This is a genomic window from Chitinophaga pendula (assembly GCF_020386615.1).
In the GTDB taxonomy this organism is placed as follows: Bacteria; Bacteroidota; Bacteroidia; order Chitinophagales; family Chitinophagaceae; genus Chitinophaga; species Chitinophaga pendula.
Genome location: NZ_CP077769.1, coordinates 6,720,929 through 6,778,599, shown reverse-complemented (window position 1 = coordinate 6,778,599; position 57,671 = coordinate 6,720,929). Strand labels below are relative to the sequence as shown.

Annotated in this window: 48 protein-coding genes (1 of these 48 cut by a window edge); 25 read left to right on the top strand and 23 right to left on the bottom strand. The window is 47.7% G+C overall.

Annotated elements, in window-relative coordinates:
• On the bottom strand, positions 1-818 hold the 5' portion of the coding sequence (nadC, locus tag KTO58_RS25490; protein WP_095836696.1) for a carboxylating nicotinate-nucleotide diphosphorylase. 31 nt of this gene lie to the left of the window's left edge; only the first 818 of its 849 coding nucleotides appear in the window; the start codon lies at positions 816-818; its stop codon lies beyond the left edge, outside the window.
• A gap of 131 nt (positions 819-949) precedes the next feature.
• A complete protein-coding gene (locus KTO58_RS25485) occupies positions 950-1,369 on the bottom strand; it encodes a DUF4783 domain-containing protein (protein ID WP_095836697.1) in 420 nt (139 codons plus the stop codon).
• A gap of 574 nt (positions 1,370-1,943) precedes the next feature.
• Between KTO58_RS25485 and gpmI the strand changes: the two genes are divergently transcribed.
• From gpmI to uvrC, 4 genes are all read left to right on the top strand, one after another.
• Positions 1,944-3,467 carry a 2,3-bisphosphoglycerate-independent phosphoglycerate mutase gene (gene gpmI, locus KTO58_RS25480; protein ID WP_095836698.1) on the top strand — a complete coding sequence of 508 codons (1,524 nt, stop codon included), beginning with the start codon at positions 1,944-1,946 and terminating at the stop codon, positions 3,465-3,467.
• Between the two features lie 257 nt (positions 3,468-3,724).
• The gene (locus KTO58_RS25475) at positions 3,725-4,993 is read left to right on the top strand and encodes an LVIVD repeat-containing protein (RefSeq protein WP_095836699.1); all 1,269 of its coding nucleotides are present in this window, start codon (positions 3,725-3,727) and stop codon (positions 4,991-4,993) included.
• 508 nt (positions 4,994-5,501) lie between these two features.
• Positions 5,502-6,089: a hypothetical protein gene (locus KTO58_RS25470; RefSeq protein WP_095836700.1), complete on the top strand. Its 588-nt coding sequence runs from the start codon at positions 5,502-5,504 to the stop codon at positions 6,087-6,089.
• A 21-nt stretch (positions 6,090-6,110) separates the two neighbouring features.
• A complete protein-coding gene (gene uvrC / locus KTO58_RS25465) occupies positions 6,111-7,973 on the top strand; it encodes an excinuclease ABC subunit UvrC (protein WP_095836701.1) in 1,863 nt (620 codons plus the stop codon).
• 18 nt (positions 7,974-7,991) lie between these two features.
• Here the strand turns inward: uvrC and KTO58_RS25460 are convergent, their stop codons facing one another.
• The 8 genes from KTO58_RS25460 to KTO58_RS25425 form a co-directional block, all read right to left on the bottom strand.
• Positions 7,992-8,588 carry a DinB family protein gene (locus tag KTO58_RS25460; RefSeq protein WP_095836702.1) on the bottom strand — a complete coding sequence of 199 codons (597 nt, stop codon included), beginning with the start codon at positions 8,586-8,588 and terminating at the stop codon, positions 7,992-7,994.
• Positions 8,589-8,747: 159 nt separating this feature from the next.
• Positions 8,748-9,800, bottom strand: a complete 1,053-nt coding sequence (gene porN, locus KTO58_RS25455) for a type IX secretion system ring subunit PorN/GldN (RefSeq protein ID WP_095836703.1) — start codon at positions 9,798-9,800, stop codon at positions 8,748-8,750.
• Positions 9,801-9,820: 20 nt separating this feature from the next.
• Complete coding sequence (porM, locus tag KTO58_RS25450) at positions 9,821-11,353, bottom strand: type IX secretion system motor protein PorM/GldM (protein ID WP_095836704.1); 1,533 nt, start codon at positions 11,351-11,353, stop codon at positions 9,821-9,823.
• 60 nt (positions 11,354-11,413) lie between these two features.
• On the bottom strand, positions 11,414-12,148 hold the full coding sequence (porL, locus tag KTO58_RS25445; RefSeq protein ID WP_225859915.1) for a type IX secretion system motor protein PorL/GldL: 735 nt from the start codon (positions 12,146-12,148) through the stop codon (positions 11,414-11,416).
• Positions 12,149-12,286: 138 nt separating this feature from the next.
• Positions 12,287-13,588 (bottom strand): T9SS ring complex lipoprotein PorK/GldK, encoded by a 1,302-nt coding sequence (gene porK, locus KTO58_RS25440; protein WP_225859914.1) that lies wholly within the window; start codon positions 13,586-13,588, stop codon positions 12,287-12,289.
• A gap of 275 nt (positions 13,589-13,863) precedes the next feature.
• Positions 13,864-15,924 carry a thioredoxin domain-containing protein gene (locus KTO58_RS25435; protein WP_095836706.1) on the bottom strand — a complete coding sequence of 687 codons (2,061 nt, stop codon included), beginning with the start codon at positions 15,922-15,924 and terminating at the stop codon, positions 13,864-13,866.
• Between the two features lie 193 nt (positions 15,925-16,117).
• Positions 16,118-16,882, bottom strand: a complete 765-nt coding sequence (locus KTO58_RS25430; protein ID WP_225859913.1) for a uroporphyrinogen-III synthase — start codon at positions 16,880-16,882, stop codon at positions 16,118-16,120.
• A gap of 62 nt (positions 16,883-16,944) precedes the next feature.
• Positions 16,945-18,018 (bottom strand): DUF4271 domain-containing protein, encoded by a 1,074-nt coding sequence (locus tag KTO58_RS25425; protein ID WP_157752745.1) that lies wholly within the window; start codon positions 18,016-18,018, stop codon positions 16,945-16,947.
• A gap of 180 nt (positions 18,019-18,198) precedes the next feature.
• On the opposite strand from KTO58_RS25425, the gene hemW reads away from it, so the two are divergent.
• Together hemW and KTO58_RS25415 are read left to right on the top strand one after the other, a co-directional pair.
• A complete protein-coding gene (hemW, locus tag KTO58_RS25420; RefSeq protein ID WP_095836709.1) occupies positions 18,199-19,323 on the top strand; it encodes a radical SAM family heme chaperone HemW in 1,125 nt (374 codons plus the stop codon).
• Positions 19,324-19,369: 46 nt separating this feature from the next.
• A complete protein-coding gene (locus KTO58_RS25415) occupies positions 19,370-19,912 on the top strand; it encodes a DUF4136 domain-containing protein (RefSeq protein ID WP_095836710.1) in 543 nt (180 codons plus the stop codon).
• Between the two features lie 31 nt (positions 19,913-19,943).
• Here KTO58_RS25415 and KTO58_RS25410 read toward each other — a convergent pair whose 3' ends face one another.
• The 3 genes from KTO58_RS25410 to KTO58_RS25400 all read right to left on the bottom strand — a co-directional run bounded on the left by KTO58_RS25410 (position 19,944) and on the right by KTO58_RS25400 (position 23,230).
• On the bottom strand, positions 19,944-21,131 hold the full coding sequence (locus KTO58_RS25410; protein ID WP_095836711.1) for an aldose epimerase family protein: 1,188 nt from the start codon (positions 21,129-21,131) through the stop codon (positions 19,944-19,946).
• A gap of 267 nt (positions 21,132-21,398) precedes the next feature.
• On the bottom strand, positions 21,399-22,373 hold the full coding sequence (locus KTO58_RS25405) for a deoxyhypusine synthase family protein (RefSeq protein ID WP_095836712.1): 975 nt from the start codon (positions 22,371-22,373) through the stop codon (positions 21,399-21,401).
• Between the two features lie 401 nt (positions 22,374-22,774).
• Complete coding sequence (locus KTO58_RS25400; RefSeq protein ID WP_095836714.1) at positions 22,775-23,230, bottom strand: hypothetical protein; 456 nt, start codon at positions 23,228-23,230, stop codon at positions 22,775-22,777.
• Between the two features lie 277 nt (positions 23,231-23,507).
• Between KTO58_RS25400 and KTO58_RS25395 the strand changes: the two genes are divergently transcribed.
• The 6 genes from KTO58_RS25395 (at position 23,508) to KTO58_RS25370 (ending at position 28,376) form a co-directional block, all read left to right on the top strand.
• Positions 23,508-24,098 (top strand): acyl carrier protein phosphodiesterase, encoded by a 591-nt coding sequence (locus KTO58_RS25395; protein ID WP_157752746.1) that lies wholly within the window; start codon positions 23,508-23,510, stop codon positions 24,096-24,098.
• Between the two features lie 94 nt (positions 24,099-24,192).
• On the top strand, positions 24,193-24,804 hold the full coding sequence (locus KTO58_RS25390) for a DUF2911 domain-containing protein (RefSeq protein ID WP_095836716.1): 612 nt from the start codon (positions 24,193-24,195) through the stop codon (positions 24,802-24,804).
• 144 nt (positions 24,805-24,948) lie between these two features.
• Positions 24,949-26,088 (top strand): cystathionine gamma-synthase, encoded by a 1,140-nt coding sequence (locus KTO58_RS25385; protein ID WP_095836717.1) that lies wholly within the window; start codon positions 24,949-24,951, stop codon positions 26,086-26,088.
• 219 nt (positions 26,089-26,307) lie between these two features.
• Complete coding sequence (locus KTO58_RS25380; protein WP_095836718.1) at positions 26,308-27,081, top strand: TIGR02757 family protein; 774 nt, start codon at positions 26,308-26,310, stop codon at positions 27,079-27,081.
• A 16-nt stretch (positions 27,082-27,097) separates the two neighbouring features.
• Positions 27,098-28,042 (top strand): DUF6263 family protein, encoded by a 945-nt coding sequence (locus KTO58_RS25375; RefSeq protein ID WP_095836719.1) that lies wholly within the window; start codon positions 27,098-27,100, stop codon positions 28,040-28,042.
• A gap of 1 nt (position 28,043) precedes the next feature.
• The gene (locus KTO58_RS25370; RefSeq protein ID WP_095836720.1) at positions 28,044-28,376 is read left to right on the top strand and encodes a hypothetical protein; all 333 of its coding nucleotides are present in this window, start codon (positions 28,044-28,046) and stop codon (positions 28,374-28,376) included.
• Positions 28,377-28,432: 56 nt separating this feature from the next.
• Here the strand turns inward: KTO58_RS25370 and KTO58_RS25365 are convergent, their stop codons facing one another.
• From KTO58_RS25365 to KTO58_RS25355, 3 genes are all read right to left on the bottom strand, one after another.
• Positions 28,433-29,104, bottom strand: a complete 672-nt coding sequence (locus KTO58_RS25365; RefSeq protein ID WP_095836721.1) for a sterol desaturase family protein — start codon at positions 29,102-29,104, stop codon at positions 28,433-28,435.
• Between the two features lie 81 nt (positions 29,105-29,185).
• A complete protein-coding gene (locus KTO58_RS25360; protein ID WP_095836722.1) occupies positions 29,186-31,687 on the bottom strand; it encodes a bifunctional glycoside hydrolase family 9 protein/polysaccharide deacetylase in 2,502 nt (833 codons plus the stop codon).
• A 25-nt stretch (positions 31,688-31,712) separates the two neighbouring features.
• A complete protein-coding gene (locus KTO58_RS25355; RefSeq protein WP_095836723.1) occupies positions 31,713-32,972 on the bottom strand; it encodes a serine hydrolase in 1,260 nt (419 codons plus the stop codon).
• A gap of 138 nt (positions 32,973-33,110) precedes the next feature.
• Here KTO58_RS25355 and KTO58_RS25350 point away from each other — a divergent pair, with 138 nt between their 5' ends.
• Together KTO58_RS25350 and KTO58_RS25345 are read left to right on the top strand one after the other, a co-directional pair.
• Positions 33,111-34,121: a fumarylacetoacetate hydrolase family protein gene (locus KTO58_RS25350; RefSeq protein ID WP_095836724.1), complete on the top strand. Its 1,011-nt coding sequence runs from the start codon at positions 33,111-33,113 to the stop codon at positions 34,119-34,121.
• Positions 34,122-34,150: 29 nt separating this feature from the next.
• A complete protein-coding gene (locus KTO58_RS25345) occupies positions 34,151-35,035 on the top strand; it encodes a flavin reductase family protein (RefSeq protein ID WP_095836725.1) in 885 nt (294 codons plus the stop codon).
• A gap of 68 nt (positions 35,036-35,103) precedes the next feature.
• On the opposite strand, the gene KTO58_RS25340 is transcribed toward KTO58_RS25345, so the two are convergent.
• Both KTO58_RS25340 and KTO58_RS25335 read right to left on the bottom strand, forming a co-directional pair.
• Positions 35,104-35,847 (bottom strand): DUF4197 domain-containing protein, encoded by a 744-nt coding sequence (locus tag KTO58_RS25340; RefSeq protein WP_095836726.1) that lies wholly within the window; start codon positions 35,845-35,847, stop codon positions 35,104-35,106.
• Positions 35,848-35,901: 54 nt separating this feature from the next.
• The gene (locus tag KTO58_RS25335; RefSeq protein ID WP_095836727.1) at positions 35,902-36,735 is read right to left on the bottom strand and encodes a universal stress protein; all 834 of its coding nucleotides are present in this window, start codon (positions 36,733-36,735) and stop codon (positions 35,902-35,904) included.
• A 197-nt stretch (positions 36,736-36,932) separates the two neighbouring features.
• On the opposite strand from KTO58_RS25335, the gene lysS reads away from it, so the two are divergent.
• Both lysS and KTO58_RS25325 read left to right on the top strand, forming a co-directional pair.
• A complete protein-coding gene (lysS, locus tag KTO58_RS25330) occupies positions 36,933-38,441 on the top strand; it encodes a lysine--tRNA ligase (RefSeq protein ID WP_095836728.1) in 1,509 nt (502 codons plus the stop codon).
• Positions 38,442-38,558: 117 nt separating this feature from the next.
• Complete coding sequence (locus KTO58_RS25325) at positions 38,559-40,700, top strand: S9 family peptidase (protein WP_095836729.1); 2,142 nt, start codon at positions 38,559-38,561, stop codon at positions 40,698-40,700.
• A gap of 872 nt (positions 40,701-41,572) precedes the next feature.
• Here the strand turns inward: KTO58_RS25325 and KTO58_RS25320 are convergent.
• The 5 genes from KTO58_RS25320 to KTO58_RS25300 form a co-directional block, all read right to left on the bottom strand.
• Positions 41,573-41,911: a tRNA-binding protein gene (locus KTO58_RS25320; protein ID WP_095836730.1), complete on the bottom strand. Its 339-nt coding sequence runs from the start codon at positions 41,909-41,911 to the stop codon at positions 41,573-41,575.
• 968 nt (positions 41,912-42,879) lie between these two features.
• The gene (locus KTO58_RS25315) at positions 42,880-43,872 is read right to left on the bottom strand and encodes a potassium channel beta subunit family protein (RefSeq protein WP_095836731.1); all 993 of its coding nucleotides are present in this window, start codon (positions 43,870-43,872) and stop codon (positions 42,880-42,882) included.
• A 207-nt stretch (positions 43,873-44,079) separates the two neighbouring features.
• Entirely contained in the window at positions 44,080-44,766 is a 687-nt protein-coding gene (gene lptC, locus KTO58_RS25310; protein WP_095836732.1) for an LPS export ABC transporter periplasmic protein LptC, read from the bottom strand.
• Positions 44,759-46,060: a BamG family beta-barrel-assembly machinery protein gene (bamG, locus tag KTO58_RS25305; protein WP_095836733.1), complete on the bottom strand. Its 1,302-nt coding sequence runs from the start codon at positions 46,058-46,060 to the stop codon at positions 44,759-44,761. The genes lptC and bamG overlap by 8 nt, the downstream gene beginning before the upstream one ends.
• 176 nt (positions 46,061-46,236) lie before the next feature.
• On the bottom strand, positions 46,237-46,872 hold the full coding sequence (locus KTO58_RS25300) for an LON peptidase substrate-binding domain-containing protein (RefSeq protein WP_095836734.1): 636 nt from the start codon (positions 46,870-46,872) through the stop codon (positions 46,237-46,239).
• 428 nt (positions 46,873-47,300) lie between these two features.
• Here KTO58_RS25300 and rfbF point away from each other — a divergent pair, with 428 nt between their 5' ends.
• The 9 genes from rfbF to KTO58_RS25255 all read left to right on the top strand — a co-directional run bounded on the left by rfbF (position 47,301) and on the right by KTO58_RS25255 (position 57,461).
• Positions 47,301-48,071 carry a glucose-1-phosphate cytidylyltransferase gene (gene rfbF / locus KTO58_RS25295; protein ID WP_095836735.1) on the top strand — a complete coding sequence of 257 codons (771 nt, stop codon included), beginning with the start codon at positions 47,301-47,303 and terminating at the stop codon, positions 48,069-48,071.
• On the top strand, positions 48,065-49,144 hold the full coding sequence (rfbG, locus tag KTO58_RS25290) for a CDP-glucose 4,6-dehydratase (protein ID WP_095836736.1): 1,080 nt from the start codon (positions 48,065-48,067) through the stop codon (positions 49,142-49,144). The genes rfbF and rfbG overlap by 7 nt, the downstream gene beginning before the upstream one ends.
• 7 nt (positions 49,145-49,151) lie before the next feature.
• Positions 49,152-50,492 carry a lipopolysaccharide biosynthesis protein RfbH gene (gene rfbH / locus KTO58_RS25285; RefSeq protein WP_095836737.1) on the top strand — a complete coding sequence of 447 codons (1,341 nt, stop codon included), beginning with the start codon at positions 49,152-49,154 and terminating at the stop codon, positions 50,490-50,492.
• A gap of 1 nt (position 50,493) precedes the next feature.
• Positions 50,494-51,540 carry an NAD-dependent epimerase/dehydratase family protein gene (locus tag KTO58_RS25280; protein WP_095841397.1) on the top strand — a complete coding sequence of 349 codons (1,047 nt, stop codon included), beginning with the start codon at positions 50,494-50,496 and terminating at the stop codon, positions 51,538-51,540.
• Between the two features lie 57 nt (positions 51,541-51,597).
• Positions 51,598-53,397, top strand: a complete 1,800-nt coding sequence (locus tag KTO58_RS25275) for a thiamine pyrophosphate-binding protein (protein ID WP_095836738.1) — start codon at positions 51,598-51,600, stop codon at positions 53,395-53,397.
• Between the two features lies 1 nt (position 53,398).
• The gene (locus KTO58_RS25270; RefSeq protein ID WP_095836739.1) at positions 53,399-54,025 is read left to right on the top strand and encodes an HAD family hydrolase; all 627 of its coding nucleotides are present in this window, start codon (positions 53,399-53,401) and stop codon (positions 54,023-54,025) included.
• 5 nt (positions 54,026-54,030) lie between these two features.
• Positions 54,031-55,128: an N-acetylneuraminate synthase family protein gene (locus KTO58_RS25265; RefSeq protein WP_095836740.1), complete on the top strand. Its 1,098-nt coding sequence runs from the start codon at positions 54,031-54,033 to the stop codon at positions 55,126-55,128.
• A complete protein-coding gene (locus tag KTO58_RS25260; RefSeq protein WP_095836741.1) occupies positions 55,125-56,126 on the top strand; it encodes a glycosyltransferase family 2 protein in 1,002 nt (333 codons plus the stop codon). Before KTO58_RS25265 ends, KTO58_RS25260 begins: the two co-directional genes overlap by 4 nt.
• Positions 56,127-56,279: 153 nt before the next feature.
• Entirely contained in the window at positions 56,280-57,461 is a 1,182-nt protein-coding gene (locus tag KTO58_RS25255) for a glycosyltransferase family 4 protein (RefSeq protein ID WP_095836742.1), read from the top strand.
• The last annotated feature ends 210 nt before the right edge of the window (positions 57,462-57,671 follow it).

Below are 57,671 nucleotides of genomic sequence, written 5' to 3'. Positions count from 1 at the left end.
CTTACAGCATGGTGTATCACCGCACCTACGGAGATAAAGTCCACGCCGGTCTTTGCATAAGCCTCGATAGTATCCAGGTTAATGCCACCTGAAGCCTCTGTCTCATAGCGGCCATCAATCAGCGCTAATGCAGCACTGATCTGTTCAGGAGTGAAGTTGTCCAACATGATACGATGTATCTGCCCTATCGCCAGCACTTCTTTTACGTCTTCCAGGTTACGCGTTTCTACTTCTATCTGCAAAGGCAGGTTACGCTGCTGCAGATAAGCCAACGTTTTTTCTATCGCCGCCGTGATTCCCCCGGCAAAGTCGATATGGTTGTCTTTCAACATGATCATATCGTACAGTCCCATACGATGATTGACGCCACCGCCGATACGTACCGCCTCTTTCTCCAGCATCCGGAAATTAGGCGTTGTCTTACGCGTATCCAGCAGGCGGGTGTGATAACCAGCCAGTATGTCCACGTATTGTTTGGTAAGGGTCGCGATGCCGCTCATTCGCTGCATACAGTTCAGTACCAGACGTTCGGCCATTAACAGGGTATGCACGGTGGCTTCTACTTCAAAAGCGGTATCACCGGCGTGCATCACTTCTCCGTCTTGCTTAAGCGGACGGAATACCGTCGATGTATCCAGGTAACGGAACACGGCTGCTGCCACTTCCATACCAGCCAGGATGCCGTCTTCTTTTATTTTGAGACGGGCGGCGCCTCTGGCATCTGATGGAATACATGCCATTGAGGAGTGGTCGCCATCGCCCACATCTTCTGCCAATGCCAGTCTGATAAACTCTTTAAGCGCTGATTCAGGTAACATGATATACAATTAGGTAGCGAAGTTAAGAAAATGTCTATAGTACCCCCTGAAAGGAGGTGGGTAGCGCCGTATATAGTGCAAAATAAAAGCCCTCCGCGGTCTGCGGAGGGCTTCCATATATTAAGGCTGTATTATTTATTTTCGAAGCGAAGCTCATTCAACACCATGGACCCTCCCTTTTTCTGGAGGAAAAAAGATGTCCGGAAGTTACCACCACTGGTACCCATATTACCAATACCATAGCGCGAACCGCCACCACCTTCGCCCTGGTGTACCAGCTCAAAGCTCTTTACCTGGTTCTTGGAGAAAAAATCCTTCAGGATGATCTCCGCCTGTGCTTTGCTGTAAGAAGTCGATTTGCCAGACATATTGATCTCAACGGTATTATCCAGGTATCGGGAAAGGCTACCGGCATCGCCTTGTTTAATGGCACTCACCACATCTTCGAATGGACCTGCTGTGGCCCGTCGGAATGAGTTCGCCGACAGCGTAAATGCTGTAATGATACCCCCCAGCACCATGACCACCACCACATACATTAGCTTTTTCATTGTCAGTTTTTTTTATATTAGAATATACTTGTTATCATACACTAAAATCTGCTATCCGACCGCAAAACGGCTAAAACTATGCCAATTTGTCTTCCCGCTTTTATCTACCACTATCGTGGTATCAATCAGGCTATAATTTATAAAAAGTCTATGATATATATTGTTTCGCTAAAATAGTAATCATTTCCTAACTGTTAGTCAGCGGCAGCTATTTTCTGGGCTTTTTTTATTCCTTCAAAATCATTATAAACCATTACGTTATTGTGGCGTCTGGTAGTCGTGGATAGCAATGCAGCAAAACAGCCGGGCGAAAAGAAAATAAGGTTCCTGGTCCATAGGATCTTTCAGTACTTGTATTGGATGCAACACCGGTTAATAGTTTAAAGATATCTCCTTCCACTGCACTTTACCATACAGCCACCCTTAATTCCAAATAAGTGTCAGCCATTGCTGATCAGCTACCCGAAAGGGTCTTCACCGGTTTACATACATTATCTTTGGCTGAACAGCCGCGCCCCCTACTCCCTACATTGTGATATTTATTTTATTTTCACAGTCAATTAATGGATAGATAATGGAAAACAAAAGAGCAATACTGATCATTATGGATGGCTGGGGCCTCGGCAAAGTTCCCGCCGCAGATGCAATAGCCCAGGCAAATACACCGTTCGTTGATAGCCTGTATACCAAATATCCGAACAGCACGCTCATAACTTGTGGAGAGAACGTAGGCCTTCCGGATGGACAAATGGGTAACTCCGAAGTAGGACACCTGAACCTGGGTGCCGGCCGGATCGTATACCAGGAACTGCAACGTATCAATGTGGCTGCCCGTACCTCCGAACTTGCGGACAACAAAGTACTGCAGGAAACCCTTCAGTATGCCCAAGACAACGATAAAGCCCTGCACTTCATCGGCCTCGTCAGCAATGGCGGCGTGCACTCACATATCAATCACCTGAAAGCACTTACGCAGATCGCCAAAAACAAAGGCCTGCAGAAAGTATACATCCATGCGTTCACCGACGGCAGAGACACCGACCCTAAAAGCGGCCTCGCATTCATCGATGAACTGGAAAACCACCTCGCTGCTACCACCGGTAAGATAGCTTCCGTAACAGGCCGCTATTATGCCATGGACCGCGACAAACGCTGGGAAAGGGTGAAACTGGCCTACGATGCACTGGTACATGCTACCGGCACCAAGACACAACACCTCCTCACCGCCATCAAAGCCTCGTATGCCGAAGGCGTAACCGATGAATTCATCAAACCCATCATCGTTACCAACGAACAAGACCAACCCGTGGCCACCATACAGGAAGGCGACGCCGTGATCTGCTTCAACTTCCGCACCGACCGTTGCCGCGAGATCACCGAAGTACTGACCCAACAGAACTTCCCCGACTTCAACATGCACGCCCTGCAACTGTTCTATACCACCATGACCGAATACGACAAAACGTTCAAGAACGTACATGTGATATTCGAAAATGATAACCTGAACATGACACTGGGTGAAGTACTGGAACAACACCACCGTACCCAGATCCGCATCGCCGAAACGGAGAAGTATCCTCACGTGTCCTTCTTCTTCTCCGGTGGCCGGGAAAAAGAATTTATAGGCGAACGCCGCCTGCTGGTGCCTTCTCCTAAAGTAGCTACCTACGACTTGCAACCCGAGATGAGCGCCTATCCGCTTACAGACCTGATCATACCGGAAATTGAACAAAAAACGGCCGACTTCATCTGCCTCAACTTCGCCAATACCGACATGGTTGGTCATACCGGCGTATTCTCCGCAGCCATCAAAGCCGCCGAGACCGTCGATAGCTGCGTGTCCCGCATCGTTGCCGCCGCACTGCAAAGCGGATACACCATCTTCCTGACCGCAGATCACGGCAACGCCGACTTTATGGTCAATGCAGATGGTACGCCCAACACCGCCCACTCCCTGAACCTGGTACCCTTCTTTATCATCAGCAACGATTTCCAGGGTACGATCAAACCAGGCAAACTGGGCGATGTAGCCCCCACTATCTTACACTTCATGGGCCTGTCCATCCCTCAGGAAATGACAGGTGACGTGCTGGTATAATACCTGCCGGCACAACCATATACCGCGCCGGTCTTCCATTGGCAACACCATAGGGAGACCGGCTCTTTTTTGCAATTATTTGCAACATTGTGCAATAATCTCTTGTAATTAGTTGAATATAATATCGTTATAGCTCCCGTCCACCTCTCCCTTAATATTCCTGTATCATTCGTATAACGTTCCTATATCCACCGCCTGCTTTTCTTGTCTAGTAACCTTTTCCTTACCACCTCGTTTTACTCCAAAATTTATCCCCCATGAAACTGTTCTTTTACAAATCCCTGGTCGTGGCCTTTGTAGCAGCCACTCTGCTGATGCTAGTCAGCTGTCATAAAGACAAACCGCAATGTAACCGGGTCGTATCAACCAAACTCTACAAACCAGTGTACATGAGCATGGAAAAGTTCCGAAGCTCCATCAAAGTAGAGCCGCCACATACGATCACTACCACAGGTAAGATTTTCCTGTACGAGCATTATCTCCTGGTAAATGAGCCTTATAAAGGCGTGCATATTATCGACAACCGCGTGCCCAGTGCGCCTGTTCCCATTGCCTTCATTAACATTATGGGCAATGTAGATATCGCGGTGAAAGACAACGTGCTGTACGCAGATAGCTATATCGACATGGTCACCCTGGATATCAGCGATCCTACCCATGTCAGCGAAATAGGCCGCGTCAAGGAGGTGTTTCCCCGTAACGCCTATGTAGGCGATCTGAAAGGATATGGCCCCGAAGGATTAGTGGTAGACGTGACCGTCAAAGACACGGTATATGAAACCTCCTGCGACGGGTATACCAACGGCTTTTTTCTATATAGCTCCAACGACGGAAAAGTGTATGCTTCCTCCAACACGCCACCCACGGCTAAAGGGGGCTCCATGGCACGATTTGCTATTATGAACAACTACCTCTATGCAGTGGATCATATTGCCCTGCAGACCTTCGATATCAGCAACCCGAAAGCACCGGTGACAAAAGGTACTACCGTAATAGGCCCTGCTATTGAAACGATTTTCCCTTATCGTAATAACCTATTCATCGGCTCCCAGGTTGGCATGTTCATCTTCGATGCCAGCAACCCCGCCAATCCGGTGCGTAAAGGGGCCTTTTCACATGCCCGACAATGCGATCCGGTGGTAATAGAAGGCGACATCGCCTATGTGACACTACGGGGTGGTACCAACTGCGGCGGCGTCAATAATCAGCTGGATGTATTGGACGTAAAAGATATCTCCAACCCTAAACTGATCAGAAGTTATCCAATGACCAATCCGCATGGACTGGGTATCGACAATGGTAAACTCTTCATCTGCGAAGGTAAAGCAGGCCTGCGTTTCCTGACAGCGACCCAGCCTGCTACCATTACCACCGTCAAACTGCTGGAAGGCCCCAATACCTTCGACGTTATCCCGCATAACAACGTACTGCTGGTGAGTGCAGAAGATGGCATCTATCAGTACGATTATTCACAGATGGCGTCGCCCGTATTGCTGAGCAAACTGAACCTGAGTGTCAAAAGATAATTTTTAATTTCCCTTCAGCATTTCGTACTTTCGTACATGCGATGCGGTATAGTGCCAGCGCATTGATAATCAACAGGAGAAGGCTTTTCATCTCCGTCAGTTGCCAGCATTATTGTCGCATTGGTTTGTTTTAACATTGTGTTGTGTAGTATGGATCACGGACTTTCATTACCTTACATCCGTGAGTAGCTGATATGGAAGCTCAGTATCTGCAAGAGGCTATCGTAGTTGAAGAAGTGAACTATGTACCTGGGTAGCTATCTCTCATCTTCTCTTTAAAAAGGCATTGAATCACCATGCACTGCCACTGCTGATAACACAGGTGTAGCGCATTCATATAAAATAAATAACTATTCATTAAAACGAGTAACTATTTAATTAGCTTATCCGTTTTAACATTTTTAGTGCTCTCGACAGATTTGCTCATGCATCAGATGCGCCGTCTTTACGGCGCATTTTTGTTTTTTTTACCATGCCGCGGCCCTACATTATTTCCTAATTTTGCAGGATGAAATCGAATACCCGCTGGGCCTGTTTATTACTGCTCACTGCATATACGGGAATCATGACGGCAGCTTGCAATACAAGCGGCCAAACACTTCCCACATCCGCTCCCTACCGGGACCTGAAACAATATTTCACCGACGAGATGGTACATATCCGCCAGAATAGTACCTCGATGCAGAAGATCGTTTCGCTGCACCAGCAGCATGATACCATTCGCTGTAAAGCCACCGACTCCACCACCTTGAAGGACCTGCTAACCCCTTTCTTGGACGCCGATATCAACAAAGCCTCTCTTCGCGGACGCTATGACAGCGCCGTTATGCTCAACGAATTCAACGGCAGCCGCTCCGTCGTATATACCGCCCGTACCTCCGACATCAATCCCCGGCAGATCATGCTGGAGCTAGATGCCAGCGGGCAAATCAAAGAAGTGACCGTCGATAGCTATACCCACAACCTGGTGTATGAAGCCCGGCGTAAACTTTATTACCGGCAACAGCAAAACGTGCAGATCAACACCTACGAAAAAATCGCCTTTTTGCAACCCAAAGAGCTGACCATCCAGGTACAGCTCTCCGCTAAACAATAGTCATTCCCCGTAAATCTGACAATGACCGCAGCCGAATTTCAACAGATATCACACACCATCCCCGTCCAGGCGGGCATATACAAGTACTACGGAGAGGATAATACCCTGCTGTACGTAGGCAAAGCCAAAAGTCTGCGCAAACGGGTCAGCTCTTACTTCGTCAAGAACCATGATAACTACAAGACCCGGAAACTGGTCCAAAGCATCCACCATATCGAGTTCACCATCGTGGATTCCGAACAGGATGCTTTCCTGCTGGAAAACTCACTGATCAAACAATTCCAGCCCAAATTCAATATCAACCTGAAGGACGATAAAACGTACCCGTATATCGTCATCAAACACGAAAATTTTCCGCGCGTCTTCCTGACCCGCAACCTCATCAAAGATGGCTCCGAATACCTGGGCCCCTTCACCTCCGTAGGCCGCGTACGCGAACTGCTGGAGATGATCCGTTACAACATCCCGCTGCGCACCTGCAACCTGGCACTAACGCCGCAGAACATACAGAAAGGGAAGTTCAAAGTATGCCTCGAATATCACCTGGGTAACTGCAAAGGCCCCTGCGAAGGGCTGGAGACAGAAGAAAACTACCGGGAAGGACTACAGCAAGTACGCAATATCCTGCGGGGCAACCTCTCACCGGTACTATCCGTATTCCGTACCCAGATGCAGGAATATGCCATGAACATGGAATTTGAGAAGGCAGAGATCATGCGTAAGAAGATCGAAAGCCTGGATGCCTACCAGGCCCGTTCTACTATCGTCAATACCAAAGTAGGCAACGTCGATGTATTCTCCATCCTGACAGATGGCAATGAAGCCTATGTGAACTACCTGCGTGTACTCAATGGCACCATTGCCGATACCAAGACCGTCACGCTGGAGAAAAAGCTGGAAGAATCAGACGAAGAGGTGTTATTGTACGCCATCGCCTACCTACGTGACGCCTTCAGCAGCCTGGCCCGGGAAATCATCGTACCCATGCCGCTGGAATATCCCAGCGAAACCATCCTGCTGACAGTGCCCAAAGGCGGCGATAAAAAGAAACTGCTCGACCTCTCCGAAAAGAACGTGAACTACTTCAAAGAAGAGCTGCGCCGTAAGAAAATATTACACCTGGAAGGCAAAAGCGATATGGAGAAAAAGCAGGTATTATACCAGCTGCAGGCAGACCTGGAATTACAGGAACTGCCGGTACATATCGAGTGTTTTGATAACTCCAACTTCCAGGGAGCCTACCCGGTATCGGCCTGCGTGGTCTTTAAAGACGGGGTGGCCTCCAAAAAAGATTACCGGCATTTCAATATCAAAACGGTAGAAGGTATTAACGACTTCGCCTCTATGAAAGAAGTAGTATACCGGCGCTATAACCGCCTGCTCGCCGAACAGCAGCCGTTACCACAGCTGGTGATCATCGATGGTGGTAAAGGACAACTGGGCGCTGCCCTGGAAAGCATCCGCGAACTGAACCTCATCGGTAGCATGACCGTAGTAGGCCTGGCCAAAAATGAAGAGGAAATCTTCTACCCCGGCGATAAAGACAGCCTCAAACTTCCCTATAACAGCGAAAGCTTGAAATTGATCCGTCGTATCCGCGATGAAGTGCACCGTTTCGGTATCACCTTCCACCGGCAGAAACGTAGTAAAGGTACTTTCAAAAACGAACTGGAAGGGATCAAAGGGATCGGTGAGCAAACTGCCACTCAACTGCTGAAGACCTTTCGTTCTGTGAGTAAGATCAAGTTACTGACAGAAGACGACCTGTCTAAAGAGATAGGTGCAGCCAAAGCAAAATTGGTATGGAGCTACTTCCATCCACCTGTTGCCGGCCATAGCAATTCGCCTGCGGCTTCGCAGGAAGAAGGAAATGCACCCTCCTGATTTATTCCATTACGATCATCAGAATCCGCGCAAAGTGATCAGTTGTACGACCAGCGCATTGTGTGCCTGCAACATATGACGCTGTTCGTGCGCCACCAGGAAACGGAACGTGTCTCCCAGGGGCAGCCTTAGCAGACGGGTCAGGCTGGTAGGTACTTTCAGCTGCTGCAGGTTGACGCCTGCCGCTCTTCCGAGCAAGGCATGCAGCGCCTCCTGCTGACTTACAAACGTATCTATTACGGCTGCCGTATCCAGGCCTGCACCCGGACGATGTTCCTTCGGCGCCTGCATCTTCACGCTTACACTTCCGTCATTGCGGGGCAACATCATATTGGTGAAATAATCTCCCAGGCGGCTGCTTTTAAAAGCAGGCTGAGGGGCACGCTGCTGCTGTTCTCCTTTGGCAATGGTACGTTCGAGTGCTGGCAGGTAAAAGCGGCCATAGCTGTTGAGGTGCTCCAGGCATTGTACGGCATTCCAGCGGCCTACACCCGGTGCTTTTAGTAGCAGGTTGGGAGCGGTATTACGTAAGGTCTGGTCGGCAGTATCGCGCAATGCACGTACGTCTCCCTGCAGTTCATTGAGTAAAGCGGTCGTTTCAAATACAGCTGGCATATTACTCTTGTTTTTTTAAGCTGGCAATAGTGATCGAGGATAAGTTACGACAAAGTCAGGGGATGCGGGCAGGAAGTATTGCGCGGGGAGTAGGTATAAAAAAAGCGGCCCTGCGCTATGGCAGGACCGCTCCTTATTTTTGGCAAGCAGTGTAATGGTTTAGTATTGCCAGAGATCCTGTTCTTTATTAAAGATCCTGTCTTTAATAGACTGACCTTCCAACAGCCTCATTACACCATCTTTGATGTAGTCTTTGATCTCGCGATTGTAGGTATTGTTTTCCTTGATCACGAAACTGGAGAAGAAGCGCATTTCGAACAGGTCTTCCCAGCTCATGCTGGCAGCGTCGTTGTTCTGATTATACACATCGAATTTAGCCAGTACCGGGCGCAGGTCGGGGTAGTACACCCAGAACAGTGGGATGGAAGCTCTGAGCGATCCATCTTCGTTCATACGGGATACCATTGGCGCGATGCCCAGTATACGTACTTTGAGTGCAGAGGCTTCTTTATCGAAGACCCATACTTCTTTTACTTTATACTGTACAATGGTACGCGGGTCGAAGTCGTCGCGGGTAGTTACCATTTTCTCTTCGCCAGTCACCGGGTCGATGCTTCTCACGGTGCGTTCTTCACCACTTATTTTGCCGAGTACCTCGCTATAAGGCATAGGGGTGGTAAAGCGGTCGTCGATGGGACTGAAGGCTTGTACTTCGTTGTTTTTGATAGACTGGAGCAGGATATTGATGAACAGCTGGTTGATACCGTTTTCATCTTCCACGTTGTATTGGAAGGGGAGGTTCATTTTCTCGCGGATATCGATGATCTGCCAGATACGTTTCTCCCAGAATTTGTCATCCTCACGGATGTGATCGTAAGCGATAGGTATACGCTCACGGATCAGGTTCTTTTCGGTTACACCATCTATACGCAGTGATTTACGCGGCGTATCGGTTACGGTTACCGGTGTTCCTACGCCATCGGCTCTCAGCGACTGCTGTGCAGGAGGCGGGGGAGTGGTAACGGCGTTGCCGGTAGCTGGGTTTACCACTGTGTTGGGGGCTTGTTGGGTACTGTTTTCGGTTGTGTTACTTTCGGAGGTCGCTGTCCGGCGGCGGGTAGTACCACCGCGGCGCTGTGCCGAAGCTTCCGTTGCCAGTAACGCCAGCAACAATATGCACCAACCCATTCTATTCAATATTACTGCTCGCATAGTTCAGTAATTTATTACTGTTAGTTTAATTTAAACGAAGTATTACCCATGTTTCGTACAATACCGTCGGGACCTTTTACTTTTACGTTATCAAAGTATACCTGGTCGCCGGGGCGTACGGAGCGGATAGCTGCTGCTGCTGACGCAGGCCAGTAAGCAGAGTTAGCATCTCCTTCCACATAATCACGGCCTTTAGCATCGATACCAACACGGTAGCCTATTACGTCGTACTTAACACCTTCGAACTCGAAGTTCTCGAGGTCAGCTCTTAAGCCACCTTGTACTTTAAAATCGGCTGCTTTCATCACACCACTTTTGTTCACACCTACTTTGAGTACGGGATCTGGTATCAGTTTCACGCGGAATTCTTTGGTACCGAGGCTTTTTGATTTACCATCTACATTGGCTACTACGTTGATAGTAGCTTTACCTGGGTTGCTTACGGTAACCACATAGGTACCGGCACCGCTTTTACTGATGCTACCACCGGAGATGGAAGCAGATACGCTTTCTGCAGGCACGCCGGCCGCAGATATAGATATAGGATTCTGCAAGCCGATGTACAGTACGTTCATCTTGTCTGCAGAGATAGAGGTAGTAGAAGCACCTACATTGTAGGCTTCATTGAAGGAGAAGGATTCGGCTTCCCCATTTGGTTTTCTCAAAGTAATAGTACCATTGATGGCTTTCTCACCGATACCGGAAACGGGGATGGTATAAGTACCAAGACCTTCGGTTACAGGTATTGACTGGCCATTTACCACGATGGTCGGATTAGCGGTAGTGCTGTAGGCACCTACTGCGATCTGGGCAGTGAGGGTCTGGCCTTCCATCAGGTTTTTAGAGTTCAGGGAGATGAACGGACGCAGCCTGTCAAACTTGTAGTCGTTTGCATCGATCTGGCGGAACAGGTCATCTATGATCAGTGATTCTGAGTTTTTGATATCGTTCTGGAATTTACCCAGGATGGTAACGGCAGCGATAGCAGGCACCATGTTGAAGTGATAGGTGGTCCAGGTTTTAGCCTTTACATCTTCGCCACTGGCTTTACCTACTTCAATACGCAGCGGTAAAGTGCGGTCGAATTCGGCTTTTTTAGCAGGCGTTACGAAGGTGAGCAATTTAGCACGCAGTGCTTTCAGTGCTTCTTCGAGTTCCGGGCCTTTCTTTTGATTTTCCATCACGCGGGTAGCAGCGTCGAGATTGTCTTTACTCTTGATCTCGCCATGTTCATCGCGTCCTCCAGCTTCGTTGATGATCTGCTCTTTCAGCGCTTCGATACGGGTAAACATATCGGCGGAGAGTTTTTTCACTTCCTGTGCCTTTGCTTTGAGCGGGGCTACTTTCGCGGCGTCGTTGGCCATCTGCTTTTCGAACTGCGCGTAAGTCAGGTTGTTCTTATCAGTCAGCGAGTTGTTGGATGTATTGATAGAGTTGTTTACGATATTAAATGCATTTAATATTTCAGCAGAGACGTTCAATGCCAGCATGGCGGTCAGCACCAGGTACATGAAATTGATCATCTTCTGCCTGGGATCCTTTGGTAGTGCCATAGTTCGTTTTCAGATTTAGTGATTGCCTGTTTTGTTAACTAAAAAACTATAAGCTCACCATTATCTGCCTTGCATGGCGGTCAGCATGTTGCCGTAAACGGTATTCAGGTTACCGAGGTTTTTAGCCAGTGCGGAGATCTGTTCTCCGGTCTTGCGAGCATCATCGATGCTACCGTTCATTACCTGAGAAGCGTTGAGCAGGTTGCTGTAGAACGTGTTCATAGCTTTGAGGTGGTTATTGGTATCCTGCAGTTCCAGTTCGTAGATGGCATTGAGCGAGGCCAGGTTTTTGGTCATGCTCTGCATTTGCTCGTGGAAGCTACGGGTAGATTCAGAAGCGCTGTTGAAAGAAGAAACGGCAGAAGCGGCGGTAGTGTAAGCTTGTGCTACGCTGCCGATGGCATTTGCTGCTTCTCTTGTTTTTTGTGTATAGTCGCCGGTAGCGGCTACTACATCGCTGATGTCTCTCATTTTGTCAACGGTAGTTCCCAGTTTCTGGAAGTTTTCGCTGAGGCGTTGGAGGTTGGCAGGCGTAATATCTGCTTCCTGGAGCATTTTGTCCAGTCCGGCTACGGCAGGAGATCCACCAGCTACGGCAACGGCTACAGGAGCGGTAGCAGAAGTATCCGGCACGAAAGCATATACAAAGAAGATCAATGCTTCCACGCTCAGACCGAGGATCAATGCTACGTCAGCACCCCGCCAGTGTTGCAGTTTAAAGAGGGCACCGATGATTACCACAGAAGCGGCGATACACACGAAAAAATTAAGCCATTTAGCTTTGTTAGGATTCATAGCCATAGGTTAAAATTTAAACTGGTTAAATTTAGAAATAGTGTTAAAGGTTAGATTGAATATGGAATAGTTGTTGCTCATTAGAGGCTCTTTGCCTGCGGTGCATAAGAATTGGTGCTTCATACGCTATGGCTGGTTTTACTTTCTTTTATTGAAATCGTTTTTAGAGCGGCTGAGGAATGCGATGGTACATCTGAAGCCGATATAAGATTTAGCACTATCCTGGTATTCGTAAGAGCGAGTACCTGTCTGGAGGAAGTAACCGATATCTTTCCAGGAGCCACCTCTAACTGATTTACGCTTCATTTTGGGAGGCGCGTTATCGGGTACATCCATTCTGAGATAAGGGTTCATATCAGAAGTAAAAGAATAAGAGTTTTCGTAGAAGATATCCTGTGACCATTCTGCTACGTTACCAGCCATATTGTACAGACCGTAGTCGTTAGGCCAGTAAGCGTCGGCGCGAACGGTATAGAATCCACCATCTTCGGGGTAGTTACCGCGGCCAGGTTTGAAGTTGGCCAGGAGACAACCCTTCTTGTTCCGGAGGTAGTAACCACCCCAGGGGTAAGGTGTTTGTTCTCTACCACCGCGGGCGGCGTATTCCCACTGTGCTTCGGAAGGCAGCTGGAATTTGTCTTCGGTGTAGAGGTTTTTGGAGGCGCGATAGTCTTCCCAGAATTTACTACGCCATTCGCAGAAGGCGTTAGCCTGGTGCCAGGTTACGCCAACTACGGGGTAGTTGTCAAAAGCCGGGTGAGAGAAGTACATACGCGTCATCGGTTCGTTGTATGCGTAAGAGAAGTCCCTGATCCAGCAGAGGGTATCGGGATATATCTGTACATCCTTTTTGACGATGAAAGAGGAGCGCGGTTTGCCTTTATTCTCACGCAGCTTGGCCTGATCCCAGTTGAAGCTCTCCTCGTGGTAGACGAGTTTGTACACGTCTAGTTCCTTTTTACCATAGAGGCGTTCTTCCGGTGTGTAGATCATCGCGTCCAGTTTTTCGTAGGTGGATTTGTCTTTCCAGTTGATCTTCTGTTTCCAGTCGATGTAATCCTGGCCACCATCGTTTTTAACATGTCCCATGAGTACGTGAGCGATGGAGTCGCGCACCCAGTTTACGAACTGGCGATACTCATTGTTGGTGATCTCCGTTGCATCCATGTAGAAGCCGGAGATGGAGATCGACTTGTTCCTGGCGGTATAGGAATAGTTCACGTCCTCATCACTGGGACCCATGTGAAACGTACCGGAGGGTACGTACACCATTCCATAAGGTACAGGCGGATAATACTTTGGTCTGGGGCTCACACCGATGAGTTGCCCTTGAGCATTTTTGGAGGTTTTACTACCACCACAGCTGGCTAGCAGGCTAACCAGCACTACTGCTAACAGAAGACCACTTGAGTAATTAAGCTTCATAAGGGTAGCTTTCATTAGAACATGTTTTTCCATAAACAGCCAGGCAGATATCCAACAGCTTGCAGGTGACAGTTTTCTTCATACTTACGGCCTGGCCAGTTTTACTCGAAAGATAGCAAATGTAATAATTAATTTTAATCCGTAGTTAGTTTTTACCCAACTTTTTCAATTCTACATACTTACTTCGGCAATTAAAATAAACGTATTTTTTAACATTTTATTATATCTACCCTTTTTCTGATAAAACTTCCTGCGCGGTGGCTGATATATGGCGCAATTTACACAAATTATTATATTAGATTATCAATTTCTTCTATATATTGAACAGGCTTCATACAATGATAATTTTCGCACCAGTATAGCCATGTTCCGGTTGGTTGCGCCCTGTTTTCCAGCAAGGGTATACCCGGCTGATCGGCTGCTGCTCCCAGCAGTACTTTGAAGGGTATGTAGTGCCCGTTGACGCTTTTGAGGCGTGCTTTAAATTCGGGGCCTACGATAGCTACTTCTTTGGTACCCTGCACCAGCTGGAGGATCAGGCTAGCCCATACTCCGAAGGAGGTAGGATAGCGGGTGACAGTTTGGGAAAGGCGGCCCACCATTTCTATAGCGCGGCGTTGCCACTTTTTATTATCAAAAACAACAGAAAGATACCAAAGGTTAAGAGCCATGATGGCATTTCCGCTAGGGACGGCCCCATCGTAGATTTCTTTTTTTCGGACGATGACATCTTCCTGGCCTTGGATGGTATAGTAAAAGAAATTTTCGGCCTCATCGCTGAAGTGGGAGAGGACGAAGGTGGTGAGTTCTTTTGCCTTTTCCAGCCATTGGAGGTCGCCGGATACTTCCTGCAGGGAGATGCAGGCCCGGATGAGGCAGGCATAGTCATCGAGGAAGGCGGGATATTTGGCCACTCCATCTTTCCAGGTATGGAAGAATGCCGGGCCACTGTCCTGACGTAATTTTTCCCAGCAGGTATCGGCTGCTTTGAGGGCAGTGTGCAGGTAGGTGTCGTCTTGGAGGGTGGCGCTGGCTTTACAGTAAGCATGTATCATGAGGGCGTTCCAGCCCAGCAGGATCTTATCGTCGAGAGCGGGGCGGATGCGTTTGTCGCGGACTTCCAGCAGTTGCTGACGGCATTGCTCCAGGAGGGAGCGGAGGGAGGGTTCGTCCTGGCCTTTACGGGCAGCGAAGTCTGACAGTGGTTCCTGTATCCAGAGGATATTTTGTTCTTCCCAGTTCCCGGCTTCGGATACGTCATAGTATTCGCAGAACAGGGGGGCGTTGCTGCCCAGTATTTGTGTTATTTCGGTTTTGCTCCAGACATAAAATTTGCCTTCGATGCCTTCGGAGTCGGCATCGAGGGCGGCATAGAAGGCTCCGGAGGAGTCGGTCATTTCGCGGTCGACGAATGCCAGTGTTTCGCGGATGGCGGTGGCATAGGTCTCTTTTTTGGTGACCAGGTATGCTTCGCAGAGGGTATCGACGAGGAGGGCATTGTCGTAGAGCATTTTTTCGAAATGCGGTGCGAGCCATCGTTCGTCGGTGCTATATCTGGCGAAGCCGCCGCCCAGTTGATCGTAGATGCCGCCCTGCACCATTTTATCGAGGGAGCGGAGGGCTTGTTCGAGTGCCTGGGGGGCTTTATAGCTATGATGATATCTGAGCAGGTATTGTATGTGGAAGGTACCCGGGAATTTGGGTGCTTTACCGAAGCCACCCCAGGTCGTATCGGCCTGGCTGAGGATGTTGTTAAAAACGGTATCGCATTGGTGGCGGGTAAAGAGTTCTTCGACAGGGAGGTGTAGTATGCTTTCTGTTTGCATGCCGAATTGGCCGCTTTGGTGGAGGTGTTCGGTCAGGTTATTGGCCTGGCTTTCTATTTCTTCCCTTTTTTCTTTGAAGGCACCGGCGATGGCGAGGAGTACTTCTTTCCAGGCGGGTCTGTTATAGACCTTTTTGGGAGGGAAGTAGGTACCTCCGTAGAATGGTTTTTTGTCGGGGGTAAGGAATACGTTGAGTGGCCATCCTCCTGCGCCGGTCATGGTTTGGAGGGCGTCCATGTATATGTGGTCCAGGTCGGGTCTTTCTTCCCGGTCTATTTTGATGTTAATGAAGTGTTCGTTCATGATGCTGGCGGTGTCGGGGTCTTCGAAGCTTTCGCGTTCCATGACATGACACCAGTGGCATGCGGCGTAGCCGATGCTGACGAGGATAGGTTTATCTTCTGCTATAGCCCGTTGGAGGGCTTCTGGTCCCCAAGGGTACCAGTCTACCGGATTGTGGGCATGTTGCAGTAAATAGGGGCTTGATTCAGTTGCAAGTTTATTCGTGTGCATCGGTTTTTCCATCTTCGTCGTTAGCTGCGATACAGCGGTACTATTATCTGGATAAATATAATACGGCCATGCAAAGAAATTTATTTTTCTGATCTTTCATAAATTATTTTTTTGTTGAGTCTATTGGGTATAGCGGATACATCCATAAAAAAGGGACAGCGGTATGCTGTCCCTTTCGTGTATTTATATGTAAATGATCTTATTATTATTTTTTTGAGATTTCAGCCAGGTACTGTTCTAACGCGGCCACCATAGATGGTGCTTGGGGAGCGGGGGCTTTGACGTCGAGGCGGAGGCCGGCTTCTTCGACGGCGGCGGAGGTAGTAGGGCCGAAGGCGCCTATACGGGTGCCGTTCTGTTCGAATTTGGGTACGTTTTCAAAGAGGGATTTCACGCCTGAGGGGCTAAAGAACACGATCATGTCGTAAGCTGTTTTGTCCAGTATCTCTTTGACATCGTTGGAGACCGTTTTGTAGAGGGTCGCAGTGGCGTATTCGCATTTGTTTGCTTTGAGCCATTCTTCGATGTCCTTCTTTTGGCTGTCGGAGCTTGGGAACAGGAATTTTTCGTTGTCCTTGTGTTTGTTCATTACCTCGAGGAGGCTTTTGGTAGAGCCATCGGCTCCGTAGAACACTTTCCGTTTCCGGTAGAGGATGAACTTTTGTAAGTACAAGGCTACCGCTTCAGTGATACAGAAGTATTTGCAATCCTGCGACACCTTGATCTTCATTTCCTCGCAAACCCTAAAGAAGTGATCTACTGAGTTTCTGCTGGTAAAGATCACTGCCGTGTAGTTGAGGATATCCACTTTTTGTTTCCGGAAGTCTTTGGCAGGGAGACCTTCTACCCGTATGAAAGGGAAGAAGTCCAGTTTGACATTGAACTTTCTGGCCAGATCGAAATAAGGGGATTTCTCTGTTTCAGGCTTCGGTTGGGAAATAAGGATCGACTGAACTTGTTTGACTTGCAAATCTTTTTTTGGCCCGCCTTTTATCATACATTTTTTGCTCTTGTGTTAACAATAGGCAGTAATCAGGGATTACCAGTTAACCAAATCAGTAGCACCTTCGTTAAAATTAATACGGGCGCTACTTCGAATGCGCAAAGGTAAAGAAAAAAATGCAATTTGCTAAAAGATAGATACTGTCTGACAACGGAATATGATCTTATATATCTGTAGGCAGCCAGTAATACTATAAAGAAAATTGATATATACATGAAAGCCCGCGCAATTTCTGGTTCACAGAAGGCCACCAATACGAGGAAAGGCGCCAGTAAAATCCCTAATACTTTGTTGATTAGATAAAGAATAAATATGTAAGCGTCCGCCAGTTCGGCGCTGCCGAATAACCAACCACAGAAGCGCAGCACAACGTATTTGAGGCTATAGATGACTGCCACCAGGATCACGAGACCGGGGATGAGTATCCAGGCGTCGGCGTTGGGGGCGTATTGTTGCCGGTACATGATGAGGTACAGGTAAAGTCCCATGCTGATCGCGAAGAATACATTGAGCACGAAGTTCGGCAGGGGTGATTGTGACAGCTGATCTTTGAGCTGCCGCTGGCTTAGGGTAGGGTTCAGGAACGCGCGGAACAGATCGGAAAAGAACTTCAGGTAAACGAGTCGTACTACGCCCAGCAGGAGCAGGACCCCGGCGACTGTGTATACGAGCCAGTCCATATCTCTGAATGGTCGCATTTTGTTGAGGTCGTAATATCTTGTTTTATTTCCTGGCTGCAGGTATATGTTTTTTTGTGCCAGCTCCTTCATGAACGTGTCGTACGCAGATACCTGTTTCAAAGGTACTTTAGCCGGCTGCGATGCGGTGTCAGTAAGGGCTAGGAGGGAATCGGCCTTTAACCGGGTAGTATCCCGGAGACGGCGGGTGGAGTCGGTGGCCGGACGGGGAGGGGCTGTACGGGGAGCGGCTGTACGGGGAGCGACAGTGTTGGCTGCGCTGGCCCTGGCAGTGTCGGGGCGTGGGCGGGTAGTTGTCGGAGCTGGTGTTGCTCTTCTTACGGGCGCCTTATTGGCGGAACTGTCTGTCTGTGCGAATACATGCAGTTGTAAAAGGATGAATAACAGCGATAACCAGTTTCTCACCAAGATGAATTTTTATGACAATTGTCGCAAAAATAACTAAAATGCCTGCTCCCCGTTCAGATTTTTGAGCAGAAGGGAAGGAATTGGCGTTAAAGCCGGTGGCAGCAGCAGCTGCAGGGTATTTGGGACGGGCGATACCCGGTGTACGGGGAGTGGTGGATCAGCAGTATCTTTGCGGTAATGACCGGCATTTACTTACACATACCTTTTTGCAAACAAGCTTGTTACTATTGTAATTTTCATTTCTCCACTTCCCTGGGGCAGCGGAACGCACTGGTGGCGGCATTGCTTCAGGAAATCGACCTGCAAAAAGCGTATCTGCAAGGGCAGCCGGTGGGTACCATTTATTTTGGCGGCGGTACTCCCAGTATCTTACCTATAGCTGATCTGCAGCAACTACTGGAAAAAATATACGACACTTTTGATATCCTTCCCAATACGGAGATCACGCTGGAAGCCAATCCGGACGACCTGTCGGCGGAGCAGTTACAGGCGTTGCGTGCTATTGGCATTAACCGGCTGAGCATCGGCATACAGTCTTTTCATGAGGCAGACCTGCGCTGGATGCACCGGGCACATGATAGTCAGCAGGCGCTTACCTGTATACAGGCGGCCCAGGCAGCAGGATTCCGGAATATCTCCATCGACCTCATCTATGGAGGGCCTACGCTTAGTGATGAAGGCTGGCTGGCGAATATTGCCCAGGCCATTGCGTTGGAGGTACCTCATTTGTCGTGTTATGCGCTTACGGTAGAACCTGGTACTGCCCTGGACCAGTTCATCAAGAAGAAAAAAATGGAGGCGGTAGACCCGGATAAGGCGGCCCGGCATTTTGAAATGCTTTTGCAGCAGTTGCAGGCGGCGGGATACGAGCACTATGAGATCTCCAATTTTGCGTTGCCAGGCTGGCATTCCAGGCATAACAGCAGCTACTGGAATGGCAATGCGTACCTGGGCCTGGGGCCCTCTGCCCACTCTTTCGACCAGCATTCCAGGCAATGGAATGTTGCCAATAATGCTTTGTACATCAAAAGTATTCAGCAAGGTATCGTTCCTTTTGAGGCGGAGGTGCTGACCCCGGATATTATGCTGAATGAGTATATCATGACGTCCCTACGGACGTCCAAAGGCTGTGATCTATCGCTGGTGTCAGCGCGGTTTGGCGAGGAGCGGCGGGTACAACTGGCAACCGGCGCCCGGACCTTTATCCAAAAGGAATGGATGATACAGCTTGGGGATACGCTGGTATTGACTGCAGCTGGTAAACTTTTTGCAGATTGTATTGCGGCGGAGCTGTTCTTTTAACGATGGTTCGGGGTAATTACCTATATATCTTTTAAAACCTTCTGTCATGCGAAGTCTTCACCATTTTCTACTCTTTATTTCGCTCTTCGTCCTGGTGGCCTGCAGCAGTACGCGGGTATTAAAGCGGGAGGCAGCAGCGCCTTTCCAGTTGTCAAGCTATAAGACCTTCGGTTTTTATGAAGTGGAGGCCAGTGGCGACAGTGTAAGCAGTGAGGTGTATCATACGGGGATAGCCGCATTGCGTAAAAACATTGCTTTGCAGCTGGAGCGGCGTGGATTGCGGCAGGTGGCGGATCAGCCGGATTTGCTGGTGAATATCGGTATTGTGAACAAGGAGCGGGTACAAACGCGGCAGACTGATTTTATGACGGATGCGCCCCGTTATATGGGACAGCGGCGGTATTCCTGGCAGAGCCGGGAGGTGCCTGTAGGGCGGTATAATGAGGGGACGGTATCGGTGCACCTGGTGGATCGGGTGAAGCAGCAAATGCTGTGGGAAGGGGTGGTGGCTGATGTGATCCCTAATAAGCCTACACAGCTGGAAAAGCAAGTGGCCGCTGCCATGGAGACCCTGTTTAAGGGGCTTTGACATACGGCCACTGTAATAACGATGGTGATGTTTAGTTTGTCTTCACGCCAAATTTGTAGATACAGGTCTGCTGATAGGTAGACCCGGGCTCCAATACTACGGACGGGAATGCCGGTTGATTGGGAGAATCCGGGAAGTGTTGTGTTTCGAAGCAGAAAGCGCCCCTATAGGCGTATGCTTTGCCCTGTTTGCCTATATCTTTTCCGGTCATAAAGTTGCCCCCGTAGAACTGTACACCGGGTTCTGTTGTCCATACTTCCATCTGGCGGCCGCTTTCCGGTTCGCTTACTGTAGCTGCCAGGGACAGTGCTGTTCCTTTCTTGTCGAGCACCCAGTTGTGGTCATATCCTTTACCCAGTTTAAGTTGTTCAAATTTGTCTTCTACGCGTTGTCCGATGGGTGTCGGTGAGGTAAAGTCCATGGGTGTTCCTTTTACCGGGGCCAGTTGGCCGGTAGGTATCAGTCCGGCATCTACCGGGGTAAACCGGCTGGCATTGATGGTAACGACGTGATCGAGGACATTGCCATTGCCGGCACCTTTCAGGTTAAAGAAAGAGTGATGGGTGAGATTGATGACGGTCGCCTTGTCGGTGGAGGCTTTATAGTCGATCCGGAACTGGTTGCTGTCGGAGAGGGAGTAGGTCATGGTGATATCGAGGTTGCCCGGATATCCTTCTTCTCCATCTTTGGACAGGTAGTGAAAGACGAGGGTATGATCGTCGGGTTGTGTAGCGTGCCATACTACAGCATTGTAGCCATTTACACCGCCATGCAGGTGGTTTTCGCCATTGTTGACAGCGAGGGTGTAAGTTTTATCGCCCAGGGTGAATTTGCCTTTGGCGATACGGTTGCCATATCGTCCTACTACGCCACCATAGTAGCGTTCGGTGGTATTGAGATAGCGGGCGAGATTGTCGTATCCCAGTACTACATCTTCGAGGTGGCCTTGCTTATCGGGAGCGAGGAGGGCGACTACTTTGGCGCCGTAGTTGGTGACGGCCATTTCTACGCCACCTTTGCTTTTGAGGTAGTACAGTTTTACTGGTTGGCCATTGATGGTGCTGTCGAATGCGGCGGCCGGTACGAGTTTGCTAATGGCTGAGCTGTCGTTGTTTGTCTGCATACTGTCTGTCGGATTGTTTTTAGTTTGTTGGCCACCGGGTCCGCAGGCAGCCATGCCTGCGGTAGCCAGGATAAATAATGTGAGAAACCTTTTCATTGTGCCGTGGAAGTTTAGATGAATTGGGAAATACGGACAAGATACGAATCAGAAAATAAAAATCCCCGGGGTATGTGTTGGATATAGGAATGATATACGAATGATACAGGAATGTTAAGGGAGAGGTGGACGGGAGCTATAACTACATTATAATCAGCTTATTGCAAGGCATTATTGCAACACATTGCATAATATGGCAAAATAACAAGGCCGGTCTGCATATAGCGGACCGGCCTTTAGTATTTGCTACGTTGTATACGCGGAGGCTTACCAACCGAGGAGGTAGGCGAAGATCAGCGGTGCAACGATAGTGGCATCTGATTCAACGATGAATTTAGGTGTGTTGATATCGAGTTTACCCCAGGTGATTTTTTCGTTAGGAACGGCGCCGGAGTAGGAGCCATAGGAGGTGGTGGAGTCGGATATCTGGCAGAAATAGCTCCAGAAGGGTACGTCATGCCATTCGAGATCCTGGTACATCATGGGTACTACGCAGATGGGGAAGTCGCCTGCGATACCGCCACCGATCTGGAAGAAGCCAACGCCTTTACCGGCGGAGTTGTTGCGATACCAGTCGGAGAGCCATACCATGTATTCGATACCGCTTTTCATGGTACTGGCTTTGAGTTCACCTTTAATGCAGTAGGAGGCGAAGATGTTGCCCATGGTGCTGTCTTCCCAACCTGGAACGACGATAGGAATATTTTTTTCTGCGGCGGCGAGCATCCAGCTATTTTTCGGATCGATCTCATAGTGTTCTTTCATGACACCGCTGAGCAGGAGTTTGTACATGAATTCGTGGGGGAAGTAGCGCTCTCCGTTTTCTTCCGCATCTTTCCATAGTTTGAATATATGTGTTTGTATGCGGCGGAAAGCTTCTTCTTCGGGGATACAGGTATCTGTAACGCGGTTGAAGCCTTTTTCGAGCAGGTCCCATTCGTCCTGGGGGCTAAGATCGCGGTAGTTAGGAACTCTTTTGTAGTGAGTGTGTGCTACCAGGTTCATGATATCTTCTTCGAGGTTGGCGCCGGTACAGGAGATGATGTCTACTTTACCCTGGCGGATCATTTCGGCGAAGGAGATACCTAATTCGGCAGTACTCATAGCACCTGCGAGTGTAACCATCATCTTACCACCTTCGAGCAGATGAGTCTCATAGCCTTTAGCAGCATCTACCAGTGCGGCAGCGTTGAAATGCCGGTAGTGGTGCTGGATAAATTGAGAGATAGGCCCTTTATTCATGTCTGTTAAAAATTTACGCGTGAATTACTGTCAGACAACTATTTGCAAACAGCGGGGCAAAGTTAAGATAAACTTTGGAAGGGGGCAAAGCGAAGCGGTGTATAATGGAGAGAGAAAGGGCGGGGGAGGACGAATGGTGGGGTACTGCTTTGGCAAGTGGTAAAGAAGCAAGGTAAAGCGGGGGGAGCGAGGGGAGAAGTATATGAAGGCGGGCAGGATGAATGAAAAGAGGTGACTGAGCGGTACGTTGGATGGCGGAACGAATGGTGAGATAATGCTATGACAGGTGATGCGGACACTTTGATGAGGTATCAGGTGTTTGACGAATAAAAAGAAAGCCCGTAATGAATAACATTACGGGCTTTGCCTGATCAGGTCTGTATGAGGCGGATATCCGCGACTCACGCTTTCTTCAGTCGTTGGTAAACACTGAGGTCACCATCTACGTTTGCTTTCACGATTGTCCAATACTTCTCTCCTTCCAGCGTGATATAGTAGTTCAGCGCACCTTCTTTTTCAAATTCGGTGATGCCATATACTTTCTGTCCAGAATAACGCTGCTGGAGAGCAACGGATACGGTGAGCGGTAATTGGTCCGCTGTGAGGATCCGGCGGGTGCTGAGAAGCTTACCCTCCTTATCGAAATAGGCGGTCACTTTGGAAGTGTTGATGGTGAATTTAGCGGTGTATGTGTTTGCATCATCGCTGTACCATTTCACATCCTGTGCACCGGTAAAGGCCTTTGTGAAAGCGGCCTGTATCCTGCCACTCACCTCTGTTTCGGCGGGTTTGGCGGATAAAGTATAGCTACTGAATATAGCAGCTACACTGATCATGAGAACTAACATCTTTTTCATGGCGGAAAAATTTATGTTTATTGTGATACAAATGTACGGCGGTCCGGAGCGGGGTTACAAGGGTAATAGTGACCAGTGGAAGGGCTTGATTACTTGCTGGGGATGACGGGTTGTGATAAGTGATGGGATTAACATTCCTTTGACATGAAAGACCCGCCACTGCTGCGATGTTGCATGGAAAAAGCGAATGTTGCAAGCGCTGAGGTTAAGCTTTTGTTAAAGTAGAAATCGAGGATGAGCGGGAAGTAAGAAAGCAATTTGCGTTACCTTCATGGGTATGAATTACCTGGCCCACGCTTACTTATCGTTTAATGAACCGGAATTAACGGCTGGGAATATGATCGCGGATTTTGTGAAGGGGAGGCGCCTGCTGGATTATTCACCCGGCATACAGCGGGGTATCAGATTACATCGTGAGATCGATCAGTTTACGGATCATCATGCGGCTACGGCGGAGGCCAAATCCTTTTTCCGTCCATCCTGTGGATTGTACAGTGGTATATTTACGGATGTGGTGTATGATCATTTTCTGGCGAACGACCCAAACTATTTCCCTGCCGGGGAGTTGTTACCTTTTACTTTAGGGATATTCCGCACATTAAGAAAACAGGAGGCATTGCTGCCGGATCGTTTTTTACAGATGTTACATTATATGGAGACCCAGAACTGGATGTATGACTACCGGTTAAAGAGCGGTATAGAGCAATCTTTCACCGGTATGGTGAGGCGGACGAAGTATATGCCGGTGCCGGCATCGGTACCTTATGCTGTCTTTGAGACACATTATGATGCGTTAAGAGCATGTTACGCTATCTTCTTTCCCGCTTTGCTGGCGCATGTACGTGCGTTTATGGCGGAGGCGGACTGATGCAACAACGTTGTCTTTTTTGAGGATGTTGGTAAAAACTTGTAGGTTTGAGGCTTCAATTAATCCTCATATAATTAAAAAAGTACAGCCTACAATGAAGCCAGTATTAATTTTCGCGTTAGTGATCGCGTTTCTGGGAGCGGGTAATGTAGCGGCCATTGCCCAGGATAAAAAGCTACCGCCACTGGATGCGAGTCCGATGGATATGTGTTATTACCCGCCGATGTATCCGTATGTAGTAAAAGTGAAGGGAGAGCCGGGTACGCTGGTAGCACGTGTGGTATATAGTCGTCCGCAGAAGAAGGGCAGAGCGATCTTTGGTGAGCTGGAGGAATACGGTAAGATCTGGCGCCTGGGTGCTAACGAGGCTACGGAGATCGAGTTTTTCAGACCGGTGACTATCGCAGGTAAGAGCATACCGAAGGGAAGATATACGCTGTATGCAATCCCTACGGAGTCAAAATGGACGGTCATCCTGAACCGTGATACGGATATCTGGGGTGCTTACAAGTACGATCAGAGCAAGGATATCCTGCGTACCGACCTGCCTGTGAATACGCAGGATACGGCGCTGGAAGCATTTACCATGGCTTTTGAGAAAGCAGAGGCGGGCGCCAACCTGATCATGGCCTGGGACAAGGTAAATGTGAGCTTGCCGATCAAGTGGACGGATGCCAAACCTATTGCTGCCGGCAAAAAGAAATAGATATAACTATAAGATATTCAGAGAGTCTCGCACTGAAGTGCGGGACTTTTTTTATGTATAGGGGTGGTAACAGTGATGGATGAATGGTAATTTGGCCATAGTACATATATCGGTATCTTTGGAAACAACAAAAACATAGCAGGAATGAAGCTAGGTACTAAACTCATACACGCAGGTGTAGCACCCGACCCCTCGACTGGCGCGATCATGACGCCAATATTCCAGACATCTACCTATGTGCAGCGTGCACCAGGTCAACATAAGGGATATGAATATGCCCGTACACAAAACCCTACCCGCGATGCTTTACAGAATGCGCTGGCAGCCATTGAGAATGGTACGGCAGGTATTAGTTTCGGCAGCGGACTGGCAGCAACAGATGCTGTTATGAAGCTGTTGTTGCCCGGTGATGAGGTGATTGCTAGCAATGATCTTTACGGTGGTACCTATCGCATCTTTACCAAGGTATTTGAGCGTTATGGTATCAAATTTAAATTTATAGGGATGCGGGATGTACAGAGCATCACGCAGCATATTACGCCTCAAACGAAGCTGATCTGGGTGGAAACACCGACCAACCCCTTGATGAACATTATTGACATTGCGGGCTGTGCACAGATTGCGAAAAAGCATAATATCCTTTTGTGTGTGGACAATACGTTTGCATCTCCGTACTTACAGAATCCGTTGGATTTGGGTGCGGACATTGTGGTACACTCTGCCACCAAGTACCTGGGAGGACATAGTGATGTCGTACACGGGGCGGTGATTGTGAAAGACGACTCGCTGGCGCAGCAGTTGTATTTCATCCAGAACAGCTGTGGTGCGGTTCCTGGACCGCAGGATTGTTTCCTGGTATTGCGCGGATTGAAGACGTTGCACGTGCGTATGCAGCGGCATTCTGAAAACGGCGCGGTAATTGCGCGGTTTCTGAGAGACCATCCAAAGGTGGACAGCGTGTATTGGTGTGGTTTTGAAGATCATGCGAATCATGATATTGCAAAAAGCCAGATGCGTGACTTCGGCGGTATGATGTCGTTTACGCTGAAAGATGATAGCCTGGAGGCGGCTAACAAAGTATTAAGCGGGACACATTTGTTCTCTTTAGCAGAATCATTGGGAGGGGTAGAGTCGCTGATTGGTCATCCGGCCAGTATGACGCATGCTTCCATTCCCCGTGAGGAGCGACTGGCCAATGGATTGGCGGATTCGTTGATACGTTTGAGTGTAGGGATAGAGGACGCTGGAGATCTAATAGCGGATCTGCAGCAGGCAATCGGATAGATATATTAAATGTTGAGCGCCCTGTTGCGCATGTCGATTAGCAGCATTAAGTTTGTCTGCCGTCCCCTTGTATGTACTATATCATACAAGGGGACGGGGGACCAGTAATAATTATTTAACCATACCGGATATCGGTGACAGATTGTTAGGTGAACAAAAAGACACAAGTACCTACGCTTGCAACCTGTGATCGTATTCCACATTCCTGATGGCCTAACTATGAAATTCCAACAGCTTAAAGCATTCCTGGACGCCAAGGCTGCGTACTATGATGATCCTGCTTTTGTCGACAACGATCCGATATGTATACCACACCGGTTTTCTCTATTACAGGATATCGAGATCGCCGGGTTATTTGCTGCTATACTTGCCTGGGGTAATCGAACGACCATTATCAAAAAATGTACGGAGCTGTTACAATTGATGGATAACAGCCCATATGAGTATATCCGTCATCATCAGCCGCGGGAGCGGATGAAGCTGATGCATTTTTCTCACCGTACTTTTAATGGGATAGACCTATTGTATTTTGTAGAGTTCTTACAGCATTATTATACCAATGTAACATCATTGGAGTTCGCGTTCAGCGGGCACATCACCAAGGCTGACCAGACGGTGGAGAAGGCATTGCTGGGGTTTCACAAGATCTTTTTTGCCATGGAGCACCCGGAGCGTACGCGTAAACATATTTCGACGCCTGCTAAAAATTCGGCTTGCAAGCGGCTGAACATGTACTTACGATGGATGGTGAGGGAAGATGAAAATGGCGTGGATTTTGGGCTATGGAAGCACATTTTGCCTTCACAGCTGATATGTCCGGTAGATGTGCATGTATCGAGGGTAGCTACCCGGCTGGGGCTTATCAACGAAGCGAAGGCAGATTGGCGGACTGCGTTGGCGCTTACGGCGCAATTGCGAACCATGGATCCTGCAGACCCGGCCAAGTATGACTTTGCCTTGTTCGGGTTAGGGGTGATAGAAAAATATGTTTGATCATAAATAGAAGCTGATGAAAAAAATCTTTGGATGGATAGCGGTGGCCACGATGATCGCCTTACCTGCCAGTGCCCAGCAGTTTGTAGAGCTGGAATATCATTTTAAGCAGGGAGAGGTGTTTGAGCTGAAACAGGAAAGTCGCAGTGAGACCTATATGACAGTAAATGAGATCGTACAGCGCACTACCAGGGATTATAATAACACGATAGAGATCACCGTAGCCGATGAAAAGCCGGGTACTACATTGCTTAGCTTCCGATACAAGGAGCTTAAGTTCAACTTTAACGCCAAGAACCAGAACATCTTCGTCGACGCTAAAATAGCCAATGACAAGGAGCCTTTTCAGGCTGGCCTGAAGAGCATACTGGATCAGCCGTTTACGGTAGAGATACAACATACGGGTATTATCAATAAGATAGAAGGCCTGGACCAGTTGCTGGAGCGGGCGGCTACTACTGCCTTTGCGACCTTGAAGAAAGAGGAGCAGGATGCGTATAAGAAGCTGATGTCGGATCAATTCGGTACCAATGCGTTCCGTTCCTGGCTGGAGCAGCTGCTGGTCATCTACCCTATGCACGGCATTAAAATGGGTACTCAGTGGGAGGAGAGCGTGCCATTGCGTACGGGGTTGGTAGGCCGGATAGACCTGTACTGGAACCTGCAGACGTCGGACAGTCAGACCGCGAAAGTAGGAGGTACCGGTAAGATCATGACGGACAAGGTAGAGCAATTCACGATGGAAGACGGCATCGTTGCCACTGCGGAGATCTCCGGGGACCTGCAGAGTAACTACCTGATCACGAGGAGCAGCGGGCTACCCGGCATCTGTGTACAGAATACGGAGATGAGTGGCAATTACACCTATAAAGCTAACAAAGCTAAAAAGATCAAAAAAGACATCAAGGTGCCTGTAAAGATCATTTCCAACGCTTCTTACAAGATCAAACAAATGAAATAATATGACGGATACACCAGCTATCTACCTGGAAGAAGCAGCGGTTGTAATCGGTGAGACTTTATCCCTCCGCATTCCACCGCGGCTGAGTTATAAAGAGCTGGAGGCTTTACTTGCCCATCAGGTAGAGCAACTGATCAACAAAGATATTCAGCAGTTCATCTATCTGCTATACCGCATTGATGTATCAGAGCGGCAGGTGCAGCAGGCACTGGCGGATGATCCGGCAGGATACCGGCAGATCGCGGCGTTGATCATCCACCGGCAGGTGCAGAAGATAACGTCCCGGCGTGCCTACCAGGCGCCACCTCCTGATGATGGAGAAGAGAAATGGTAACATTAAAAAGGAGAAGCGTGTGCTTCTCCTTTTTAATGTTTATTGGGGGGGCCAGTTTACCTGGCGGCTTTTTCGAACATCAGTTCTTTGACCTTCTCTTTATCTTCTTTTTCCTTTTCCAGATCGAAGAAGGTGCCAAACACTCTATCCCAGACGGCGGAACTTACTCCAAAGCCTTTGTCCTCACTTTTATAGTGATGGAGATGGTGATTGCGCCAGAGGGCTTTCATAAATTTGAAGGGAGGGTTCCAGGCGTGGATGGCATAGTGCATGCTACCATATATGAGATATCCCAGGATGAAGCCGGGGAAAAACATAAAGGTCACTTTACGCAGGAACAGGTATTGCGCTGCGAAGATAACGGAGGCGAGTATCAGGCTGGGAACTGGCGGCATGAAGAGCCGTTGTTTATCCCTTGGATATTCGTGGTGGTTACCATGCATGACATAAATGAAACGTTGCACCCTGGGGCTATCACTGGCGAAGTGAAACATGAAACGGTGCATAATGTATTCAAAGAAAGACCAGAACAACATGGCGCCAAAGAATACCATTGCTACGGTGCTGATATCAAAGCCTAATGTATCGTGGCTGTAGTAGAGCATATAACCGATAATTGGTATATACATGCCCCATATTACAAGCGGGTGGGTCTTCGTGAGCATTTCCAGGTACTGACTTTCAAACAACCTCGCCTGTCCTTTATTCTTAATCTTATCGAACTTCATGACTTCCCGGTTTTCCGCAAAATTACAGTAAAAAATAATTGCAACACATCCAACTGTCCTGTATGCTGAATAATCGGTTACTTAATCCGTGCTTTCCCTGCCGTTCAGTAATTGTGGTATTGTAACTAGTTCATAGCCTGCCTGCCGGAGGTATCCAATCAGGTATTCCAGTTTGTGATAACACTTGTCTGAGCGACGCGGATCTGTTCCAAGATGCAGTAACAGGATGGCGCCATTCAGGCCGGCGGCAGATGACCTTTCGTATCGTTGAATGCGCTCCATTATTGTATCACAACTTTTGTACCGAGCTCCCATTTCGGGCCAGGTATAGTCGGCTGCACTGCCTATACGGGCGGTTTGATTTACCAACTGTAAGCCACTGGCGCGGGTCCAGGCGGCGATTGTGTCGTTATGCCATTCGTAAGGAGGTAGAAAATATCCTGGCGGAGGGATACCCAACCTGTGCATGACATCCTGGCAAGCCCGGAGGTCGGTATCGAATTGTTGTCGGGTGATGAGCAGGCTATCCCGTTGTTGCCAGTCGCAATACAGCAGGTGCTGATCGGAGTGCGGCCCGAGGTAGTGTCCATCGCTGAGCAGGTGGCGTACATGGGAGGCGAAGGCTGATTGCCGGTATGTTCTGCCGGTAAAAAAGAAGGAGGCTTTCACTTTCAGGCGGCGCAAGGTGTTACGGATGTAGCCAGCGCCATCTGTTTGTTCATCTGCCGTGAAGACCAGGGCGAGCTTTTTCCGGCAGGTATCCCCGCGAACGATGGCACCATGGTCCACTGTTGTCCGGTCTGTCTCAACGGTTTGTTCGCTCTCCAGTGCGGCCAGCAGGTATATCAGGCTGGCGGTGCCATCCAGCGTAGGTTCGTTGGTGGAATAGTCTCCAAAGTCATCGTGATATACCGCCAGGGGGGACTGAAAGCCGGCATATTCATCTGGCTGCAGCAATTTGATCCCTAACAGGTTACGATAGATGCTACCATACACCGGCCCATCGACCAGGCCACCGGCGATGCTGTATTGGCGTAAGGCGCTTAGGGCACTATGCGGATCGGCCGGCGTATCTCCATTGTGTGGGAGGTCTACCACCATGGTGGTACCCCAGGGATTGCAGCCGAGCAGCCAGTCGATACAAGCCTGTTCCAGCTCGTTAAAGCCAGTATCACCGGTGAGAGAACGATAGCGGTTGCACTGGATAGCAAAAGCGGTGGTGAGGTTATTAGAGCACCAGATAAAGGGGATACCGCGGTAGAATGCATTATGTCGGGCTTTATCCCATACTTTCTTTATAGCCTGGCGATAGTACCCCATTAGTTCCTGCTTATGCAATTGCTGCAAGGCCAGCTCATAGTGCCCGATATTGTGAAAAGGATACCACTGATAGTGACGCGCGGTATCGGCGCCCATCCAGGGGGTAAGCGGTTCTTCCCGTGCAAATTGTATGGCAGCAGTGGCATATACGTTGTTACTGCTGACAGCATGCAATGCGGCGGCAGCCAATTCCATATCGTCTTTCCAGTTATCTTCTTCATAGAAATAAGGGGCGCGGCAGGGGGCGGTCTGGCATACACCCGGGTAAGCAAGCCCTCGCCGATAGGCGGCTTTGGCTTTAGCGGCCAGTCGTGCTGACAAGCCCGTGTCTTGTGTTTGATACAGGAGGCTACCCAGGGCAAAAGCGCTGGCGAATTTGCCTGCCGTAGATGCGAGGCCGGTAGACCTGTTCTTATGTTGCTTTAGTCCTTGCGGTGCAGGCAAGGCAAAATACACCGGGCGGGCGTGCCCGTAGCCATAACTGACAGTATCTTCATTGGGCAGGCGCAGGCCGCTATGATCACGGTCATCGGCGATCTGGTTGTACATCAGAGTGTCTGCCGGATTCATTTTCAGCAACCATTCCAGCCCCCAGCGGGCTTCGTCCAGCATATCAGCGGTACCATTAGCACCAGGCAGTCCATTGGCTGCAAAACGGTCTGTAAATACAGAGCGGAAGTCGCGGTAGGCAGACAGCAGGAGGAAAGTTGTATTGGCGGAGGTGGTAACATACTGAAGATAGTCCGTCGCATCGTGCCAGCCACCGGTGGCGTCTATCCGGGTGCCATCCGGCAAGGGGCCGTAGATGGAGCACCCATCCTGCATATGACAGGAATCGCGCAGAAAGGGGTTGTATCCGCAGCGTTGCTGCCGCATATATTGCAGGCAGTAATCGGCCGTTCCTTTGTATACACCGGCATCTATACGAAAAGCCGGTGAACGGACACCAGCTGCTTCCAGGTAATAACGGCCCGGCTGTATGTAGCTGGTGAAAGGCAAACGCCAGGTATGCGTAAACGGGCCGTAAGCGCCGAAATCGCTGGTAGGTGAGCCTTGCCAGACTTTCCGGCCGGTGGCGGCGTCATGCAGGGAGAACCGCCGGACCTGTAAAGCGCTTTTTGTGCCCAAGACGGCCACCTTTATCCCCTGTGGTGTGTAGCCGAGCTGGTTGATCCTGATCCAGGCATCGATGGGTGGCGACTGTGCCTGCAACGGAAATGTATACAACACTGCTAGCAGGAGCAGGCAATAGCATGTTCGCATAAGCTATGGTCTATGGTTGACGCGGTTATTCCGCTGGTTGATCATACTGTAATCTGAAAGTATCCAGGTTGGGTTTAAACAGGCGGGAGCGTTGCCGTTCGTAGGCATAAATGATGTCTCCTACCTTTTTGAAGAACGGATATCCCTGTTCCTCGTATTCGTACTTGTTATCGTTTAATACGCCATCACTGTTGACATATATGGTACCGGTGAGCATAAATTCTACCTGGTGTTCAAAATCTACGATATATGCTACATCTGTCAGGAAGCCATACGACCAGCCTGTTTTGTTGAACACGCGGATGTTTGGCGGAACTTTACTTTTTCCTGCTTTGAAGAGAAAAAACTTGGTGTAGCTATCAAAATATTCGGTTGTATCATAACGGGGATGAATGCTTTCGGACGGATATTCTGACATGTACTGATACAGAAAACGGTAGTCTGCCGGTGTGAGGTGGAACCGTTGCGCAGGAGGTACGGAAGCTGGGAAAAGTACGGATTGCAGCATCCGTTGGAGGTCGATCAGGGAGACATTATTATGCCGGGTGAAATCCATGGGAGAAGCGATGAGCTGATCGTGTTTATCGAGGTAGGCATGCCCTATCCATACGGAATGGCTGAAGTCGTATTGCAGCGTACTGGCTGCAGCAGGTTGCCGATAGATCAGCTGTCCATCTGCTGTTACAAAACGTATGGGATTGGTATGTCTGTTCTCTTCTTCGGATAGCGGCATAAAGCGGCGTACGATGCGGACATCGGGGTATCCTTTCTGCCATAACTTTTCGTGTAGAGTTTGCTGGCCGATGAACTCATAGAGCCGGTTGTATGCGTCGTTTTCGCTGACGAGGAAGACCTGGCGGATATATTGTGCGATGGAGGGTTTTCTATTTTGAGCGGTGGTATCCTGATGTACGGTGACTTGCCCGCTGTAGGCGCTGTCGGTGAGCATGACGGTTTGTTTATCGAGACCCGGTATATGGAGGTCGTTGAGTTTTTCCAGGGCGAGGAAAGCGACCGGCATTTTGACGGTGGAGGCAGGGTTAAAATACGTGGCGGAGTTGACGTTAAGGTAGTAGTGCCGGAAGTGCGGGCGGTTGTGTTTATCACGGTCAATGCGGGTATAGATCAGCTGGTAGCGAAAGGAGTCCGGGTATTGGAGGATATGTTGCAGTTGCTGATCGGCGTGGGTGCGGATCAGACTATCCAGGAAATGATCGGTGTGAGACTGGGCAATACCTATTTGCATGCAGCAGCACCAGTACACAACAAGGAGGCATGTACGCATAACGCGGGATTATTTTGGCAGCTATTCCTTAAAAATAAAGAATAAAAACGCGCGTACTGCAAATATTCTGCTGCATGGGGCACACTTAGCGTTAATTATTATATTTGGTCATTCATACACCCGGAACCTAAACTTATTATGAAACTTGTTACTTATTTAAGAGAAGAAGCAGACCAGCTGGCCATATTGGTAGACGGTCTGTTGTATAACACACAGGACTTACATCCTCAATTGCCCAACAACATGCAAATGTTCCTGTTGATGTGGGATGAGGTGATCGATATTGCCATGCATGCGGATGCGGATCTGAAGGCCGGTAAGAAGACCAGTTCTGCGACCGGTATTCCATATGAGTCTGTGGAGATACTGGCGCCTGTACCTTTTCCTACCTCTTGCCGTGACGGGTATGCTTTCCGTCAGCATGTGGCTTCTGCGCGCAAAAACCGGGGGCTGGATATGATCCCGGAGTTTGACGAATATCCGATCTTTTATTTCACGAACCACAATGCTATACAAGGTCCGGGAAATATACTGTGTATGCCGGATCACTTTGACAAGTTGGATTTTGAGCTGGAGGTAGCGGTGGTTGTTTGTCGTCCGGGGCGTAACATTCCTGCTGCAGAGGCGGATGAGTATATTGGCGGATATATGATCATGAATGATATGAGTGCCCGTACGTTGCAGATGGAGGAGATGAAGCTGAACCTGGGCCCTGCGAAAGGCAAGGATTTCAGTACGGTGATCGGCCCTATGCTGGTAACGCCTGATGAGCTGGAAGCCTTTAAGGTACCGGCTAAACCAGGACATACCGGTAATGCTTACGACCTGAAGATGACCTGCCGTATCAACGGTGTGCAGGTGAGCGAGGGCAGTATGGGAGATATGGACTGGACATTTGCGGAGATCATTGAGCGTTGTTCTTATGGTGTCAACATCCTTCCAGGCGATGTGATCGGCAGCGGTACGGTGGGTACCGGTTGTTTCCTGGAGCTGAACGGCACGGGCAAACGTAATGACCCCAACTACCAGGAGCAATGGCTGCAGCCAGGCGATGTAATGGAATTGGAGGTAGCCGGATTGGGCAGCCTGCAAAATACCATCATCGAAGAAGAAAGTGATTTTTCCATTCTGGCACTTAAAAAGAAATAGGCCATTCCTTCAAGCTTTAACCTGATATCATGCAAATAACACCCGGAGCGGTTAAGACCAGCGAGCTGCACGCTTACCTGTTGAGTGCTGTAGCTCCGAGGCCTATCTGTTTTGCCAGTACGGTAAATCGTGAAGGACTGCCTAACCTGTCTCCTTTCAGCTTCTTCAATATCTTTGGTAGCAAGCCGCCTACCCTTATCTTTTCGCCCTCACGCAGGGTGCGTGACAATACAGTCAAACATACGCTGGAAAACATCCATGCTACCCGGGAAGTGGTGATCAACGTGGTAACTTATGCCATGGTGCAGCAGACCTCCCTGGCCAGCTGTGAGTATCCGGCTGGTGTGAGTGAATTTGAGAAAGCCGGGTTCACGCCGATCGCATCAGAAAAAGTACGGCCATTCCGCGTAAAGGAAAGCCCGGTACAACTGGAATGTAGCGTACGTGATGTTATCGAAACCGGACAGGAGGGCGGCGCCGGCAACCTCGTGATTTGCGAGCCTGTGCTGGTGCATATCAACGATGACATCCTCAACGAAAAAGGACAGATAGATCCTCATAAAATAGACCTGGTAGCCCGTATGGGGGCCGACTATTACTGCCGTGCCTCCGGCAGTGCAGTATTCGAAGTACCTAAACCCAATACGCAGCTGGGCATCGGCGTAGATGCACTGCCTTCCTCTATCCGGCAGAGCCATGTACTGACCGGCAATAACCTGGGGATGCTGGGCAATGTACACGAGTTGCCGGCCATCGACCCTGCTTACCATGACGATCATCTCAAACAGATCGTGCAGTATTACAGTGTGACACCGGATGAGATGGAGAAAGAGCTACACCGGTATGCGCAAAAACTGCTGGAACAGGGGCACGTACAAGCTGCCTGGCAGGTGCTGTTGTCTGCTGCCGTTTGATCTTATCACCATATACAAAAAGTCCTGCCTGATATAACCAGGCAGGACTTTTTGTATATGCGTATTCCTTATTTTTTACCAAATACTTTCTGCAGTATTTCTGTTGTTCTGGCGGCGGGATTGGCGCGGATGTTGGCTTCTTCCTTACCGATCTGATCGAACAAGGCATTTACAGCCATACCGGTTACGTAATCCTGCAAGTCAGGATTGGCTTTTTTGAAGGTGGTAGGCAGCTTATTATAGGTATTGACGATATCGCCATAGTATTTGGTGGCGCTGGTACTATCCAGTGAGCCTTTCACTACCGGAGAAAATGCATTTTTGAGTTTATCCGTCGTTTTGCTTTTGAAGAATTCTGTCACGGAGTTATTACCACCTCTGACTAGGTTCAATGCATCTGTGATAGTCATTTGTTTGATAGCATCAGCGAAGATGGGGCCGGCGAATCCTACGGCTTTTTCTGCTGCGCGGTTGATCTGCAGGATAGCCTGGTCAACCTGGCTGCCGAGGCCTACGCTACGGAGGGTATTACCAATCTTCACGGCATCTGGTGGCAGCAACAGTTTGTAGGCTTCATTACCGAAAAAGCCATCTTTTTTGCTTAACGCAGCGATACCTGCATTGACACCTTTAGCCAGCGCTTCTTTGATACCTGATCCTGCTTCTGACTCTGTAACACCAGCGCCGGTAGTACCATTACCCGATTGCGCCGTGCCTTTATTCAATGCTTTGTTCAACTTATCTAACAGCTGCGCCTGGCTGCTCTGCAACACGAAAACGCCCAGTGATAACAGTAATAACTTCTTCATCATAATGTTGTGGTTGTATTTTAAAGATAGATATAAAATGTGACAGCCCTGCAGTGGCTATTCGTGAATGGCCAACAGAGGGATGTGGGTATGGAAGGCCAGCTGGGAAGTTTTACTACGCTTGAAGATACTTTCGAACAGACCATGTTTTTTAGGGATGGTCAGGATCAGGTCGGCATTTTCTCTTTCAGCGAATTCGGTGATGCCCTGTACGACATTGGTATGATCGACGAAATGATATTTAGGCTGATATCCTTCCAGCAGCTGGTTGAGGGTAGTAGCTTCTAGTGGTGTTTCGGAGGTGAAGTGCTTATTATCGTGGTCGATATTCAGGACATGCAGTTCGGCCCCGAAGGTGGCCAGTAATTTTTTCAGTGGTGCGATGGGTGTTGTTTCGCCTATTTTTTTAAGATCGCAGGCGAACACTATTTTACGGATCGGTTTGAAGGAGGCATCGCCAGGAACGATGATAACGGGCCGGCTGGTGTTTTTCACAACATCGATGGTATTGGAACCGATCAATATTTCTTCCAGCTGGCTACCGCCGGTGATACCCATGACGATGATTTCTGCCTGTTCGGATTCACAAGCCTGTTCTATATTGGCGGCGAGCAGGGTATTTTCTGCCCTGTATTCCAGGGTGATACCAGCGGATAATGAAGGCGTTAATTCTTTTGTCATGCGCTCTAATCCTTCGAGGCTGCCTGCTTTCAGCTCTTCCACGTTAACAACGGGGAGAGTGGTGGGCATGTCCGGGATGGGCACGATCAGTTCGTAGGCATGATAGAGCAAGATGCGGGCGGTACCCATTTGACCGGCGAGGCCGATGGCGTAGCGGGCGGCATTATAAGCGGTATCTGAAAAGTCTGTAGGAACGATGATCGTCTTCATATGGTTATCATTTAGCTTGCCTCCATATATATAAAGTTAGTATTATACATCAGAAAGCAATGAGTTATAGATAGTAGATAAGAAAATTTAATGCCAAGAAACCCTCAGGTAGCAGTGCTGCTGTAATACAGGTCCTTACTTAATAAAAATCAGCTATTTTTGCACTCCATTTGGACTTTATTAGTAACAAGTAATACATGACACAATTATCTGAACAGGAGATTATACGCCGGGAGAAACTGCAGGAACTACACAAACTGGGGATAGACCCTTATCCTGCGGCGGAATATCCGGTGAATGACACTTCGCTGAATATTTTAACGAACTATTCAGAGGAGACCAAGGAGCAATTCCAGGAGGTATGCCTGGCTGGCAGGATCATGGCGAACCGCGACATGGGTAAGGCCGCCTTTGCGAAGATACAGGATAAGGCGGGGCGTATACAGGTGTATGTTCGCCGCGATGATATCTGTCCGGGAGAGGATAAGACCCTGTACGATATTGTATGGAAGAAGCTGATTGACCTGGGAGATATTATCGGGGTGAAGGGTTATGCATTTGTTACGAAGACGGGCGAGACCTCCATTCATGCAAAGGAGATTACAATATTATCCAAGTCACTGCGTCCGTTGCCGGTGGTGAAAGAGAAAGAGGGAGAGACTTTTGATGCGGTGATAGATCCTGAGTTCAAATACCGCCAGCGGTATGCGGACCTCATCATCAACCCGGATGTGAAGGATGTGTTTATGAAGCGTACACGCATTATGCAGACGATCCGTGATTTTTATAACAACCTGGGATTCCTGGAGGTAGAGACCCCTATTCTTCAGGCGATACCTGGTGGTGCAACTGCACGTCCGTTTGTGACGCACCATAATGCCTTGGATATTCCTTTGTACCTGCGTATTGCCAATGAGTTGTACCTGAAACGCCTGATAGTAGGAGGCTTTGATGGCGTGTATGAGTTCGCCAAAGACTTCCGTAACGAGGGTATGGACCGTACGCACAATCCGGAATTCACCGTGATGGAGATGTACGTCGCCTACAAGGACTATGAGTGGATGATGCGTACAACGGAAAGTTTACTGGAAAAGGTAGCTATTGCCTTACACGGTGGTACCGATGTACAGGTAGGAGAAAATACGATCAGTTTCAAAGCGCCCTTCAAGCGGGTGACGATGTACGATGCGATCAAAGAGCATACAGGCATTGACATTTCCGGTATGGATGAAGCACAGCTGCGTGATGTGTGCAAGCAACTCAACATACATGTGGAGGCCAACGTCGGCAAAGGCAAGTTGGTAGACGAAATATTCGGCGAGCAATGTGAAGGGCATTATATACAGCCGACCTTTATCACCGATTATCCGATCGAGATGAGCCCGCTGACCAAGAAACACCGCAGCAAAGCGGGGCTGGTAGAACGCTTTGAGTTGATGGTCAACGGTAAAGAGATCGCCAATGCTTATACGGAGCTGAATGATCCGATCGATCAGCGGGAGCGTTTTGAGGAGCAGGTGAAACTGATGGAGCGTGGGGATGACGAAGCGATGTTTATCGACTATGACTTCTTACGTGCACTGGAATATGGTATGCCGCCGACATCCGGTATTGGCATCGGTATTGACCGCCTGACCATGATGATGACGAACCAGCCTTCTATACAGGATGTGCTGTTCTTCCCTCAGATGAGACCTGAGAAATAAACCGCTCATATAAAAAATACAGAGGTAGTTAACAGATGGGATATAATTTTCCCGCTGTTAGCTACCTTTGGTTTTTAGGCTATACATCAACAAAATCTGTCCGGTTAAAACGACTTTATGAGTAAACATTACCTACTACCTGCCTGGCTGACGGGCGTGGCATTACTGGCAGGCAGCGGCGCAGTATCTGCCCAGGAGAAAAAGACCCTGACCTTTGAGCAGACATTTGGCAAATCCGATCCGGGGATCACGAAGGCATTGCCAGTAATCAAAGGCTGGGAGGATGCAGAACATTATATCGAAGTCCGTACGGAGGGCAAGGAGAGCAAAAGCTGGAGCATCGATGTACAAACCGGGAAGGCGGCTCCTTATGCACCGGCCCAACCACCTATTACCATTACGACACATGACAACGATGTATTCTACAGCACTCCCGGCAACAGCGAGATCCGGCTTACGCAGGATACAATAGAAGAACAGAACGCTACCTTATCACCTGACGGCAAGTATGTGGCATTTACGCGGGGTAATGATCTTTACAGTGTAGAGCTGGCTACTAAAAAAGAAACCCGCTACACTACCGACGGTAGTGATGTGGTATACAATGGCTGGGCATCCTGGGTGTATTATGAGGAGATACTGGGACGCCCGTCCAAGTACCGTGCATTCTGGTGGAGCCCGGACAGCAAACATATTGCCTATATGCATTTTGACGACAGTCAGGTGCCTATGTTCCCCATCTACAGTGAAAAGGGTCAACACGGCTTTACCGAGAAAACACGTTATCCCAAAGCAGGGGATCGTAACCCGGAAGTACGCATGGGCATTGTACCTGTAGTGGGTGGTGCTACTACCTGGGCTGACTTTGACGCCAAAAAAGACCAGTATTTCGGTACGCCATACTGGACACCCGACAGCAAACAGCTGTGGGTACAGTGGATGAACCGCGGACAAGATAGCCTGAAGATCTACGCCGTAAGCCCTGCCGACGGCAATAAAAAAGAGGTATATAGCGAATACCAGAAGACCTGGGTAGAATGGCTGGACAATATTCCGTTTCTTGATAATGGCAAAGGCTTCCTGATCCAGACCGATAAGAGTGGCTGGTCTCACCTGTATGTTCACAATGCTGACGGCTCCCTTAAAAAGCAGCTGACTTCCGGCAACTGGGGGGTAAAAGAAGTGTTGAGCATCGATGAGAAGGCACAGCTGGTATATTTCACTGCCCGGAAAGAGGCATCTACCCGGCTGGACCTTTACCAGGTAAGTTTGAAAACAGGCGCTATTACCCGTCTGACCAGTGGTAATTATTCCCATGCGATCAAACTGAGCCCTGGCAATAAGTACTTCCTTACCACCTATTCTAACTTACAGACACCTACCCGCATCGCGCTTCTGAACACCAAAGGCAAGGTGATCCGCGAGCTGGGGGATGCAAAGGGCACCCAGTTTGATATCTACAACCTGGCCCGTACCAAATTGCAGACCTATAAAACAAGAGACGGGCTGGAACTGCCTATAACCATTTCCCTGCCTTTACAGCTGGAGCCAGGTAAAAAATATCCCGTACTTATCAGTATGTATGGGGGCCCCAATGCGGGTCGTGTATTTGACACCTGGACCTATAATGCCAGCCAGCAATGGTGGGCACAGGAAGGCCTGATCCTGGTATCAGTAGACAACCGCAGCTCCGGCCATCTGGGTAAAACCGGTATGAACTATATCCACCGGCGGATGGGTATTTATGAAATAGAAGATTTTATGGATGCTGCCAAATGGATTGGTCAGCAGCCCTGGGCTGATCCAGCCAAGATATGTATCACCGGCGGCAGCTTTGGCGGATACATGACCTGCATGGCCCTGACATATGGTGCTGATGTGTTCCCTTACGGGATCGCCAATTACTCAGTAACCGACTGGCAGTTATACGATAGCCATTATACAGAGCGCTTTATGGATACTCCGCAAGAGAACCCGGCAGGTTATAAAGAGACTTCTGTAATGACTTATGCGAACAAATACAAGGGCCTGCTACGTATCGTACATGGGACTATGGACGATAATGTTCACCTGCAACATAGTTATCAGTTGATGGATACGCTGGAGAATATGAATAAACATTTCGAGCTGATGATATATCCGGGGGTACGTCATGGCTGGGGAGGTGCTAAAGGCATCCACAGCCGGGATGAATCTTTCCGTTTCTACTACCAGCACTTGCTGGAGAAACCTTTCCCGAAGGCATTTGAGAACCAATAGTGACTTTATCGATTTATAAGTAGAGGCTGGCCGTCAACGGTCAGCCTCTTGTTTATAAGGACTTTAGGTATACGAATGATACGCCTAAGCTATACAAGAGGTGGACGAGAGATATAGCGAGGAGTGGCAGATCATATATAATGGAGGGGGGTAAATAAAAAAGGGCTTTAGGTAAAGCCCTTTTTAAGAAAGTATATGAATAAACAAAACTGCGATGGTAATGGTCTGGTGGTTCGTCTGATGTCGGGAAAAGAAACGGGGCTGCAAGACTACAGCCCCGAAAAATTTTAACCATATCTTTATTGAAAAACCTACACCAAAGGTGCAGTTATTTTGCTAAACGACATTATCCCTTTTAGTGAACGCTATATTTTAGTCCGGGAACGTAGCAAAAAGGAAGGTGAACGTAGGGAAATGTCCCGTAAAACCACGGTGTCGGTATACGGGGTAACATTTATTGTAAACAATTGATTATCAATTTAAAAACCGTCATTCTTAAAGAGTACCAACCTTTGACTGAGGTTTTCACATACATATATACGTGTATAACCATACGTACATTTACTGCATATTTCTGCAGATTTGGCGCGAAGGGTTTGCAGGCATTCAGTTTATTTTCCTTTGTTAAATAAAAAAGGCGGTAAGAATACCGCCCTTGTAATAATTTTAACCATATCCTATGAAAAACCTAAGTCAAAGATAGACCAGGTGCCAGTGCTTTTTCCCTTATTTCCGTGAACGATAGAAAATACCTCGTAAAATGACAAGATCGGGCAGGCATTAGTCATATGACAAAAAGTATCATATTATACAATAATAAGATTGTATAATATTTACATAAGTTAATAAGTGGTAATGATGAAATTGAAAATTTAAGCGATCTTATATCCGTTTTGTACACTTCTTTCTGGCTGTAACAGCACTATTTCCTTGTCATCGCTTACGACTCCGAGAACGAGGCATTCAGAGAAAAAATTGGCAATTTGTTTTACGGGGAAGTTAACAACGGCGACTACTTGTTTGCCGATCAATACATCAGGTTGGTAAAGTCTGGTGATTTGTGCGGAGGATCTTTTGATGCCAAGCGCGGGGCCAAAATCTATTTGAAGTTGATAAGCGGGGTTTTTCGCCTTGGCAAATACCTGGGCGTCTATGATAGTCCCTACTCTGATATCTATTTTTTCAAAATCCTGCCAGTTAATTGTATCCATACCTATTTCTTCTTGTAAGGTTTTGAAAATAGCATTTTCTAACGGATCTACAAAACATCGCTGGCTGTAAATGTGGTAATGGTTTGATCAGGGATGAAATAAGGTGGTTATGGGCACGAAAGAGAGGGGGAGGACAAAAGAAAAGGGCGGTAAGAATACCGCCCTCAAAAATTTTAACCATATCCTATGAAAAACCTGATACAAAGATAGGCGTGCTGACCAGGGGTAAAGGCTTCATTTCGTCAACGGTTGAATTTTGTCAGGGAACGTGGGGATACGGGGGGTCTTAACAAGCGATTAACAACCATGCTTATAAACAAAAAATGTCCCGCGCGATCGAACGTGCGGGACATAAAAAGGGCGGTAAGAATACCGCCCTCAAAAATTTTAACCATATCCTATGAAAAACCTGATACAAAGATAGGCGTGCCGGCCAGGGGTGAAAGCTTCATTTTGTCAACGGTTGAATTTTGTCAGGGAACGTGGCGATACGGGGGGTCTTAACAAGCGATTAACAAGCATGCTTATAAACAAAAATGTCCCGCGCGATTGAACGCGCGGGACATAAAAAGGGCGGTAAGAATACCGCCCTCAAAATTTTAACCATATCCTATGAAAAACCTGATACAAAGATAGGCGTGTCGGCCAGAGGTGAAAGCTTCATTTTGTCAACGGTTGAATTTTGTCAGGGAACGTAGCGATACAGGGGGTCTTAACAAGCGATTAACAACCATACTTATAAACAAAAAATGTCCCGCGCGATCGAACGTGCGGGACATAAAAAGGGCGGTAAGAATACCGCCCTCAAAAATTTTAACCATATCCTATGAAAAACCTGACACAAAGATAGATCTGCGTATCAGGGATGAATGGTTCATTTTGTCAATGGCTTAGTTTTTTCCGGGAACGTATAGTTTTATTCGTTGTTAACAACCATTTAACAAGCAATGCGTCTTTTACTGCAGTGATTAGTTGCTTACATATTGCAGTGGCTTTGTTTGCATGATATCATCTATTTCCTGGAGTATGGCAGGCGTGAGTTGTGGATAGATTTCCAATGCGTTGAGATTCTCTTCTAATTGTTGTTCTTTGGTAGCGCCCAGGATGGCGGTGCTTACATTTGGATTGCAGATGCACCATGCAATCGATAAAGTAGCCAATGAAGTATTTACTTGTTTGGCTACTTGTTCCAATTTCCTCACTCTATTCAGTTTTTCTTCAGCGTAGTGTCTGTCTTTCAGCCATTCGAATCCTACCAGGCCGAGCCGGGAATCTTCAGGTATACCATTATTGTATTTACCGGTAAGTAATCCGGAGGCCAGGGGGCTCCAGATGGTAGTACCTAACCCGATCTGTTTATAGAGCGGCAGATAATCGCCTTCTACTCTTTTGCGATTGAAGAGGTTATATTCCGGTTGTTCCATGGTGGGGCCGATGAGGTGATACTGTTGCGCGACCATTTGCGCTTCCAGGATATCCTGTGCGCTCCATTCTGAGGTACCCCAGTACAATATCTTTCCCTGTTGGATAAGCAGGTTCATCGTCCATACGACTTCCTCTATAGGCGTGTTGCTATCGGGGCGATGGCAGAAGAACAGATCGAGATAATCTACCTGCAGGCGGCCCAATGCTTCGTGACAGGCTTCTACCAGGTGTTTGCGGCTAAGTCCGGTTTGATTGGGCTTATTATCTTTCCCATGCCACCCGAAGTATGCTTTGCTGGAAACGACGTAGGAAGAGCGTTCCCAGTTTTTATTTTTGAGTACCCTCCCCATCATTTTTTCAGACTGCCCCAGTGCATATCCTTCTGCGTTGTCGAAGAAGTTGACGCCATTGTCGTAAGCGATGCCCATGAGCCTGTCTACCAATTGGTCTTCTATCTGTTTATGAAAAGTGACCCAGCTGCCAAAAGAGAGCACGCTTAGTTGTAGTCCGGCTTTACCTAGTCTTCTATATTCCATTATGTTTGAACGTTTAAAGGGTTTTACTAACTTATTGGTATTGTATATCCAAAAATAAGTGATAGTACTTGAAATACAGAGGAGACAACGGCATGATTATTGCGCCATTATCTTTGAAAAAATTTTAGGTTAAAAATAGGTTAAAGCGAAATTACCCAGCCTGCTTGCAGCGCTGGGTAATTTCGTTTATGGCTATCAGGAACTATATTATTTTTTGACGGGAGCGGCAGTATCTTTTGCAGCGGGGGTAGCAGGAACCGGAGAGAGGGTACTATCGGAGGGTGCTGCCGGGCCTCTCATAGTGGAATCCTGTACGGTGAATGGACCATGTACCTTTAGTATTTTATAGTTGCTAAAGTCCTGATTGGATTCCAGGCCAGTACCATATATGGTATCTGTAGGGGTGCTGATACGCACTGCTTTGTCTGACAGGAATACTTCCTTTTTGGCATCCCAAGTCAGTTCGTTGGTATCAAGCCGGCGCCCTTCTTTGTTAACGACCACTACACTATCGCGGAGGAATACGTTCGCATCGTTCTCGTAGTATTTACCATATTTGGCAGTGAGGGTGCTTTCTACCAGCAAGGAGCTATCCTGGTAGAAGACTACTTTCAGACCTTTGTTGAACTCGACGAAAGGGGGCGTCTCGAGATGCCGGAGCATGGCCGGAGCTGTCAGCTTGGCTTTTACTTTTCCTAACTGGCTGAACATGCCGGTAATGTCTATACCTTCTTCGGTAGCTGCTTTCTTTTTATCCAGCTCCATGATCGCATTCATATCATTTTCACAGGCGGAGAAGAGCAGGCAGAGGGAAAGGGTTAAAGGAGAAAGGAGAAAAGCGACTTGCTTTTCTCCTTTAGTCTTTTTAGTATTCTTAGCGGAAACGTTAATCATATTTTCGCTTTATGAACCACCTGTCGCTGAGGGTGAAGCCCAGTACGAAGCGGTAATAATTTTCTTTGAGGATAGTTTGGCTGTTACCCCGTTGGCCCACTTCGAAGGCTGCGTTGATAATGGTAAACTGGTTAGAGTAAGCCTGGCGGCGGATAGGCAGGCCGAGGCCGAATGTAAAGCCCATGATCGGCATCTCCTGACCTTTTACATAGACATAGTCTTTACCGTAGTAACCACCGAGGCGGTAGCTAACGCGGTTCCAGTAGCCACCCATGGCGTTGGCATTAGGTACGAACTGTCCGCCTAATGCGAACTTCCAGGAGTTTTTAACAGCGGTATCTTTTACGCCATAGTTACGGAACTGGTCCCACTGTGTGGTAGTGAAGTCGGCACCTATCAGCCAGCTATCTACCTTACGTAATACGATACCACCACCCAGTTGTTGCGGAAAGGTGATCTCCCCACGGGCGCCGCGCTCATAGAAGGCAGTATCCATAGTGGAGTATTGATCGGAGGAAGCATCATAAACGAGCGTTTCCCTCATTTGTTCCTTACGGGCTTTCAGGTTTTGTTTGAGGCTACCAGTAGCACCGAAGGTAAGGTCCATTTCTTTAGACAATTTGGCGCGGTATTGCAGACCGAAATTGTAGAAGAAGCTACCGTAATCTATCCGGGAGCTATGTTTGGAAGGGAATACGTATTCATTCGGCGGATAGATCACTTTGGTGCTGTTCACTATATTTCCGAAAAGATACCCTACGTTAACACCGATGCTGAAGTTGCCGATGGCGACACCCGTACCGGTGTATACCTGGTAGAGACCTCCACTGCCTTCAAATTGATTAACGACGCGGAGGTTGAGGGTATCAAAAAACGTTTGACGCCCCATGTCCTGGCTGATATTATAAGATACTTTGGTGACCGGGCGAAGACCGAATACGAGGCCCCAGTTTTTCTTTACCGGAACACCCAGCTGGAGATAGGAAAGAGAGCCTATACCGGAGCGGAAGCGGGCATCTTTCTGCGAGATGTTGCGAACGCCACCTTCTACGGCGATATCCAACGTTGTAAGTAACAGGTTAGAATAGCTGGCGGGGTTAGTAAAGTTAATACTCTGGGGATCTCCGTAGGCCTGAGATACACCACCCATACCCCGATTGATCGCATTCTGGCTATAATTCAGATCGCCTAAGCCGTAGCGGGAATATGGAGAATTATCCTGTGCGGTAACATGATTCGCTGCCAGCAGCAGTACAGCCAGGAAGCAAAAAATGCTAGCTTTAGTCCAATGCATTGAGTTCAGAAGATTGAATTTTACCTGTGATACAAATTTTCTATGGGATTGCAAATATCTTATTTTTAAGGCGGGAAGCAAAAAAAAACCAAATTACCCCCTGTTAAAAACGCGTTAAAGTTCTCAGCTGGCGCGGATCTCGCGCCATTTTTCCCATTTATTTGAGCGGCGACAAATTATAAAATATCTGCAGATAAATTCCGGAAATGTCCGTTTAATTTGACCCTTTCCTTTAATTTCTCCATTTCAGCCATCAGCGGGATGACTTTTAGCAGGTGTCTTTTAAGGTATTCCAGCCGTTGCAATTCCTGGAAGAGGTGTAATACTTCATATTCTTCATACAATGACAATCCGGCATGATGAGCCAGGTCGTAGGCAGTGAGTTCGTCGTCAGGCCGGGGGAAGGTCTTGCTGACCTGCAGGATGGTATGTAGCTCGCGAATAGCATGCAATACCTGCTGGCGAAGCCTGGCCTGGGTCTTATGTATATTGTCAGGGTAGCTTACAATCGCTCCCTGGTATTGTTTATCGGGTATCTGACCGATCACTTCGAGTACACGAAAAGTCTGGATGCCCTTGGTCACCACATCCATTTCTCCATTCTCATAGGATTTCTCTATCCGCACGATCTCTACCGAAGTACCATATTCTACTACCTTCTTGTCTATGACGGGTATAATCCCGAATGGCTTAGGTGTCTGTATACAATCGTGGATCAGTTGCTTATATCTCGGCTCGAAAATATGCAGATTCAATTGTTCTCCCGGGTACACTACGATACCTAACGGGAATATGGGAATAAAGTTAGTCATACCATGCTCCTTCTGATTCGAATAAAGTTACAATTTAGGACGGGTAATAAAAGCATTCTGGCAATTCTAAATATGCGCAAAAAGAATCAAGATTTAATAAAGTCGTTTAAATACAATCATTTTATCCGGAAGGCATGTCAAAGCCGTTCGGATGCCCGTAAGTTACCCGCTATGAATAGGAGAAAGATACCGAACATTCTAAACAACAAAGATTTATTAATATGTTTTATTTTCATAATATCGTGCTGTTTTTTTAATATCGCTGTTTAAAGTATACCTTCGCACTCACTTTTTATACAAGTTTACTTGCCCTGACAGCATATGGAAGCGCGGGTATGGATGATGCAAATGTTATCTACAGACAGGTACAAGGAGTAAACGACCAGGCGGGGGCATTACTTATTTTTTTACAGAACTATCTTAGTTGAATGTATGTAGTTATTTTAGCCGGCGGCCTTGGTACAAGATTATCCGAGGAGACCACTATCCGTCCTAAACCTATGGTCGAGATAGGAGAGAAGCCGATCCTATGGCATATCATGAAGATCTATTCCTCTTTTGGGTTCAATGACTTTATCATATGTCTGGGTTATAAAGGATATGTCATCAAGGAGTATTTTGCCAATCTTTTCCTGCATCAATCTGATGTGACAATAGATGTGTCCAATAACAGCATGGAGGTACATAATGGCCCTGCGGAAAAGTGGAAGATCACGCTGGTAGAGACCGGCAGTGATACCCTTACGGGAGGTAGGATCAAACGTATCCAGCGGTATGTGGGTGATCAACCTTTTATGCTCACCTATGGGGATGGCGTAGGTAATATTAATATACCTGAATTACTGGCATTCCACCAGCAACAGCAGAAGCTGTGTACGGTAACAGCCGTACAGCCTTCGGGCCGTTTTGGTGTATTACAGATCAATTCCGCCAGTGAGGTGACTTCTTTTCATGAGAAGCGGGCAGAAGACAGTGGCTGGATCAATGGTGGTTTCTTCGTGTGTGAACCTGGTATATTTGATTATATCGCTGGCGACCAGACCATTTGGGAGCGGGAACCGCTGGAACGGCTGGCCCAGGAGCATCAGTTGAGCTCTTTTAAGCATCACGGTTTCTGGCGTCCTATGGATTCCCTGAAAGACAAACAAGACCTTAACGAACGCTGGAATAATAATAAAGCGGAGTGGAAGATATGGTAGACCTACAACTACTGGATATATTCCGCGGGAAGCGGGTATTAGTGACCGGGCATACAGGTTTTAAGGGCTCGTGGCTATTTTGGTGGCTGCGCAGGCTGGGCGCTGATGTACGCGGATATGCACTGGCCCCTCAGACCACTCCATCTTTATATGAAGCGCTGGCATTGCCGGCTACGCTTTCTGTCATTGCAGACATCAATGATGCAACTGCTCTTAGCCGGGAGATCCAGGCTTTCGAGCCGGAATTTGTTTTTCACCTGGCTGCTCAGCCTTTGGTACGAAAATCCTATCGGGCGCCGCTGGATACTTTCCAAACAAACGTGATGGGTACGGCTCATGTACTGGAAGCCATCAGGATGTTGCCAGGTAAGTGTACAACGGTATTGATCACCACGGATAAAGTATACCAAAATAAGGAATGGGTATATCCTTACCGGGAGACCGACACGCTGGGCGGACACGACCCTTATAGCGCCAGTAAGGCCTGTGCAGAGTTACTTATCAGTTCTTATCAGCAATCATTTTTTCCATTATCTGCCTACAGCACACATCAGAAGGCCATAGCCAGTGCAAGGGCAGGAAACGTTATTGGTGGCGGCGACTGGTCGGAAGACCGGCTGATACCGGATATGGTGAAAGCCTTTTCATCCGGGCAGGCGATGCAGATCCGGAACCCTGATGCGGTGCGCCCCTGGCAGCACGTATTGGAACCATTAGCCGGATACCTTATGCTGGCAGCATTATTACATCGCGACGCTGTCCGTTATGCTGGCGGCTGGAACTTCGGCCCCTACAACGACGACAATCTTCCCGTAAGCGCAGTAGCAGCAAATGCCAGTGAGCTGTGGGGAAGCGGCATTGTCAATATTAATAAAGATGCCAACGCTCCTCACGAAGCCAGGCTATTAAGACTGGATATCAGTAAAGTAGTCGGTGAATTGGGCTGGAAGCCCCGGATACCTGTAAAAACAGCGATCGCACGTACTATTAATTGGTATAAGGAGTTTTATAATGGAGCCGCCGTCGACCGGCTGTTAGAAGAAGACATAAACTACTATGAATCATTATTTTAAATAGCAGATGACAAAAGCACTTGAGATATTGAAATCCGTGCAGCAACGAAATCTGGCAGACGAGGGGCTGAGATCAGCTCTGGTAGGAGCGTTTGGAAAAAATATCCGCCGTACTATCGTTCCGGGTCAGGATTATATTCCTGTGACTGGTAAGATCATTGATGAAGACGATATCTTATGGGGAATCGAAGCGATGATGGACGGATGGCTTACTGCCGGTCGTTTTAGTGTTGAGTTTGAGCGGGAATTACCACGTTTCTTCGGGAGCCGTTATTCCCTGCTGGTGAACTCAGGCTCATCTGCCAACCTGCTGGCATTTTATACGCTGACCTCTCCCAAACTAGGAGAGCGTGCACTTCGTCCCGGCGACGAAGTGATCACGGTAGCAGCAGGATTTCCCACAACAGTCAACCCGATGATACAATTTGGCTGTATTCCGGTATTCGTGGACGTTGATATTCCTACATACAATATCAAAGCTGAGGATATTGAAGCTGCCATCTCCCCTAAGACAAAAGCGATCATGATCGCTCATGCCTTAGGTAATCCCTTCAACCTGGATGTAGTAATGCAGATAGCCAAGCAATACAATCTCTGGGTAATAGAAGATGACTGTGACTCTCTAGGGGCGACTTATCGTGATAAAAAGACAGGCACATTCGGCGACCTGGCCACGCTGTCTTTTTATCCGGCTCACCATATCACCATGGGAGAAGGCGGTGCAGTGCTCATCAACAATGCGCAACTGAAGAAAATAGCGGAAAGTTTCCGGGACTGGGGAAGAGATTGCTGGTGTGCACCGGGTGCAGATAACACCTGCGGGAAACGTTTCTGCTGGCAGCTAGGCCAATTGCCAGAAGGATATGACCACAAATACACCTATTCCCATATCGGTTTTAACCTGAAAGTAACCGATATGCAGGCTGCTGTCGGACTCAGCCAGCTGACGAAAGCGGATCATTTTGTGCAACAGCGGCGGGAGAATCACATATTGCTGAAATCTATGCTGCAACCACTGGAGGAACATTTCATCCTTCCGGAAGCAACTCCTCACGCAGATCCCAGCTGGTTCGGTTTTATGCTGACAGTGCGGGAGGGTAGTCCTGTAGACCGTAACAAACTGGTAGAGTACCTGGAAACCAATAAGATCGGCACTCGTCTTTTCTTTGGTGGGAATCTGTTACGGCAGCCAGCTTACAAAGATATACCGTACCGCAGGGTTGGAGACCTGGAGAATTCGGACATCATCATGAATCGTTCTTTCTGGCTGGGCGTTTGGCCTGGCTTACAGGAAGAACATTATCATTATATCATAGGCAAGATCAGTGAGTTCGTTAAACAACAATAATGTGAACGGGATAGCCGCTGATGATCTGTCACACGTACTACAGCATACAGTGGGCCTATGGACGCCGGTCCGTGGGAAACATATCCTGCTTACCGGGGGTACCGGTTTTTTCGGCAAATGGATGCTGGAAACATTTGTTTACATCAACGAACGACTACAACTGGATGCACAGATCACGGTACTCAGCCGTGACCCGGCAGCATTTCTGGATAGCTACCCCCGGTACCGTACCACAGCGGGCGTACATTTCCTGCAAGGAGATATACAAACGATAGATTTCCGGGATCGGACCTTTCACTACATCATTCATGCCGCAACCGCTGCGGATGCGGCGCTGAATTCGGCTCAACCGTTGCTGATGCTCAATACCATTATCGATGGTATGCGGCGTATACTGGATTTCGCCAGCCAGCAACCACTGGAAGGGTTACTTTTCACCAGCTCCGGTGCTGTCTATGGCAAACAACCTCCTACGGTTACTCATGTTAAAGAAACGGAAAGTTTTCCGGCAAATAGTAACCTTTCGGGGTCCGCAATCGCTTATGGTGAAGGGAAAAAGATCGCGGAACTGTATTGCTCATTATATCACCAGCAATATGGTGTACCGGTAAAGATCGCGCGATGTTTTGCCTTTGTAGGCCCTTACCTGCCATTGGACAAACATTTTGCCATCGGCAATTTTATCGGTAATGTGCTGCGGGGAGAGGATATTATAATCAAGGGGGATGGTACCCCTTATCGTTCTTATCTATATGCAGCGGATCTGGCTATCTGGCTTTGGACGATCCTGTTAAAAGGTAAAAACAATACCCCTTACAATGTGGGGTCTGATGAAGATTATACTATCGGAGCACTGGCACGGGAAGTAGGTGCATTGAATACTTCCATACAAGTGAAGATATTAGGTACACCGGTACCCGATCAGCCGGCAGAGCGGTATGTACCCAATGTTGACCTGGCCAAGTCGACACTGGGATTAGGCGTATATACCTCGCTAGCCGAATCAATATTAAAGACACAACTGTTTTATAAGCGTACATCTGCCTGAGTACCTATGTCGCCTTATTTGAGTTGATATACAATATGCTATTCCAAATTGATAAAGATGAAATTATCTAACTACATATTTTCCACCCTGAAGGACCATGGTATAGATACCGTGTTTCTGGTAACCGGTGGCGGCGCTATGCACCTTAACGATGCCGTGGGGCGTGTACAAGGGCTTCATTTTATATGTAATCATCACGAACAGGCATCTGCTATGGCCGCAGAAGGATATGCCAGGGTTACCAACAAACCTGCAATCCTGAATGTGACTACGGGTCCAGGAGGTATTAACGCCCTCAATGGTGTGTTTGGCGCCTATACAGATTCGATCCCTATGATCGTAATATCCGGACAAGTGAAACGCGAAACCATGATGGGTACCTACAATATCCCCGGACTGCGGCAACTGGGAGATCAGGAAGTGGATATCGTAGCAATGGTAAAAGATATCACTAAATATGCGGTAACTGTAACCGAGCCAGAAAGCATCCGTTATCACCTGGAAAAGGCGATCTATCTCGCCAGTCACGGAAGACCAGGCCCTGTGTGGCTGGATATTCCGGTAGATGTACAGTCGGCCGTGATAGATGAGCATACACTCTCCGGCTACACCCCAACGGAGGAGCAACCATTAAACGCTTCTCTGCAAAAAGATGTGGAAGCAGTGGTCGCACGTTTGAAAAGTGCACAGCGACCAGTTATCATCGGTAGTACAGGCGTACGTCTGGCCAACGGGCTTAATGCTTTTTATGAAGCGATCGAGCTGCTGGGCATTCCAGTTACCACCGCCTGGACACACGATATCATCCATTATGATCATCCGCAATATGTAGGCAAACAAGGCTCTATCGGCGATCGTTCGGGCAACTTTGCCGTTCAAAACGCAGACCTGGCCCTGATCATAGGCAGCAGGATGCCCATCCGCCAGGTAAGCTATAACTGGGAAAACTTTGCGAGAGAGGCATACAAGATACATGTAGACATCGACGGCGCCGAACTGAAAAAGCCTATTACCAAGGCTGATATGCCTTTGCAATATGATGCGAAAGATTTCCTGGAGGCATTGGTATCGGCACTGAAAACCACAGCTTTCGATAAAGGGAAATATAGCGGATGGCTGCTCTGGTGTAAGGAACGAAAGGAAAAATACCCACTTGTACTTCCACACCATAAAGACCCCCACAAACCTATCAATCCTTACCACTTCCTGCACGAGCTGCAACAACAGCTGGATGGTAATGATGTGATCGTATGTGGTGATGCTACTGCCTGCATCGTTACCTTCCAAACCTCACAGATCAAGCCAGGACAACGGTTATTCAGTAATTCCGGTTGTGCTTCGATGGGCTATGATCTGCCTGCTGCCATTGGCGCCGCCGTTGCCGCACCGGAAAAACGTATCATCTGTCTGGCAGGAGATGGAAGTGTACAAATGAACATACAGGAATTGCAAACGCTGGCACATCACCGCTGGAATATTAAAATATTTATACTGGATAATGCCGGTTACCTGTCTATCAAATCAACTCAACAGAATTTCTTTGGCTTATCCGTAGGTAGCCATGCCGGTAGTGGTGTGAGCTTTCCGGATATGGAAAAGATCGGCCAGGCATACGGTATCCCATCTTTTACCATCGACCAGTTCGATTTCCAGGAACAGGTTAAACAGGTACTCCAGATGGAAGGACCGGTACTCTGCAATGTAAAACTGGATCCGGAGCAACTATTTGAACCGAAGTTAAGTTCCAAACAATTACCTGATGGCAGGATGGTATCTGCTCCGCTGGAAGATATGTTCCCATTCCTGAGCAAAGAGGAGTTGGAATCCAATATGATCATTCCATTAAAAGCTTTCTAATATGAATGTATTATTTGATCTGGATGGTACTATCATTGATTCAAGTGAAGGGATCCAGAATGCATTTGACTTTGCTTATCAGTCTGTATACAATCGTACTAACGATCAAAGCATACGTGCCTTGGTAGGACCTCCAATGCGTAATATATTCGTACAGGTCTCCGGCGAGCAGGATGAGGATGTGATCCACCGTTTTGTCCAGGCCTATCAGCAACGTTATGACGGATTGGAATATGCTACCTGTCGCCTGTATGAAGGTATGCATGAGGTGATCACGACGTTACATAAAGCAGGGAAAAAGCTATTTATTTCCACCAATAAAAGAGCAGTACCGACGCAACTGATACTTCGGCATCTTGATATAGCGCACTACTTTACCAACATTTACTGCATTGACTCCGTGCAACCGGCTTATACGAGCAAAGACAGTATGGTAGCTAATATCATAGATAGGGAATCATTGGATAATAAGTATACTTTACTGATAGGTGATACTATACACGACCAGTCAGCCGCAGAGAAAAATAATATTACATTTGTATTTGCTTCTTATGGCTTTGGAGCAGTAACATCTATGACACATCGTATTAATAAGCCATTGGACATTATAGAACTAATAAACAACTAGCCTATATGAAAAATAAGAATGAGGTTTTTGAAGATCTGTTCATATTGGAAGTGGCCAACAACCACTGGGGAAGCGTGGCCCGTGGGTTAAAGATCATAGAACAGTTTTCGCAGGTAGTAAGATTCAACAACGTTAAAGCTGCTATCAAACTTCAATTCAGAGATGTAGACCGCTTTATCCATAAGGATTTCCGGAATAGAACTGACATCCGGTATATAAAGAAAACACTGGATACCAAAATGAGCAAAGCGGATTATAAGATACTCATCAATGCCATCAAAGATAATGGCTGTATTCCTATGGCTACCGCATTTGATGAGGATTCAGTAAACTTCTGTGACGAACTGGACCTGCCTATTTTTAAGGTAGCCAGCTCTGATCTGAATGACTGGCCACTGCTGGAACATATCGGCAAAACCAAGAAACCCGTGATCGTGTCTACTGGAGGAGCCTCTCTGAAGGATATGGATGATTTCGTTGCATATTTCACCAATCGCAATATTCCACTAGCTATCAATCACTGTGTGTCTATCTATCCTTCAGAAGATCGTGAGCTGGAGCTTAACCAGATTGATTTCCTGAGAAATAGATATCCTGACCTGGTGATCGGCTTTTCAACACATGAATATCATGATTGGACCTCCTCTATCATGATGGCCTATGCTAAAGGCGCACGTACCTTCGAGCGACATATAGACATTGAAGATGATGGCATCCCCGTATCACCTTATTGCTCATTACCGGAGCAGGTAGATGTATGGTTCAAGGCATTCAAGAAAGCAAAAGAAATGTGCGGAGCTCCTGGTACGGCGAAACGTATTCCCCCGGAAAAAGAAATCACGTATCTCGATGCGCTTGTAAGAGGTGTGTATGCAAAACGCGACCTCCCTGCTGGTTATGTTATCAATCATGAAACTTTTGATGATGACTTTTACATGGCAGTACCTTTACAGAAAGGTCAGCTTTCCTGCCGCGAGATAAAGAACAACGAGACGCTGGTGAAGGCGATCGGCCAGGATGCGTCCGTAATGATCGATGATATCGATTCTCCATATGCCAAAGTAGAATCCTTAAGGAAATTAATTTACGAACGAGGAATATGATATTACTTTCCATCTGTATACCGACCTATAACCGTAGCGCATACTTGATAGAAAATATCACGTCTATAGTTGAACGGGCTCTGAAAGAGCAATGCACAGACGTGTTAGAGATATGTATATCAGACAATCACTCTCCTGATGATACAGAACAGGCTGTTGCTGCATTCAAAGCAACATCGCCTGTAAAGATCGTCTACAAAAAACAGGCACAAAATTTAGGCCCGGACATGAACTTCCTGGATGTGATCAATATTGCTTCCGGTAAATATTGCTGGTATATGGGCGATGATGACCGCATGAAAGAAGGAGCGATCAGCCTGGTTCTGAATGAGATCAAGCGACCGGATGCAGCAGTAATCTATAATGGATGTCGTACGGAGTGTGATATCAACCTGAACCCACTACGTTACGACAGTTGGTACAATGAGCGACTAACAAAGAAAACATTCGATCTTTCCAGCGATGCAGACCTGATCGCCTACTTTGACGCTTGTCGCTCATTGGGTGGGCTATTCAGCTTTCTGAGCTCGCTTATCTTCGCCAAGTCCAGCTGGGATAAGGTAAAGTATGATGATCGTGCTACAGGCCTATGTTATGCGCACGTGTTTATGCTACTCTCGATTACCATGAGAAGAGAAGGCCAATTAAAAGTATTAACAGAGGCATTGGTAGATAGCCGGAATAATGATGAGATCATTCGTAACTATGGCCGGGTGAAGCGTTTCCTATGGGACATTGATGGGTATAAGCTATTCACTGAATTGTTGATTCCTGAAGGTAATGCTTTACACAATGCCTTTGTGAAGGTAATGCAGCGCGTACATAACTGGCATACACTATTGAATGTACGTTCAATGACTACAATAGAACAATGGAATGATATAGCTGTAAAATTAAAAACCTTTAAATACAGCCCTTTCTTGGTGGCTTGCATAGCAAGGACGCCTGGTTTTATCCTGGCTCGCAGAAGAAAGAGAAAAGGTTTCATTGTAGAGTAATACCGGACGAAAATACAACCTACCCGCCTTCAGATTACCAGCGGGTAGGTGCCCTTACCTGGTCCCCCGATATTTTGAATAAGTATAGTTTATATAATAACTTGCACCATTATAAAGTCCGATTTTTGAAACGGCCGTTCAAACCTTGTTGCAATGAATAAGCGTGTTCTCTATTTCATGCCTGATAATCCCCTGAAAAAAACAGCAGGCAACAATATACCTCCGTTAAAACTGCTACAGTACTTTAAAGATCGGAATATCCCGGTGGATTTTGTCAGTGAATACCACTGGGGAGAATGGGATGAGCAGAAGATACAAACATTTAAAGAAAGCGGTATTGCGAACGACCTGTATGTACTGGACAGAAAACCCTATAAAAAGACTAACAAATTACGATACTTCTTCCTCCACAAGCTGCCAGCCTTGTTTTCGGTAAATAAGTTCGGTATTATTCCTCCTGCCATACCTGATAATGTAACTCCTGCCATGCGAAAAGCGTTTAACATGTTGTTAAAGCAGCAGGAATACGGATATATTATCATCAGCTATGTAACTTGGGCTAACTTGATCAAACATAACCGCTATGCCACTACGGCATATAAGATCATTGATACCCATGATTTTATCACCGCTCAGGTGATGGATAGAAAAGGCTTCCGGCTAGGCAAAGCATTCGAAGAAGAGGTGAAACGGCTGGATATGTTTGATGAATCGTGGTGTCTCTCTATCGAAGAAAGGTACATTTTCAGCCATTTTGGCCGTAGCAAACAACGGCTGGGCTTGCCAATATTCGACAATGTGCGCCTTCCTGCAGTGGAAAAAAAATATGATCTGATATATATAGCCAGTGAGAATATTCACAACCGCAGAGCTGCGGCGTGGTTCTTTGAAAAGGTATATCCGCTATTGCCATCTCATTTACGCATTTGTCTGATCGGTAGGATCAACCATTCTGTCACGGGCCAATATAGCAATGTAGACCGTGTGCTATTTGCCGAAACCTTGGAACAATATTATGCCCAGTCGAAAGTAGCTATATGCCCCATGCTTAGTGGAACTGGTATTAAGATCAAGACGATAGAAGCGCTTTCGTTTGGCTTGCCGGTGGTTTGTAATACCAAAGGCATAGACGGCATGCCCGATAAAAGCAGGAATGGCTGCCTCGTCAGTGACGAGCCGGAAACTTTTGCTGCGCATATTATGCAGCTGCTTACCGACCAGCACATATACAACCAGCAACAACAGTGGGCACGCGAAACGATCAGCATGTTTTTTGCTACCTCACAAAGGTATAATACACTGGACCAGGTGTTTGGAGTAAAAGGAGAACACTGATTTAGTCAAATGAGATGTCAACAGATATGAATTAGAATTTTCGTTTATCTTAGCATGATATCCCCTTTTCGGGATCAGGTTCAGAAATATAGGCAGGAAAAAGTACCTACAACAAAGCGTCCTAAAAGTATAATTTGTCCATTTGCAGGCCTGAGCACGGGCCTACATTCATATCTTTATGCGAAACAACGTTTTTTCAATGATCAATCC

Coding starts and splice junctions, on each gene's coding strand:
- KTO58_RS25485 (WP_095836697.1), bottom strand. CDS start 1,369: ATGAAAAAGCTAATGTATGTGGTGGTGGTCATGGTGCTGGGGGGTATC.
- gpmI (WP_095836698.1), top strand. CDS start 1,944: ATGGAAAACAAAAGAGCAATACTGATCATTATGGATGGCTGGGGCCTC.
- KTO58_RS25475 (WP_095836699.1), top strand. CDS start 3,725: ATGAAACTGTTCTTTTACAAATCCCTGGTCGTGGCCTTTGTAGCAGCC.
- KTO58_RS25470 (WP_095836700.1), top strand. CDS start 5,502: ATGAAATCGAATACCCGCTGGGCCTGTTTATTACTGCTCACTGCATAT.
- uvrC (WP_095836701.1), top strand. CDS start 6,111: ATGACCGCAGCCGAATTTCAACAGATATCACACACCATCCCCGTCCAG.
- KTO58_RS25460 (WP_095836702.1), bottom strand. CDS start 8,588: ATGCCAGCTGTATTTGAAACGACCGCTTTACTCAATGAACTGCAGGGA.
- porN (WP_095836703.1), bottom strand. CDS start 9,800: ATGCGAGCAGTAATATTGAATAGAATGGGTTGGTGCATATTGTTGCTG.
- porM (WP_095836704.1), bottom strand. CDS start 11,353: ATGGCACTACCAAAGGATCCCAGGCAGAAGATGATCAATTTCATGTAC.
- porL (WP_225859915.1), bottom strand. CDS start 12,148: ATGAATCCTAACAAAGCTAAATGGCTTAATTTTTTCGTGTGTATCGCC.
- porK (WP_225859914.1), bottom strand. CDS start 13,588: ATGAAAGCTACCCTTATGAAGCTTAATTACTCAAGTGGTCTTCTGTTA.
- KTO58_RS25435 (WP_095836706.1), bottom strand. CDS start 15,924: ATGGAAAAACCGATGCACACGAATAAACTTGCAACTGAATCAAGCCCC.
- hemW (WP_095836709.1), top strand. CDS start 18,199: ATGACCGGCATTTACTTACACATACCTTTTTGCAAACAAGCTTGTTAC.
- KTO58_RS25415 (WP_095836710.1), top strand. CDS start 19,370: ATGCGAAGTCTTCACCATTTTCTACTCTTTATTTCGCTCTTCGTCCTG.
- KTO58_RS25410 (WP_095836711.1), bottom strand. CDS start 21,131: ATGAAAAGGTTTCTCACATTATTTATCCTGGCTACCGCAGGCATGGCT.
- KTO58_RS25405 (WP_095836712.1), bottom strand. CDS start 22,373: ATGAATAAAGGGCCTATCTCTCAATTTATCCAGCACCACTACCGGCAT.
- KTO58_RS25400 (WP_095836714.1), bottom strand. CDS start 23,230: ATGAAAAAGATGTTAGTTCTCATGATCAGTGTAGCTGCTATATTCAGT.
- KTO58_RS25395 (WP_157752746.1), top strand. CDS start 23,508: ATGAATTACCTGGCCCACGCTTACTTATCGTTTAATGAACCGGAATTA.
- KTO58_RS25390 (WP_095836716.1), top strand. CDS start 24,193: ATGAAGCCAGTATTAATTTTCGCGTTAGTGATCGCGTTTCTGGGAGCG.
- KTO58_RS25385 (WP_095836717.1), top strand. CDS start 24,949: ATGAAGCTAGGTACTAAACTCATACACGCAGGTGTAGCACCCGACCCC.
- KTO58_RS25380 (WP_095836718.1), top strand. CDS start 26,308: ATGAAATTCCAACAGCTTAAAGCATTCCTGGACGCCAAGGCTGCGTAC.
- KTO58_RS25375 (WP_095836719.1), top strand. CDS start 27,098: ATGAAAAAAATCTTTGGATGGATAGCGGTGGCCACGATGATCGCCTTA.
- KTO58_RS25370 (WP_095836720.1), top strand. CDS start 28,044: ATGACGGATACACCAGCTATCTACCTGGAAGAAGCAGCGGTTGTAATC.
- KTO58_RS25365 (WP_095836721.1), bottom strand. CDS start 29,104: ATGAAGTTCGATAAGATTAAGAATAAAGGACAGGCGAGGTTGTTTGAA.
- KTO58_RS25360 (WP_095836722.1), bottom strand. CDS start 31,687: ATGCGAACATGCTATTGCCTGCTCCTGCTAGCAGTGTTGTATACATTT.
- KTO58_RS25355 (WP_095836723.1), bottom strand. CDS start 32,972: ATGCGTACATGCCTCCTTGTTGTGTACTGGTGCTGCTGCATGCAAATA.
- KTO58_RS25350 (WP_095836724.1), top strand. CDS start 33,111: ATGAAACTTGTTACTTATTTAAGAGAAGAAGCAGACCAGCTGGCCATA.
- KTO58_RS25345 (WP_095836725.1), top strand. CDS start 34,151: ATGCAAATAACACCCGGAGCGGTTAAGACCAGCGAGCTGCACGCTTAC.
- KTO58_RS25340 (WP_095836726.1), bottom strand. CDS start 35,847: ATGATGAAGAAGTTATTACTGTTATCACTGGGCGTTTTCGTGTTGCAG.
- KTO58_RS25335 (WP_095836727.1), bottom strand. CDS start 36,735: ATGAAGACGATCATCGTTCCTACAGACTTTTCAGATACCGCTTATAAT.
- lysS (WP_095836728.1), top strand. CDS start 36,933: ATGACACAATTATCTGAACAGGAGATTATACGCCGGGAGAAACTGCAG.
- KTO58_RS25325 (WP_095836729.1), top strand. CDS start 38,559: ATGAGTAAACATTACCTACTACCTGCCTGGCTGACGGGCGTGGCATTA.
- KTO58_RS25320 (WP_095836730.1), bottom strand. CDS start 41,911: ATGGATACAATTAACTGGCAGGATTTTGAAAAAATAGATATCAGAGTA.
- KTO58_RS25315 (WP_095836731.1), bottom strand. CDS start 43,872: ATGGAATATAGAAGACTAGGTAAAGCCGGACTACAACTAAGCGTGCTC.
- lptC (WP_095836732.1), bottom strand. CDS start 44,766: ATGATTAACGTTTCCGCTAAGAATACTAAAAAGACTAAAGGAGAAAAG.
- bamG (WP_095836733.1), bottom strand. CDS start 46,060: ATGCATTGGACTAAAGCTAGCATTTTTTGCTTCCTGGCTGTACTGCTG.
- KTO58_RS25300 (WP_095836734.1), bottom strand. CDS start 46,872: ATGACTAACTTTATTCCCATATTCCCGTTAGGTATCGTAGTGTACCCG.
- rfbF (WP_095836735.1), top strand. CDS start 47,301: ATGTATGTAGTTATTTTAGCCGGCGGCCTTGGTACAAGATTATCCGAG.
- rfbG (WP_095836736.1), top strand. CDS start 48,065: ATGGTAGACCTACAACTACTGGATATATTCCGCGGGAAGCGGGTATTA.
- rfbH (WP_095836737.1), top strand. CDS start 49,152: ATGACAAAAGCACTTGAGATATTGAAATCCGTGCAGCAACGAAATCTG.
- KTO58_RS25275 (WP_095836738.1), top strand. CDS start 51,598: ATGAAATTATCTAACTACATATTTTCCACCCTGAAGGACCATGGTATA.
- KTO58_RS25270 (WP_095836739.1), top strand. CDS start 53,399: ATGAATGTATTATTTGATCTGGATGGTACTATCATTGATTCAAGTGAA.
- KTO58_RS25265 (WP_095836740.1), top strand. CDS start 54,031: ATGAAAAATAAGAATGAGGTTTTTGAAGATCTGTTCATATTGGAAGTG.
- KTO58_RS25260 (WP_095836741.1), top strand. CDS start 55,125: ATGATATTACTTTCCATCTGTATACCGACCTATAACCGTAGCGCATAC.
- KTO58_RS25255 (WP_095836742.1), top strand. CDS start 56,280: ATGAATAAGCGTGTTCTCTATTTCATGCCTGATAATCCCCTGAAAAAA.